The sequence below is a fragment of the Kribbella sp. NPDC043289 genome, assembly GCF_056436705.1.
The window spans coordinates 1-57,516 of record NZ_JBWKCB010000004.1; the positions used below are offsets into that span (position 1 = coordinate 1).

The 57,516-nt window shown below is 69.1% G+C and carries 47 protein-coding genes and 1 other RNA gene (1 of these 48 only partly in view); 22 read left to right on the forward strand and 26 right to left on the reverse strand.

Annotated elements, in window-relative coordinates; all coding sequences use genetic code 11:
* Window positions 1-163: 163 nt before the first annotated feature.
* The 3 genes from AC0662_RS24400 to AC0662_RS24410 all read right to left on the reverse strand — a co-directional run bounded on the left by AC0662_RS24400 (window position 164) and on the right by AC0662_RS24410 (window position 2,351).
* Window positions 164-1,234 (reverse strand): ABC transporter substrate-binding protein, encoded by a 1,071-nt coding sequence (locus tag AC0662_RS24400; protein ID WP_478303446.1) that lies wholly within the window; start codon window positions 1,232-1,234, stop codon window positions 164-166.
* A 33-nt stretch (window positions 1,235-1,267) separates the two neighbouring features.
* Window positions 1,268-2,176 carry a sulfite exporter TauE/SafE family protein gene (locus tag AC0662_RS24405; protein WP_452197921.1) on the reverse strand — a complete coding sequence of 303 codons (909 nt, stop codon included), beginning with the start codon at window positions 2,174-2,176 and terminating at the stop codon, window positions 1,268-1,270.
* A gap of 88 nt (window positions 2,177-2,264) precedes the next feature.
* Entirely contained in the window at window positions 2,265-2,351 is an 87-nt protein-coding gene (locus AC0662_RS24410; protein ID WP_387775242.1) for a putative leader peptide, read from the reverse strand.
* Window positions 2,352-2,504: 153 nt separating this feature from the next.
* Here AC0662_RS24410 and AC0662_RS24415 point away from each other — a divergent pair, with 153 nt between their 5' ends.
* Window positions 2,505-5,093 (forward strand): family 78 glycoside hydrolase catalytic domain, encoded by a 2,589-nt coding sequence (locus tag AC0662_RS24415; protein WP_478303448.1) that lies wholly within the window; start codon window positions 2,505-2,507, stop codon window positions 5,091-5,093.
* Here AC0662_RS24415 and trmB read toward each other — a convergent pair.
* Window positions 5,074-5,784, reverse strand: a complete 711-nt coding sequence (gene trmB, locus AC0662_RS24420; RefSeq protein ID WP_452197925.1) for a tRNA (guanosine(46)-N7)-methyltransferase TrmB — start codon at window positions 5,782-5,784, stop codon at window positions 5,074-5,076. The genes AC0662_RS24415 and trmB overlap by 20 nt on opposite strands.
* Window positions 5,785-5,797: 13 nt before the next feature.
* On the reverse strand, window positions 5,798-8,782 hold the full coding sequence (locus tag AC0662_RS24425) for a bifunctional [glutamine synthetase] adenylyltransferase/[glutamine synthetase]-adenylyl-L-tyrosine phosphorylase (protein ID WP_452197927.1): 2,985 nt from the start codon (window positions 8,780-8,782) through the stop codon (window positions 5,798-5,800).
* A 130-nt stretch (window positions 8,783-8,912) separates the two neighbouring features.
* Between AC0662_RS24425 and AC0662_RS24430 the strand changes: the two genes are divergently transcribed.
* From AC0662_RS24430 to AC0662_RS24440, 3 genes are read left to right on the forward strand one after another with little or no spacing between them, the layout of a single operon-like run.
* Window positions 8,913-9,416 (forward strand): hypothetical protein, encoded by a 504-nt coding sequence (locus AC0662_RS24430; protein WP_478303450.1) that lies wholly within the window; start codon window positions 8,913-8,915, stop codon window positions 9,414-9,416.
* Window positions 9,417-9,461: 45 nt separating this feature from the next.
* The gene (locus tag AC0662_RS24435) at window positions 9,462-9,878 is read left to right on the forward strand and encodes a hypothetical protein (RefSeq protein ID WP_478303452.1); all 417 of its coding nucleotides are present in this window, start codon (window positions 9,462-9,464) and stop codon (window positions 9,876-9,878) included.
* A 52-nt stretch (window positions 9,879-9,930) separates the two neighbouring features.
* On the forward strand, window positions 9,931-10,218 hold the full coding sequence (locus AC0662_RS24440; protein WP_478303454.1) for a YiaA/YiaB family inner membrane protein: 288 nt from the start codon (window positions 9,931-9,933) through the stop codon (window positions 10,216-10,218).
* Between the two features lie 6 nt (window positions 10,219-10,224).
* On the opposite strand, the gene AC0662_RS24445 is transcribed toward AC0662_RS24440, so the two are convergent.
* A complete protein-coding gene (locus AC0662_RS24445) occupies window positions 10,225-10,941 on the reverse strand; it encodes a Type 1 glutamine amidotransferase-like domain-containing protein (protein ID WP_478303456.1) in 717 nt (238 codons plus the stop codon).
* Between the two features lie 230 nt (window positions 10,942-11,171).
* Window positions 11,172-12,512: a type I glutamate--ammonia ligase gene (glnA, locus tag AC0662_RS24450; protein ID WP_452197937.1), complete on the reverse strand. Its 1,341-nt coding sequence runs from the start codon at window positions 12,510-12,512 to the stop codon at window positions 11,172-11,174.
* Between the two features lie 116 nt (window positions 12,513-12,628).
* On the opposite strand from glnA, the gene AC0662_RS24455 reads away from it, so the two are divergent.
* A complete protein-coding gene (locus AC0662_RS24455) occupies window positions 12,629-13,036 on the forward strand; it encodes a hypothetical protein (protein ID WP_452197939.1) in 408 nt (135 codons plus the stop codon).
* Here AC0662_RS24455 and AC0662_RS24460 read toward each other — a convergent pair.
* Both AC0662_RS24460 and AC0662_RS24465 read right to left on the reverse strand, forming a co-directional pair.
* Window positions 12,962-13,897, reverse strand: a complete 936-nt coding sequence (locus tag AC0662_RS24460; RefSeq protein ID WP_478303458.1) for a hypothetical protein — start codon at window positions 13,895-13,897, stop codon at window positions 12,962-12,964. The genes AC0662_RS24455 and AC0662_RS24460 overlap by 75 nt on opposite strands.
* Entirely contained in the window at window positions 13,894-14,373 is a 480-nt protein-coding gene (locus tag AC0662_RS24465; protein ID WP_452197943.1) for a hypothetical protein, read from the reverse strand. The genes AC0662_RS24460 and AC0662_RS24465 overlap by 4 nt, the downstream gene beginning before the upstream one ends.
* An 81-nt stretch (window positions 14,374-14,454) precedes the next feature.
* Between AC0662_RS24465 and AC0662_RS24470 the strand changes: the two genes are divergently transcribed.
* Complete coding sequence (locus tag AC0662_RS24470) at window positions 14,455-15,087, forward strand: peptidoglycan recognition protein family protein (RefSeq protein ID WP_452197945.1); 633 nt, start codon at window positions 14,455-14,457, stop codon at window positions 15,085-15,087.
* Here AC0662_RS24470 and AC0662_RS24475 read toward each other — a convergent pair.
* Window positions 15,033-16,220 (reverse strand): DUF418 domain-containing protein, encoded by a 1,188-nt coding sequence (locus AC0662_RS24475; RefSeq protein WP_478303460.1) that lies wholly within the window; start codon window positions 16,218-16,220, stop codon window positions 15,033-15,035. The genes AC0662_RS24470 and AC0662_RS24475 overlap by 55 nt on opposite strands.
* Window positions 16,221-16,304: 84 nt before the next feature.
* Here AC0662_RS24475 and AC0662_RS24480 point away from each other — a divergent pair, with 84 nt between their 5' ends.
* The 5 genes from AC0662_RS24480 (at window position 16,305) to AC0662_RS24500 (ending at window position 24,294) form a co-directional block, all read left to right on the forward strand.
* The gene (locus AC0662_RS24480) at window positions 16,305-16,949 is read left to right on the forward strand and encodes a GNAT family N-acetyltransferase (protein WP_478303462.1); all 645 of its coding nucleotides are present in this window, start codon (window positions 16,305-16,307) and stop codon (window positions 16,947-16,949) included.
* On the forward strand, window positions 16,946-17,467 hold the full coding sequence (locus tag AC0662_RS24485) for a P-loop nucleotide/nucleoside kinase family protein (RefSeq protein ID WP_478303464.1): 522 nt from the start codon (window positions 16,946-16,948) through the stop codon (window positions 17,465-17,467). The genes AC0662_RS24480 and AC0662_RS24485 overlap by 4 nt, the downstream gene beginning before the upstream one ends.
* A gap of 52 nt (window positions 17,468-17,519) precedes the next feature.
* On the forward strand, window positions 17,520-19,292 hold the full coding sequence (locus tag AC0662_RS24490; protein WP_478303466.1) for an NAD+ synthase: 1,773 nt from the start codon (window positions 17,520-17,522) through the stop codon (window positions 19,290-19,292).
* Between the two features lie 254 nt (window positions 19,293-19,546).
* A complete protein-coding gene (gene panB / locus AC0662_RS24495; protein WP_478303468.1) occupies window positions 19,547-22,573 on the forward strand; it encodes a 3-methyl-2-oxobutanoate hydroxymethyltransferase in 3,027 nt (1,008 codons plus the stop codon).
* A 116-nt stretch (window positions 22,574-22,689) separates the two neighbouring features.
* The gene (locus AC0662_RS24500) at window positions 22,690-24,294 is read left to right on the forward strand and encodes an alpha/beta hydrolase (RefSeq protein ID WP_452197955.1); all 1,605 of its coding nucleotides are present in this window, start codon (window positions 22,690-22,692) and stop codon (window positions 24,292-24,294) included.
* Here the strand turns inward: AC0662_RS24500 and AC0662_RS24505 are convergent.
* Window positions 24,274-25,173 (reverse strand): aldo/keto reductase, encoded by a 900-nt coding sequence (locus AC0662_RS24505; protein ID WP_452197957.1) that lies wholly within the window; start codon window positions 25,171-25,173, stop codon window positions 24,274-24,276. The two genes, AC0662_RS24500 and AC0662_RS24505, sit on opposite strands and share 21 nt — an antisense overlap.
* A 99-nt stretch (window positions 25,174-25,272) precedes the next feature.
* On the opposite strand from AC0662_RS24505, the gene AC0662_RS24510 reads away from it, so the two are divergent.
* A complete protein-coding gene (locus AC0662_RS24510; RefSeq protein WP_452197959.1) occupies window positions 25,273-25,770 on the forward strand; it encodes an NUDIX hydrolase in 498 nt (165 codons plus the stop codon).
* Window position 25,771: 1 nt separating this feature from the next.
* Here the strand turns inward: AC0662_RS24510 and AC0662_RS24515 are convergent, their stop codons facing one another.
* Window positions 25,772-25,948, reverse strand: a complete 177-nt coding sequence (locus tag AC0662_RS24515; protein ID WP_452198255.1) for a hypothetical protein — start codon at window positions 25,946-25,948, stop codon at window positions 25,772-25,774.
* Window positions 25,949-26,011: 63 nt separating this feature from the next.
* Complete coding sequence (locus tag AC0662_RS24520; RefSeq protein ID WP_478303471.1) at window positions 26,012-26,758, reverse strand: helical backbone metal receptor; 747 nt, start codon at window positions 26,756-26,758, stop codon at window positions 26,012-26,014.
* Between the two features lie 295 nt (window positions 26,759-27,053).
* Here AC0662_RS24520 and AC0662_RS24525 point away from each other — a divergent pair, with 295 nt between their 5' ends.
* Window positions 27,054-27,719 carry a histone H1-like repetitive region-containing protein gene (locus tag AC0662_RS24525; RefSeq protein ID WP_452197963.1) on the forward strand — a complete coding sequence of 222 codons (666 nt, stop codon included), beginning with the start codon at window positions 27,054-27,056 and terminating at the stop codon, window positions 27,717-27,719.
* 94 nt (window positions 27,720-27,813) lie between these two features.
* Here the strand turns inward: AC0662_RS24525 and AC0662_RS24530 are convergent, their stop codons facing one another.
* Window positions 27,814-28,002, reverse strand: coding sequence for a hypothetical protein (locus AC0662_RS24530; RefSeq protein WP_452197965.1), 189 nt, complete (start codon window positions 28,000-28,002; stop codon window positions 27,814-27,816).
* A 53-nt stretch (window positions 28,003-28,055) separates the two neighbouring features.
* On the opposite strand from AC0662_RS24530, the gene map reads away from it, so the two are divergent.
* Both map and AC0662_RS24540 read left to right on the forward strand, forming a co-directional pair.
* Complete coding sequence (gene map / locus AC0662_RS24535; protein ID WP_452197967.1) at window positions 28,056-28,904, forward strand: type I methionyl aminopeptidase; 849 nt, start codon at window positions 28,056-28,058, stop codon at window positions 28,902-28,904.
* A complete protein-coding gene (locus AC0662_RS24540) occupies window positions 28,901-29,053 on the forward strand; it encodes a hypothetical protein (protein ID WP_452197969.1) in 153 nt (50 codons plus the stop codon). The genes map and AC0662_RS24540 overlap by 4 nt, the downstream gene beginning before the upstream one ends.
* A gap of 130 nt (window positions 29,054-29,183) precedes the next feature.
* Here the strand turns inward: AC0662_RS24540 and AC0662_RS24545 are convergent, their stop codons facing one another.
* Together AC0662_RS24545 and AC0662_RS24550 are read right to left on the reverse strand one after the other, a co-directional pair.
* Entirely contained in the window at window positions 29,184-30,584 is a 1,401-nt protein-coding gene (locus AC0662_RS24545; protein ID WP_478303474.1) for an HNH endonuclease signature motif containing protein, read from the reverse strand.
* Between the two features lie 328 nt (window positions 30,585-30,912).
* A complete protein-coding gene (locus AC0662_RS24550; protein WP_478303476.1) occupies window positions 30,913-32,424 on the reverse strand; it encodes a S10 family peptidase in 1,512 nt (503 codons plus the stop codon).
* A 43-nt stretch (window positions 32,425-32,467) separates the two neighbouring features.
* Here AC0662_RS24550 and AC0662_RS24555 point away from each other — a divergent pair, with 43 nt between their 5' ends.
* From AC0662_RS24555 to AC0662_RS24565, 3 genes are all read left to right on the forward strand, one after another.
* Window positions 32,468-32,842, forward strand: a complete 375-nt coding sequence (locus AC0662_RS24555) for a DUF952 domain-containing protein (protein WP_452197975.1) — start codon at window positions 32,468-32,470, stop codon at window positions 32,840-32,842.
* A gap of 35 nt (window positions 32,843-32,877) precedes the next feature.
* Window positions 32,878-33,276: RNase P RNA component class A (gene rnpB / locus AC0662_RS24560), an RNA gene on the forward strand.
* A gap of 260 nt (window positions 33,277-33,536) precedes the next feature.
* Window positions 33,537-35,147, forward strand: coding sequence for a TROVE domain-containing protein (locus AC0662_RS24565; protein ID WP_478303478.1), 1,611 nt, complete (start codon window positions 33,537-33,539; stop codon window positions 35,145-35,147).
* Window positions 35,148-35,152: 5 nt separating this feature from the next.
* Here the strand turns inward: AC0662_RS24565 and AC0662_RS24570 are convergent, their stop codons facing one another.
* Complete coding sequence (locus tag AC0662_RS24570) at window positions 35,153-35,896, reverse strand: DUF899 domain-containing protein (protein ID WP_452197979.1); 744 nt, start codon at window positions 35,894-35,896, stop codon at window positions 35,153-35,155.
* A 77-nt stretch (window positions 35,897-35,973) separates the two neighbouring features.
* Window positions 35,974-36,555, reverse strand: coding sequence for a GNAT family N-acetyltransferase (locus AC0662_RS24575; protein WP_452197981.1), 582 nt, complete (start codon window positions 36,553-36,555; stop codon window positions 35,974-35,976).
* A gap of 67 nt (window positions 36,556-36,622) precedes the next feature.
* Between AC0662_RS24575 and AC0662_RS24580 the strand changes: the two genes are divergently transcribed.
* A complete protein-coding gene (locus tag AC0662_RS24580) occupies window positions 36,623-37,768 on the forward strand; it encodes an alpha/beta hydrolase family protein (RefSeq protein ID WP_478303481.1) in 1,146 nt (381 codons plus the stop codon).
* On the opposite strand, the gene AC0662_RS24585 is transcribed toward AC0662_RS24580, so the two are convergent.
* Entirely contained in the window at window positions 37,765-38,250 is a 486-nt protein-coding gene (locus AC0662_RS24585) for a GNAT family N-acetyltransferase (RefSeq protein WP_452197985.1), read from the reverse strand. The two genes, AC0662_RS24580 and AC0662_RS24585, sit on opposite strands and share 4 nt — an antisense overlap.
* 51 nt (window positions 38,251-38,301) lie before the next feature.
* On the opposite strand from AC0662_RS24585, the gene AC0662_RS24590 reads away from it, so the two are divergent.
* Window positions 38,302-38,856: a TetR/AcrR family transcriptional regulator gene (locus tag AC0662_RS24590; protein ID WP_452197987.1), complete on the forward strand. Its 555-nt coding sequence runs from the start codon at window positions 38,302-38,304 to the stop codon at window positions 38,854-38,856.
* Between the two features lie 152 nt (window positions 38,857-39,008).
* On the opposite strand, the gene AC0662_RS24595 is transcribed toward AC0662_RS24590, so the two are convergent.
* The 5 genes from AC0662_RS24595 to AC0662_RS24615 all read right to left on the reverse strand — a co-directional run bounded on the left by AC0662_RS24595 (window position 39,009) and on the right by AC0662_RS24615 (window position 45,353).
* Complete coding sequence (locus AC0662_RS24595) at window positions 39,009-40,442, reverse strand: RNB domain-containing ribonuclease (RefSeq protein WP_478303485.1); 1,434 nt, start codon at window positions 40,440-40,442, stop codon at window positions 39,009-39,011.
* Window positions 40,443-40,446: 4 nt separating this feature from the next.
* Complete coding sequence (locus AC0662_RS24600; protein WP_478303487.1) at window positions 40,447-41,574, reverse strand: bifunctional RNase H/acid phosphatase; 1,128 nt, start codon at window positions 41,572-41,574, stop codon at window positions 40,447-40,449.
* A complete protein-coding gene (locus tag AC0662_RS24605) occupies window positions 41,571-42,362 on the reverse strand; it encodes a zinc ribbon domain-containing protein (protein WP_452197992.1) in 792 nt (263 codons plus the stop codon). Before AC0662_RS24605 ends, AC0662_RS24600 begins: the two co-directional genes overlap by 4 nt.
* On the reverse strand, window positions 42,344-43,471 hold the full coding sequence (locus tag AC0662_RS24610) for a Nif3-like dinuclear metal center hexameric protein (protein WP_478303489.1): 1,128 nt from the start codon (window positions 43,469-43,471) through the stop codon (window positions 42,344-42,346). Before AC0662_RS24610 ends, AC0662_RS24605 begins: the two co-directional genes overlap by 19 nt.
* Before the next feature lie 244 nt (window positions 43,472-43,715).
* Window positions 43,716-45,353: a glycoside hydrolase family 13 protein gene (locus AC0662_RS24615; protein WP_452197996.1), complete on the reverse strand. Its 1,638-nt coding sequence runs from the start codon at window positions 45,351-45,353 to the stop codon at window positions 43,716-43,718.
* Window positions 45,354-45,462: 109 nt separating this feature from the next.
* Between AC0662_RS24615 and AC0662_RS24620 the strand changes: the two genes are divergently transcribed.
* Window positions 45,463-46,671: an ROK family transcriptional regulator gene (locus AC0662_RS24620; protein ID WP_478303492.1), complete on the forward strand. Its 1,209-nt coding sequence runs from the start codon at window positions 45,463-45,465 to the stop codon at window positions 46,669-46,671.
* A 98-nt stretch (window positions 46,672-46,769) separates the two neighbouring features.
* Here AC0662_RS24620 and nagZ read toward each other — a convergent pair whose 3' ends face one another.
* On the reverse strand, window positions 46,770-48,248 hold the full coding sequence (gene nagZ, locus AC0662_RS24625) for a beta-N-acetylhexosaminidase (RefSeq protein WP_478303494.1): 1,479 nt from the start codon (window positions 48,246-48,248) through the stop codon (window positions 46,770-46,772).
* A gap of 233 nt (window positions 48,249-48,481) precedes the next feature.
* Between nagZ and AC0662_RS24630 the strand changes: the two genes are divergently transcribed.
* Window positions 48,482-49,411 carry an ROK family protein gene (locus AC0662_RS24630; RefSeq protein WP_478303496.1) on the forward strand — a complete coding sequence of 310 codons (930 nt, stop codon included), beginning with the start codon at window positions 48,482-48,484 and terminating at the stop codon, window positions 49,409-49,411.
* A 512-nt stretch (window positions 49,412-49,923) separates the two neighbouring features.
* Here AC0662_RS24630 and AC0662_RS24635 read toward each other — a convergent pair.
* Window positions 49,924-57,516: the 3' portion of an amino acid adenylation domain-containing protein gene (locus AC0662_RS24635; protein ID WP_478303498.1), read on the reverse strand. The gene runs 4,338 nt beyond the window's last position; the window shows 7,593 of its 11,931 coding nt (coding positions 4,339-11,931); the start codon falls outside the window, past its right edge; it ends in the stop codon at window positions 49,924-49,926.

Consider the following 57,516-nt stretch of genomic DNA (forward strand, 5'->3'; position numbering starts at 1 on the left):
CGATCCTGGCCCTGGCCAGACGCCGTCTGAACGTGCTCTGGGCCCTCATCCGCGACGGCCGCACCTTCGACATCCACCCACCCAGACCCGCCGCCCTCGCAGCGTGAGCCGACACTCACAAACCCTCAACCCAACTTGACAACATCATTGGGAGTCTCCTTATTTACTTGGCGTCCAGGCCGGCGGCGTCGACCGTCGGCTTGCCGGCCTTGCCGAGTACCTCGTTCAGCGGCCCCAGGTCCGCGAAGCCGGCCACCGCCGGCGCTTCCTTGGCGATACCCGCCGTGACCTGGTCCTTGGCCAGCTGCGGGAACGTGGACGCGATCGGGTCCGCGGTGATCTGGATGTGCTCGAACGCCCGGTCGATGACGGCGGGCTTGAGCGCCTTACCGGTCGCCGCCTTCAGCTGGTCGTTCACCACGGTCTTCGCGTCGGCGGTGTTCGTCGTACTGAAGTCGATCGCCGCGACCAGGCCGGACAGCAGCGCCTTCACGGTCTCCGGGTGCTCCTTCAGGAACTGCGTGCGGACGATCAGCACCGTGGTCGGGAACTTCCCGTCCGGCCACAGCGACGCCTCGTCGAGCAGCACCTTCGCACCGGCGTCCAGGACCAGCCGCGACGACCACGGCTCGGGCAGCCAGGCCGCGTCCACGTCGCCCTTCTTGAACGCATCGAGGGTTTGCGCGTTCTCCAGGTTGGTCACCTTGACCTTGCCGGTCAGGTTCTTCTCGGCGAGCCACTTCTTCAGCGACACGTCCTGGGTGTTGCCGAGCTGCGGCGTGACGACGGTCTTGCCGATCAGGTCCTCGGGCTTGGTGATCGTCGGCTTGACGACCAACTGCGCGCCGCCGGACGTCGCACCGGCGATCAGCCGGACCGCCTCGCCGTTGGACTTCGCGTAGGCGTTGATGGCGGGGCCGGAGCCGATGAACGACGCGTCCAGCGAGCCGCCGAGCAGTGCGCCGACGGCCTCGGGGCCGGCGTTGAACTTGGTCGGCACCAGCTTGGTGCTGCCGAGGTCCTTGGCGAACAGGCCCTTGCCGAGCCCGACCAGCGCGGCGGCGTGGGTGACGTTCGGGAAGTACCCGAGCCGCAGCTCGGTGGCGGGGCCCTTGTCGGACGTGGCGGCGGCGGTGTCCTCGCTGCCGCCGGCGCGCGAGCAGCCCGCGGCGGCGACGGTCAGGGCAAGAGCTGCAGCGAGCAGGCGGAACGGACGGATGGCGGAGATGCTCACAGGAAAAGCCTTTGTCTTGAAGGAAGAAGCAGCTCAGGAAGTGGGTTCGAGCTCGCGGTCGTCGAGAAGGCTTTCGGCCTCGGAGACGGTACGGCGGGCCGCGGCCCGGATCCCGTACGCGACGATCGCGGCCCAGCCGAGGACGAGCGCGGCGTAGACGGCGTACCGCGGGCCGGTGGTGACGTCGAGACCGTTCAGGACCGTGCGGGCGTTGGTCAGGATCAGCACCAGACCGACGCCGACACCGAGCCAGCGGGTGGCGAGTCGGGACACCAGCCAGGCGGCCAGCGGAGCGGCGATCACGCCACCGATCAGCAGCGCGGCGACGAGGTCGAACGGCAGGTGTTCGCGGCCGAGGCCGAACAGGAAGCCGAGGCTGGCGGCGATCGAGACCAGGAACTCCGCAGCGTTCACCGAGCCGACGGCGCGCCGTGGCGCGAGCTTGCCGCTGGACAGCAGCGCGGAGTTCGCGACCGGACCCCAGCCGCCACCGCCGGTGGCGTCGATGAAGCCGGCAACCAGACCCAGCGGGCCGAGGAACTTGCCCGCCGGGCGACCCTCGATCACCGCCCGGACCTTCCCGGTACCGAAGCGGACCAGGATGTAGACGCCGAGCAGGAGCAGCAGACCAGCGACCCACAGCGACGCCGACTCGGTCGACAGACTCGACAGGAACGTCGCACCGGCGAACGCACCGACCGCGCCGGGCGCGCCGATCAGCGCGACGACGCGCCAGTCGACGTTGCCGAAGCGCCAGTGCGACAGGCCGGACGCGAGCGTCGTACCGACCTCGGCCAGGTGCACCGAGGCGGAGGCGACGGCCGGGGTGATCCCGGTGATCAGCAGGGCGGTACTGGCGGTGACGCCGTACGCCATGCCGAGGGTGCCGTCGACGAGTTGGGCGATCGAGCCCAGCAACGCGATCAGGATGAGACGACGCACAGAACTGCTCCTACGGGTCGGAAGGAGTCGGGGCGGTGTCGATCACGGCCGAGAAGGGCCGGTCAGGTCGGGAGACGACGCTGGGGGATCAACAACCCGAGGAGTTCACGCGCAGCAGATCGACGTGCCGACGCCGGGTGAGGGCGTCTCCGGGCGCGTTCGCGACGATCTGCATAAGACTATGAAAGCGGACAAAGTCGAGCAAGATGCTCAGGTTTCAGCATCTGGACCTGTCAATCATCAACCGAGACAAGCGATCAGATGTGATCATCGACCGGTTCTGGTCAGAAGGTTGATCGCGCGCGCGGCGCCTCCCTAGGGTCGTGGGGTGCTGACACCTCGATCTCTCCAGACCGAGTACGCCGTCCGTCCGGTCGGCGTCGACGTCCCGAAGCCCCGTTTCAGCTGGGTCGCCGACTCCCCCGGGTACGGCGCGACCCAGACGGCGTACCGGATCCTCGTCGCCTCGGCGCCGGAGCTGCTGACACCGGAACAGGCCGACGTCTGGGACTCGGGGAAGGTCGAGTCGGCGCGGACCTTCGGGATCGAGTACGACGGCCCGGTCGCGGCGCGGACGCGGTACCACTGGACCGTGCTGCTCTGGGACGGTCTGGACCAGTCGGATCAGTGGGCCGAACCGTCGTCGTTCGAGACCGGCCTGCTCGACGAGGGCTTCCATAGTGCGCAGTGGATCGGCGGCACGACCGACAGCGCTCCCCTGCTGCGCCGCGCGTTCACCGTCGACGGGACCGTCCGGCGCGCGCGGCTGTACGCGAGCGGCCTCGGGTACGCCGATCTGCGGCTCAACGGTCACGCGGTGAGTGATGCCGTACTCGACCCGGGTTTCACTGCGTACGACCGCACTGTTCTCTATACGACGCACGACGTGACCGACCTGCTACGCTCCGGCGGCAACGTGGTCGGCGCCGAACTCGGCCGCGGGTTCTTCGGGATGACTTCGGTGAACGTCTGGCGCTGGCACGACACGCCCTGGACCGCCGACCCGCGACTGATCGCCCGCCTGATCGTCGAGTACGACGACGGTCGCGTGGCCGAGGTGGTCACCGACGAGTCGTGGCGCATCACCGGCGGACCGACCCTGTCCGACTCGCTGTACCTCGGCGAGACGTACGACGCCCGGCGCGCGCTCCCCGGCTGGGACGCGCCCGGCTTCGACGACTCGGCCTGGTCGCCGGCGAGTCTCGTCGAGGCGCCGCGCGGCACGGTGACGGCCCAGGCGCACGAGCCGATCCGGGTGATCGAGACCGTCGACCCGGTCGAGGTCACCGAGGTCCGACCGGGGGTCTGGATCGTGGACTTCGGACGGACGGTCGCCGGGTGGACGCGGCTGGCGGTCACGGCCGAGGCCGGGACGACCGTCACCCTCACGCACGGCGAGACGGTTGCTGACGGCAACGTGGCGGCGTGGAACGTGCACGTCGACGGCGACCGGATCCAGCGCGACGAGTACGTCGCGGCCGGCACCGGCGTGGAGATCTGGGAGCCCAAGTTCTCGTACAAGGGGTTCCGCTACGTGCAGGTCGAGGGCGCGCCGGCCGACGTCCAGATGCGCGTCGTGAACTCCGACGTCCCGTCGGTGACCCGGTTCACCTCGACGCAGGCGCCGTACGAACAGTACGAGCGGGCGATGCGGCGGACGATCCTCGGCAATCTGCACGGGATCCCGACGGACACGCCGTACTTCGAGAAGAACGGGTGGACCGGGGACGCGCAGGTCGGGGCGCCGACGATGCTCGCGACGCTCGGCCTGGCCCGGTTCTTCACCAAGTGGCTCGGCGACATCCGGGACAGTCAGGCGGAGTCCGGACAGTTGCCGGTGATCGTGCCGTCCAGCGGCTGGGGCTTCACCGACCTCTCCCCCGCGACCGAGTGGCCGACCGTCTACCCGTTCCTGCTCCGCGAGATGTACCGCTGGTACGGCGACGAGCGACTGCTCCGCGAGCACTGGGACTCCCTCACCCGCTACCTCGCCTGGGAACTGGACCGGGTCGAGGACGGACTGTCGGTGAGTGTTCTCGGCGACTGGCTGCCACCCGGTTTCGGCAGCGGCCCGGCCCCGGAGGACCGGCGCCTGACGGGTACGGCGTACCTCTATCGCGCGCTCGTCGTCGCCGCCGAGATCGGCGATGTGATTGGACAGCCCAACGAGTATCGCAAGGCGTCGCGGGAGCTCGCGGACGGGCTGAACCGGGCGTTCCTGGATCGCACCGAAGGCCGGTACCGCACCGAGAAGGACCCGGACTACCGGCAGACGTCCAACGCCGTACCGCTGGCTTTCGGGATCGTCCCGGAGGACATGGTCGATCGCGTCGCGGCCAATCTCGCCGCGGACGTCGAGGCGCGCGGGTTCCACCTCAACACCGGCTGCCTGGGCGTCGGCGTCCTGCTGCCGGTGCTGACGAAGCACGGGTACGGCGACGTGGCGACGAAGGTCGCGCTGCAGCGGACCTTCCCGAGCTGGGGGTACTGGTTCGAGCTCGGCGCGGACACCATGTGGGAGAAGTGGGAGGACGACTCGCGGTCGCGGAACCACTACTTCCAGGGCACGGTCGTGCAGTGGATCTTCGAGAACGTCGCCGGCCTGCGGGTGATCGACGCGGGCGCCGAGCGGATCGTGGTGCGGCCGGACGCGCGCGACGAGGTGAACTCGGCGGGCATCCGCACCGAGACGATCCGCGGCCGGGTGTCGGTGTCCTGGAAGCAGAACGGCCGGGTGCTCACCCTGGAGGTGCAGGTCCCGGTCGGCGCGACGGCGGAGGTCCATGTCCCGTCCGAGTCGGCCGAGCACGTCGACGCCGTACCGCGGTCGTTCGCGGGCTCGCCGACGTACAGCGAGGGCTACACCGTCTACACGGTCGGCGCCGGGCAGTGGGCGTTCACGAGTCGGTCGGCGTGACCTTGCGGTAGATCAGGTCGCGGACCTCGCGGCCCTCGGCCTGTGCGCGGGACTCGAACTTGGTGACCGGGCGCCACTCGGGCCGCGGGGCCCAGCCGTCGTACTGGTTGCGCAGCGACGGCTCGGCCTCGCAGACCTCGAGCATCCGGTCCGCGTAGTCCGCCCAGTCCGTTGCCAGGTGCAACGTCCCGCCGGGCTCGAGCCGGGACGCGATCAGCCCGACAAACGGCAGCGTGACCAGGCGGCGCTTGTGGTGCCGTTTCTTCGGCCACGGGTCCGGGAAGTAGATGCGGACGCCGGCCAGCGCACCGGGAGCGACGTGGTCGCGGAGGAAGTCCAGCGCGTCACCCTGTAGCAGCCGGACGTTGTCGAGGTCGTACTTCTCCACCCACAGCATCAGCTGGCCGAGACCGGCCGGGTAGACCTCCGCGGCGACATGGTTCACCTCCGGCGCGGCGACGGCGAGCTGCGCGGTCGCCTCCCCCATCCCGGAGCCGATCTCCAGCACGGTCGGCGCGGTACGCCCGAACCACTCGCCCAGGTCCAGCTCACCAGGCGGCAGGTCCTCCTGCGTCCGACCGAGCTCCGCCCAGCGCGTCGCCCAGACCCGCTTCTGCCCCACCGTCATCCGCACACTGCGCCGGACGGTGCTGAAGACACCCGCCTGCCTGACCTGATCCACAGCTTCCACCAGCAGGAGTGTATTAGTCGTCCCAGAACAGTCGCGCCACCGTGTTGTGGGCGCGGCGGGTGGTGCGCAGATAGTCGTCGGAGAACCGGCCGGACTCGCCCGGCGGGTAGCCGCAGATGTGCGCGACCGCGGCGAGGTCCCGGGGATCCCGCGGCAGCGAGTCGCTCGCCCGGCCGCGGACCAGCATGATCGCGTTCCGGATCCGGCTGGCCATCTCCCAGGCGGCGCTCAACGTGTCCGCCTCGGTCGGGTCGACGAGACCGGCGTTCACGCCGGCGCGCAGCGCCGTCAGCGTCCGCGTGGTCTTGAGGGTCGGGACCCGGTGGGCTTCCCGCAGCTGGAGGAGCTGGACGGTCCACTCGATGTCGGCCAGACCGCCGCGGCCGAGCTTCGTGTGCGTGCTCGGATCGGCGCCACGCGGCAACCGCTCGGCGTCGACCCGCGCCTTGATGCGCCGGATCTCCATCACCTCGCGCTCGCTGATCCCCTGCTCCGGATAGCGCAACGGGTCGATCAGGTCACGGAACGACTGACACAGGTCAGCATCGCCACACAGCGGGTCCGCCCGCAGCAGCGCCTGCGCCTCCCACACCGCCGACCAGCGCGCGTAGTACTGCGCGTACGACGCCAGCGTCCGGACCAGCGGACCCTGCCGACCCTCCGGCCGCAGGTCCGCGTCGATCGCGACCGCCGGATCGGCACCGGGCAGCGCCAGCATCCGCCGCAGCTCGGTCGCCGCCTGGGTCGCGAAGTCCGTCGCCTTCTTCTCGTCGGCGCCGGGGATCGGGTCGTGCACGAACATCACGTCCGCGTCGCTGCCGTACCCGAGCTCGTGCCCGCCGAACCGGCCCATCGCGACGATCGACATCCGGGTCGGCTCCGGCTCACCCTTCGCGACCGCCTTCCGGGCCACCTCGAGCGCCGTCGTCAAGGTGCCGACCGAGACCGTGGTGAGCGCCGCGCCGACGGTCTCCACGTCGAGCAGACCGGACAGGTCCGCTGCCGCGATCCGGAACAACTCGCGGCGCCGTACCGCGCGGATCGCCGCCACCGCGGCCTCCGGCGCGTCCTGACGGCGGCCGGCCGCGGACATCTCGGTCAGCAGGGCTTCCTGGGTCCGCGGCGTCAGCTCGCGTTCGTCGGCGAGCATCGCGGTCGCCTCGGGCGCGCGTTGCAGCAGGTCGACGGCGTACCGGCCGCTGGCGAGCAGGTGCGCGAGTCGCTCGGCCGACGCACCCTCGTCGCGTAGCTGGCGCAGGTACCACGGGGTCGAACCGAGCGCGTCCGAGATCGTCCGGAACGCGAGCAGGCCGGCGTCCGGCGCGGGCGACTCGGCGAACCAGCCGAGCATCGCCGGCAGCAAGGCCTTCTGGATCGACGACCGCCGCGAGACCCCCTCGGACAGTGCCTCGATGTGCCGCAGCGCGGACGCGGGATCGGCGTACCCGAGCGCGGTCAGCCGTTGCTTCGCCGCCTCCGGAGTCAGCCGCACCTCGCCGCCCGGGATCCGCGCGACCGCGGCGAGCAGCGGCCGGTAGAACAGCTTCTCGTGCAGCCGCCGGACCTCGAGCGCATGCTTCTTCCACGCCGCGGTGAGGTCGGTGACCGGGTTCTTGGTGAACCCGAGCGAGCGGCCGAGCCGCCGCATGTCCTCCTCGTCGTCCGGCACCTGGTGAGTACGGCGTAGGCGGTACAGCTGGATGCGGTGCTCCATCGACCGCAGGAAGCGGTACGCATCCGCGAGTACGGCGCCGTCCGTGCGGCCGACGTACCCGTTGTAGGTCAGGGCCTCGAGCGCGACCAGCGTCGTACCGCTGCGGACGGACTCGTCACTGCGACCATGGACGAGCTGCAGGAGTTGTACGGCGAACTCGACATCGCGCAGGCCACCGGGACCGAGCTTCAGCTGCCGGTCCATGTCCGCGGCCGGGATGTGGTCGATGACCCGCCGCCGCATCGCCTGGACGTCGCTGACGAAGCCATCGCGGTCCGCCGCCGACCACGCCAGCAGCCCGACTTTCTGGGCGTACTCATCACCGAGCGCCACGTCGCCCGCGACCGGGCGAGCCTTGAGCAGCGCCTGGAACTCCCAGGTCTTGGCCCAGCGCTGGTAGTAGGCCAGGTGGCTGTCGAGGGTGCGGACCAGCGGACCGGATTTACCTTCCGGACGCAGCGCCGCGTCGACCGGCCAAAGCGTGCCCTCGCCGGTGTGCGCCGAGCAGATCCGCATCGTGGCGGCCGCGAGGTACGTCGCAGTTCGCAGCGCCGGTGCCTCGGGCTCACCGTCGTGCGGCTCGGCGACGAACAGCACGTCGACGTCGCTGACGTAGTTCAGCTCCCGGCCGCCGCATTTGCCCATGGCAATGATCGCGAGCCGGCAGTCGGCGGCACCGGGGTGCGCGGCGAAGTACTCGTTGCGGGCGATGTGCAGCGCGGTCTCCAGCGCCCCACCCGCGAGATCAGCGAGGACGGCGGCGACTTCGTCGACGAGCAGCCCCTCGGCCAGGTCCCGAGCGGCCAGCCGGAGCAGCAGCCGCCGGTACTCGACCCGCAGCGCGTCGACCGGGTTGTCCGCGTTCACCGCGCCGGCGAGCTTGAGCGCCACGTCCTCGACCGACGGCCGGTTCCCGGTCAGCGACGGGTCGGCCAGGTCGTACCAGTGCCGCGGGTGCAGGCAGAGGTGCCGCCCGAACGCCTCGCTCGCGCCGAGCACGAACACCAGCCGGCGCCGGAAGTCGGCATCCATCTCGAGCGTGCGGGCGAACGCGGCCACGTCGTACCCGTGTTTGTGCAGCGCCTCCGCCATCCCGCACAGGCTGTGCAGCGCGAGATCCGGGTCGGCCGACTCCGACAGCGTCGTGATCAGCTGCTCGGTCGCCATCGGACTGTGCGAGTCCAGCGCGTCCAGCTCCTCGAGCCTCCCCGCCGCCCGCTGCGGGTCCTCGAACCCGAGCCGAACCAGGCGTCCCTCCCACGACCCTCTCCGACCCTCAGCCACTTCAGAAGGCTATCCAACCCGGGCCGCGGACCGAGCAGCGGCCGGTGCGTCCGCAAAGTCTCAACTGGATTGCGGGGAATACACGGTGTCGTGTAGCGGATTCGCTCAGTAGTCGGCATGATGGCGTTCCATGGTCATGATGACGGGGTCGCTCGCCGTGCGAGGCACGGTTGTCTGGTTGACACCCCAGCAGGGCGGGCGAGTGTCCGGACCGCCGGAACCGGACTACGACTACGACTACACGGCGACCGCTTACCTCCCACCACGCACCCCGGAGGACGGCCAGGCCGGGCTCGCGCTGAGCCGGTTCGCCCCCGGCGCCTGGCGCACGCCCGCCGAGGGGATTCTCGTTCCTCCCAAGGGTCATCGGGCCCAGCAGGTGATCCCCGGGTGCATCGTGATCGTCACCGAAGGGGTCCGCCCGGTCGGGCTGTTCACCGTCGACGAGGTACACGCGCTGGCGGACGACGGTACGCCGGTGGTCGTGCCGGCTCCATCAGTCGAGTCGGCGGCTCCGGTGGTCGAGGCGCCGGTCGCGCTGGAGGTTCCGCCGTACCGGCACTCGACGGCTGCTGCTCGGTGGGCCTCCAAGCACGGCTCTGACAGCACGCCAGCCGAGCCAGCCAACGTCTGAACACAGCCTGTTGTAATCCGCCTACCCAGTGTTACCTTCAGAAGCATGCGTCACTGGAAACGGGTTGTCGCAGTCCTCGCCGTCGCCGCGGTAGCACTCGTCGTCGAAGGCTGGGTGGCCCGCGCCCAGGCCACGCCGACGCTGTTCAAGAACTGCACCTACACCCGGACCGCGGGCGAGCACGGGCAACCGCCGTACTCGCTGGCGCCGACGCTCGGGCTGGTCAAGGTCACCCTCCGCACGAACCGGGGCGACCTGGTGCTGACCCGCGACCGCGCCAACGCGATTGCCCTCAGCAACACCCCGGGACGCGGCAACTCCAGCGAGTTCTTCATCACGCCTGCGGATGCGCCGCTCTCCCCCACGTCGACGGTGCTGGGTCGAGTCACCACCGGCCAACCGGTGCTGGACCGGCTCACCACCTCCGCGCCCGCCACGCTCCTGGAAGTCTTCGTCGGCTGATTGAGTGGTTTTGCTCATGCGGGCGAGGTGGCGGCGGCCTGAAGATCTCGGCATGACGAAGAAGATCCAGCCGCAACAAACCGCCGCCTTCTACGCGCAAGCCGTCGCATCCTTCGGCATCTCGATCACGGCGATGTCGATCGCCCTGGTCTACCTACCGGCCCAACCTTGGGTACGGGCGTTCCTCGCGCTCGACCTGCTCTACGTCGTCACGTCGACCGTCGTCCTGTGCAAGGTCGTCCGCGACCGCCAGGAAATCACCGAGGTCACCAGCCGCGTGGACCAGGCCCGCCTCGACAAACTCCTCACCGACCACGACCCCTTCAGAGTCGACAGCTGACGCGGGTCACCGGGGAGCGCCGAGGTACCTGGCAGGCAGGCGTTCCTCGGACACGCCGGCGTCGCTACGGCGTACCGAGTAGGCGGCCGTGTCGGGACGGGAGCTGACGACGTTCGCGAGGCGGCCGTTCGTGAAGTGCAAGGCCACGCCGTCCTCGGCGGCATAACCTTCCGGGAAGCCGGACTCGACCAGACCGAGGAAGGTGTCACGCCGCAACGCCTCGCCGTCGTAGTGCGGACACGCGCTACCCGGCAAGAGCCCAAGCCCGTCGTCCAGCGGACCACAGCCGTTGGTGTCGAACGAGTCCGTCACCGAGGCCTCGAACCAGCAGTTCATCCCAGCGCTGATCCCAGCCATGACCACACCTGCGCGGTAGGCCTTCTCCAACGCGACGTCGAGCCCGTGCAGTCGCCAGATCGCCAGCAGGTTCGCGGTGTTCCCACCACCGACGTACACAACATCTTGTTCCAGCACGAAGGCGTCCAGATCACCCACCGACCGCTTGAACAGCGACAACACCGTCGCCTCCGCCCGCTCCGGCCCGAACGCCGCCAGGAACCGCTCGCTGTACCCCTCGGAGTCACCACTCGCAGTCGGAACAAAGCAAACCCGCGGCTTACGCCCCTGCGGCCCCAACGAGAGCACATAGTCGTCAAGCAACAGGTTCTCCGGCTCCATCGAGAACCCACCACCACCCAACGCGACAACCTGAGCATCAACCACCAAGATCCCCATCCACTCGTGCCAAAAGGTCCGCCCCTTGTACCGCGACTCGTGAAGAACGGCGGCGTTTCACCAACCCCAACCCACGACCCGGCGGACAACCACCGCTGCACCGCAGCCCTGCGTCAGCACGCCGGGAGAACGCTGCGCGGGCGCACACCTTGCCCGACGACCGTCCGCCCGCCCCGGGTCCCGACCCGGGCCGCGGTTGGCTTGGGTTTGGGCGCGGGCTACAGGACCGGGAGGAGTTTGTTGAGTTCGAAGGGGGTGACCTGGCGGCGGTAGTCCTGCCATTCGGCGCGTTTGTTGCGGAGGAAGAAGTCGAAGACGTGTTCGCCGAGAGTTTCGGCGACGAGTTCGCTGTCCTCCATCGCGCTGATGGCTTCGGCGAGGCTGCCGGGGAGCGGCTTGATGCCGAGGGCCTTGCGTTCGCGGGCGGTGAGCGACCAGATGTCCTCCTCGACCTCGGCCGGCAGCTCGTAGCCTTCCTCGATCCCCTTGAGACCGGCGGCGAGCATCAGCGCGAAGGCGAGGTACGGGTTGGCGGCCGAGTCCAGCGAGCGGAACTCGACGCGGCTCGACTGCCCCTTGTGCGGCTTGTACATCGGCACCCGCACCAGCGCGGACCGGTTGTTGTGACCCCACGAGATGAACGACGGCGCTTCGTCGCCGACGGCCAGCCGCTTGTAGGAGTTCACCCACTGGTTGGTGACCGCGGTGATCTCCGCCGCGTGCTGCAGCAGCCCGGCGATGAACGCCCGCCCGGTCTTCGACAGCTGGTACTGCGCCCCGCCCTCGAAGAACGCGTTCCGGTCACCCTCGAACAGCGACATGTGGGTGTGCATCCCGGAACCGGGGTGGTCCGACAACGGCTTCGGCATGAACGACGCGTAGATGCCCTGCGACAGCGCTACCTCCTTCACCACGACGCGGAACGTCATGATGTTGTCGGCGGTCGACAGCGCGTCGGCGTACCGCAGGTCGATCTCCTGCTGGCCGGGGCCGCCCTCGTGGTGGCTGAACTCGACCGAGATCCCCATCGACTCGAGCATCGTGATCGCCTCGCGGCGGAAGTCGTTGCCGATGCCCTGCGGCGTGTGGTCGAAGTACCCGGAGGAGTCGACCGGCTCCGGATACGTCCCGGGCGCGCCGGTGAGCGACCTGAACAGGTAGAACTCGATCTCGGGATGGGTGTAGAAGGTGAACCCGAGGTCGGCGGCCTTCGACAGCGTCCGCTTCAGCACGTGCCGCGGGTCGGCGAACGACGAGGACCCGTCGGGCATGTTGATGTCGCAGAACATCCGCGCGGTGCCCATGGTCTCGCCGCGCCACGGCAGGATCTGGAACGTCGACGGGTCCGGCTTGGCGAGCATGTCCGCCTCGGTCACCCGGGCGAATCCCTCGATCGCCGAGCCGTCGAACCCGAGGCCCTCCGCGAACGCGCTCTCCAGCTCCGCCGGCGCCACCGCGACCGACTTCAGGAACCCGAGCACGTCGGTGAACCAGAGCCGCACGAAGCGCACATCGCGCTCCTCCAGCGCGCGCAGCACGAATTCCTGCTGCTTGTCCATCCGGTCCACCTCTCACCCGAGTCTTCGGAACTTCTCACAGTGTGCCCCGCCCTTGTTAAGCAGACGTTACGTGCCAGGGCGGACATCGTGGCGATCAGGGCCTAGCGTGTCCCTTTGTGCAGACGATCTTCCATGCCGCCCTGATCGTGGCGGCGGTCCTCTGCCTCAGCGACCTGATCGTCAGTACGGCGCGATTCGTGCAGTCACTGCGGCACCGGCGACCGGCCGAGCGGGACGTCCTCGGGCGCCGCTGGCTGCCGATCCCGGAGCTTGGGTTCGGCATGTGCGCGTTCTGCTGCCCGGGGCTCGTCACGCTCGGGCTGAGGCATCAGAACGCCCACGATCTGCCGACCGTCCAGATCCTGCTCGCCGCGCTGGTCTTCGGGTACGCCGGTGCCGTGCTGTCCCGGGTCGTCCGGACGCCGGGACCCGGTGGCCGCCGGTTCAAGCTACGCGCCGGCCTGCTGCTCGGTCTGCCGGCCGTGTTCGGCCTGGTCTTCGGCCTCTCGGGCATCGCGGTCTGAGCGGTCCGAGCTCGCCGACTTCGCGGCCCGGCGCGCACGGAACCAGGGCACGATCCGCTCCAGCGGAGCGAACGCCAGCCAGCAGACCACGGTCGGCAGGAAATGGATCAGCAGGATCGCCGTGTTCGCGGCGTGGAACCCGAGGAAGAACAGCGCCCCGAGCAACTGCCAGCGGCCCTTCAGCCAGAGGATCACCGGCGAGCAGAACTCCCCGATGATGCCGACCCACTGCATCACGTGCAGCACCCACGGGTAGTTGAGCAGCCACTCCCCGACCGGGTGCGGCCGCCGTACGATCGCCCACGTCAGTACGGCGCTCCCGGGCCAGGTCAGCGCCCATCCGGCACTGCGCAGTTTCGCGACCGCGGACAGGAAGTACGTCGCGATCACGCAGATCTGGATGCACCGGATCGCCCACCCGGCCGCCTCCGACGCGGTCTGATCGCCGTACGACGACGGTCCGCGACGACCCGCCGCGACGGTCGGCAGCACCCAGAGCGCGATGACGAGGGCGAGATGGTCGTGGTCAACCTTCCCGTCGCTCATCCCGATCAGCACCCACCAGGTGAATGCCGGCGCGACGATCCAGCCGGCGATCCGCGGGAAGTAGTTCGTCGCACCGATCAGGCAGGCGACGATCAGCACGATGTAGAGCGCGGTGGTGTTCGCGACCGTCGGCTTCGGGAGGTCGAGGAGCCGGGCCAGCTGCAACGGCTGGTACAGCCCCGGGTGCTCGCCCTTGTCGCGGGTGTCCCGGACGAACGCATGCATGTCGAGGATGACGAACAAATACAGAATCGTGCGCAACCACGCGATCCGCGCCAAAGCGATCGTGGGGGTGAACCAGTTCGCGACCTTCATCGACGGACCTCCCAGGTCGCCAGCACCTGGGACGTGGGCGGTCCTTCGACGCGCCCCTTCACCAGTTGAGTGGTGTCCCGGATCAGTTGGAGCTTCACGTACTTCGGCTGGTCGGGGTGCTTGCGCGCCCACCCGTCCGCGACCTGCTGGAGCAGCGACGGGTCCTTGGTGATCTCCCCCGCCCGCGCCTCGATCTCGGCCCGCGCCACGCCGGCGCCCTCGATGTTCAGCGGTACGTCGACCGTCGTACCGGCGTCGGTCACGGCACTGATCCGGGTGTAGTCGATCGAGGCGTCGTCCGGCACCGACATCGCGTACTGCGACATCGGCCCGAACGGCCAGGCGTCGTCGGAGGCCCGGACCGATCCGTTGATCAGCAGCGCGATGCCCGCGACCGCGACGAGGACCCGTATCCCCTTGCCGACCCGTCCCAGCCGGACGGCCCCCGGCCGCTCACCTTCAGTCACGCCCGCCATTACATCATTCTGGTTTGACGGTCTTGACGGTAGGGAATTTTCTCAAGTATGACCGCCCCAGAAAATATCCAACGTACCCGGGTGTCCCGGCGTACCCTGCTCGGCGCGAGCGCCGGCGGCGTACTGCTCGGGGGACTCGCACTGCCCACAGCAGCCCATGCGGCCCCCGCGCCGCGCTGCTACACGCGCACCGAGTGGTCGGCGCGCCCGCCCAAGTCCGCCACCCAGGTGATCGGCAAGCCCGACCACATCGTCATCCACCACACCGCGAGCGCGAACGTCACCGACTACTCGCTCGCCGCGGCGTACAAGGTCCAGCACTGGATCCAGGACCTGCACATGGACACCAACGGCTGGATCGACATGGGCAACCAGCTCACGATCAGCCGCGGCGGCTACCTGATGGAGGGCCGCAGCAAATCGTTGTCGGCGATCAACAACGGGCAGAACGTGCTCGGTGCGCAGACCGCCAACCAGAACAGTCACACCATCGGCATCGAGCACGAGGGCATCTACGTCACCGAGAACGTGACGACCGCCCTGTTCGACATGTCCGTGCTGACCTGCGCCTGGCTGTGCACGAAGTACGGGCTCGATCCGCACGCGGCGATCGTCGGGCACCGCGACTACAACACCACGCAGTGCCCGGGTGACGTGTTTTACGCGAGACTGCCGGAGCTGCGTGACCGCGTCGCGGCGGTCCTCTTCGGCTGATACGTGACCTTGCGGATCAGGAGCTCGAACGGCCCGCGGTAGTCGGCCCGGCGCATCTGGTCCGCAAGCACGACAGTCGCCAGCCAGGTCGCGGCGGCCAGCAGCGCCGTCGTGGTCGTGGTGAGGGTGCGCGACAGGTCGAGCAGGTACGGCGTGAACGCGACGGCCCACACCACGGACTGGGACAGGTAGCAGGTCAGCGATCGTTGCCCGACCGCGGCGATCGCCAAGGTGATCGGACCTCGGCGGTCGCCCAGTCGGTGTGCGATCAGCACGATCAGGGCGGCGTACCCGAAACCCCCGAGGACCCCGGTCGCGTCGTGCAGTGGACCGAGGATCGTGAGTGCGTGGTCGCTCGGCCGGTTCAGTACGCCGCCGATGACCAGGGAGACCGGGAGGGCGCCGGCGATCGCGACCGTGAGTCCGAGGAGGGCCGTCGTACGGAGCAGGGTGAGGTGCTGCGCCGGGCGCTCGAGGATGCGGCGGCGGCCGGCCCACAGTCCGACCATGAACGGTGTGACGAAGCCGATCCAGCCGAGGCCGGCGATGAACGGCTGCACGGTGATGCGGTCCGCGAACTGACCGAGGAGGTCCGTCGGGAGCATCGACGGATCGGGGCGGTCGGCGGACACCGCCAACGCGTCATCGGTCGGCAGCGCGGTCATGATCAGGACGAACCCGGCGACGACGAAGAGCCAGCGGTCCTCCCAACGCAGCACGCAGACACCGAGGAACAGCAGGACGCCGTACGCCGCGAGGATGTCGCCGACGTAGAGCAGCATCGCGTGCAGGAACCCGAGTACGACGAGGAACAGCGAGCGGCGCCAGAGGAGTTTGCGGATCTGACCCCAGTCGCGACCGGCCTCGCGTTGCCGGCGGACGATCTGCGCGACGCCGTACCCGAAGAGGTCGCCGAACATCGGGAACGCGCGACCGTCGACGAACGTGGCGATCACCGTGGCGACGACGCGGTCGACGACTGAGCCGTCGGTCGGGAACCCGCCGAGCACGCGGTCGCTGTCGATGAAGTAATGCGAGTTGGCGAAGGCAATGAACAGCAGCATGAAACCGCGGGCGAGATCCGGACCCAGGGCGCGTTCGCTCAGGCCGGTCGGTCCGCTGGGGGTGCTCATGGTGTCATTCAACCGACTGCGGCGCGGACGTTCATCCGACGAAAGTGCCTGACCGGTGAACCTTCGTCGCTGTTCGATAGGCGCATGTACGACGAAGTCCTGACCCAGTGGCAGCGGGGGTGGTCGGCGTCGCGTGGGTGGACCGACTACCAGCACGTCGACGACGTCATCGTCGTACGGATCGGCGAACCGCAACGACGGGTCGAATACATCGCCACCGAGTCGAACGCGCGCGCCGCGGCGCACCTCGCGTTGACCGATTGCAACCCGCCCGGTACGTCGTGGCTCACGATCGCGACCGACGATCCGCAGCGGGTGGCGGGTGATCTGGTGCCGCTGGAGTTCGTCCGCACCGAGTGGCTGATGTCGGTCGCGCTGTCCGAGCACGCGAGCGCGCCGGTGCCCGCGCCGTACAAACTCGAGATCACCACGGCGCCGTCGATCATCGACGTCCACGTGTACGGGTACGGCGAACTCGCGGCCACTGGCAGGATGTCGCTCCTCCACACCGGCGCCGTCGCCGACATGATCCAGACCGACCCGGCCCACCGCCGCCGCGGCCTCGCCCGCGCCGTCATGACAGCCCTCGCCGAAACCGCCGTCACCCACGGCGTCCCCCAAGCCCACCTAGCAGCCTCCCCCGAAGGCCGCCCCCTCTACGAGTCCCTCGGCTGGACCACCATCACCCCCCTACTGGTAGCCCGAACCGCAACAACCCCAACCCCATGAAGCAAGTCATCGCATTCACCGGCCTGCCCGGCACCGGCAAGTCGACGCTGGCCGAAACGTTGGCCGAGGAGTCCGGCGTACCGGCTTTCGCCGGCGACTGGCTGCTCGGTGCCCTCAGACCGCACGGGGTGCTGAGCGGACTCGACCGGCCGACGTTCCTCGCGATGTATTACGACCTCCTCGGAACGTTGATCAGACGTCAGCTGATGATGGGTCAGTCGGCGATCGTTGACTGTTTGGTGAACGAGGAGATCGCGGGACGGTGGGAGGAACTGGCTGCGGAGTACGGCGGGCGGTTGGTGATTGTCGACTGTGTTTGTAGCGATGAACGCGTGCATCGGCAGCGGCTCGAAGCACGGCGGCGTGGGATCCCCGGGTGGCACGAAGTGGGGTGGGATCACGTCGAGCGGATGCGGAGTGAGTATGCGCAGTTGGAGCGCGAACGGTTGATCGTGGATGCGATGGAACCCGTAGTTGCGAACGTCTCGCGGGTGGGCGAGTTCATTCGGCGTACGTAAGACGTTGGTGAGGGGCGTGGGGTCGCGGGGCTGGAACCAGTAATGTGCTCCCGTGCCTCAGCTTCGGGTAGCTCTTGCTCAGCTCAATGTGACCGTGGGTGATATCGACGGGAACACCGACAAGATCGTCGCGTGGACCCGGAACGCGGTCGAGCGAGGCGCGCACGTGGTCGCGTTCCCGGAGCTCGGGCTGACCGGTTACCCGGTGGAGGACCTGGCGCTGCGGGCCTCGTTCGTGGACGCCTCGCAGACCCGGATCCACAGCCTCGCGAAACGACTCGCCGACGAAGGACTCGGCGACATCGTGGTGATCTGCGGGTACCTCGATCGCGCCAGCGGTACGGCGATGGGTATCGACCGGCTCGGCCGCCCGAAGGGCTCCCCCACCAACTCCGCGGCCGTCATCCACCAGGGTCGCGTGGTGACGAGCGCCGTCAAGCACCACCTGCCGAACTACGGCGTGTTCGACGAGTTCCGGCACTTCGTCCCCGGCAACACCCTGCAGGTCGTCCGGATCCACGGCGTTGACGTCGCGCTCGTGATCTGCGAGGACCTCTGGCAGGACGGCGGCCCGGTCGCGGTCACCCGCGCGGCAGGTGCCGGTCTGCTCATGGTCGTCAACAGTTCGCCGTACGAGGCCAACAAGGACGACGTCCGCGGTGATCTCGTACGCCGCCGCGCCCGCGAAGCCGGCTGCGCGCTCGCCTACGTCAACCTCGTCGGCGGCCAGGACGAACTGGTCTTCGATGGCGACTCGCTGATCGCTGACGCCGAAGGCACCGTGTTCGCGCGGGCTCCGCAGTTCGAGCAGGGCAGCATGATCGTCGACCTCGATCTCCCTGCCGCATCAGGTACTCCGTCCGGTACGCACGAAGGCATCGAGATCGTGCACACCGTCCTGCACGAGGAACCACTCCCGGAGTACGACGCGATGCCGCCGAACATCGCGCCGCGACTCAGCGACGAGGCCGAGATGTACGGCGCGATCGTCACCGGCCTGCGCGACTATGTGCAGAAGAACGGCTTCAAGTCCGTCCTGCTCGGACTGTCCGGCGGCATCGACTCCTCGCTGGTCGCCGCGATCGCCTGCGACGCGGTCGGCCGCGAGAACGTCTTCGGGATCTCCAACCCGAGCGTCTACTCCAGCGACCACTCCAAGGACGACGCCGCCGAACTCGCCGCGCGCACCGGCCTGAACTACCGCGTCATACCGATCCAGCCGATGGTGCAGCCGTTCCTCGACACACTCGGGTTGACCGGGCTGGCCGAGGAGAACCTGCAGGCCCGGGTCCGCGCCGTGGTGTGGATGGGATTGTCGAACGCCGACGGTCACCTGGTACTTGCCTGCGGCAACAAGTCGGAGCTGTCGGTCGGGTACTCGACGATCTACGGCGACGCGGTCGGCGGCTACGCACCGTTGAAGGACGTCCCGAAGACCCTGGTCTGGCGGCTCGCGAAGTGGCGCAACGCGGACGCCAAGGAGAAGGGGCAGCAGCCCCCGATCCCGGAGAACTCGATCGCCAAACCCCCGTCGGCCGAGCTTCGCCCGGGGCAGCAGGACACCGACTCGCTGCCGCCGTACGACCTGCTCGACGACATGCTGGACGACTACGTCGAGCAGGACCGCGGCAGCGCCGAACTGGTCGCGGCCGGATTCGACACCGAGCTGGTCACCAAGGTGATCCAGCTCGTCGACCGAGCGGAGTACAAGCGCCGGCAGTACCCACCGGGCCCGAAGATCACGCACAAGGCCTTCGGACGGGACCGCCGGTTGCCGATCACCAATGCATGGCGTGAGGACGCACGGAAGGCAGCCGAGCACTGAGCGACTCCTGGCGGTACCGCCCAACCCAACCCGACAATGGGGTCCAAGAATCCGCGTGGGGTTCCCCCGAGGACCTGCACGACCGTTCCGGCCTGCCCAAAGAAAGTTACGGCGAGAGTCGCGGTGACAGTTACCGGGACAGTCGCGGTGACGGTTACCGGGACAGTTATGGCGACAGTTACCGGGAGGATGTGAGCGATCGCTCACCTACAGGCGGTGGCGCTCACCCTCCGCATCGGTGGGACGATGAAGACATGGTTGACAACTTCACGTCGGCCGGTACCCAGGGTGATGACGAGGAGCTGCCGTCGCCGTACGGGACCGGACCGAAGAACCGGGCAACCGAGGAGCACCGCCGCTCGGACTACGACAACGACCCCTGGCACGAGCGCGGCTCCGGTCTAGGCCTCGACCCGTCGCCGTCGCTGCCGAACGCACCCCGCACGTACGAGCGCGGGCCGGTACCGCAGCAGCCGTATGTCCCGAAGCCACCGTTCCTGCCGAGCGCACCACCACCGCCGGGACAACCGCCGGCGCGGAGTGAGCGGCCGGAGTACTACGGAGAGTCGCGCGAGGAGTCGTACGGGTACCAGGAGCAGAGCCCGTTCCGGCCCCAGCCGCCGGCGCAGCAGCCCGCACCAGGGTCGCAGCCGCCGCCGCAGGGTCGGCCGAGTCCGTTCGGTCCTGGGTCGGGGAGCAATGGTGCGCCGGGTGGGCGGCAGCAGCCGCCCGGTCAACAGAGCAGCCAGCAGGGCGGCCAGCAAGGGAGTCAGCAGGCCGGACAGGTAGGCGGTCAGGCTGAGGGTCGGCAGGGCGGTCAGGTTGACGGTCGGCCGCAGGGTGGTTCGCAAGGTGGTTCTCAGCCTGGGCAGCAGTCGCCCGGTCAGCCGCCGCTTCGGCCGCCGGCGCCGCCGTCGAGCAACGGCGTGACTCAGCGGCCGCAACAGTCGTCGAACGGCAGCACCAACTGGGGCAGCCCGGCACCACAGTCCGGCACGCCTTCCCAGGCAGGCAGCCAGCCGCCGTCACAACCCCCGTCGCCATCGCCGTCCTCGCCGTCGCAGTCGTCGTCGAGCAACGGGCTAAGCCACGAACACAGCAACGGCTTGAGCCATGGGTCGAGCAACGGGCTCGGCAATAGCTCGAGCAACGGGTTGGGCAGCGGTTCGAGCAACGGGCTGGGCAGCGGCTCCAGCAATGGCCTGAGCCACGGGTCGAGCAACGGGCTGGGCAAGAGCTCGAGCAACGGGCTCGGTAGTGGTTCGAACAATGGGCTGGGTGCTGGTTCGAGCAGCGGGTCGAGCAATGGGTTGGCCGGTGGGTCGAGTAACGGCCTGAGCAATGGGATGAGTGGCGGGTCGAGCAACGGGCTGAGTAATGGGTTGGGTCACGGGGTGAGCAACGGCTTGAGCTCGCAGCAGCCGCCGCGGCCGCCACAGCGCCTGCAGCCCCCGAACGCCACCCACGGCCACGATGCGGGACGCGAGCAAGAGCCGGGGCGCGGGCAGGACCCCGTACGCCGGCACGAGCCAGGCCCAGGCCCCGAGCCCGTCTGGGGCCACGAACCGGACCGTGGGCAGGAGACTGCACGGGCGCACGAGAGCGGTCGGGCGCGGGACGAACGGCAGGCCCGCGAGGACGCTCAGCGCCGCGAAGAGCTGCTTCGCCGCGAGGATGCACCGCGCCGCGATGAGGGACAGCGGCTTGAGGACGGACAGTGGCGCGGCAACGTCCAGGGTCGAGACGACCTGCAGCAGCGGGACGATGCCGGGCGGCAGGACGGCGCGCAGCAGCGCGCGGATGGACAGCGGCGCGAAGAGCTGCAGCGGCACGAAGAAGCGCAGCGGGGCGACGGCGTGCAGCGGCGGGACGGTGTGCAGCCGCGCGACGAGGCGCTGGGGCGTGATGGTGTGCGGCAGGAAGAAGGGCAGCGGCAGGGGGATTTGCGGCGGCGGGAAGAGGCTCGGCGGCAGGAGGTTGGGGCTGAGGGGCGGTCGGCCCATGAAGGTGGGGAGGCGCCGGCTGGGCCGGTCGAGTCGCCGACGATTACGGCGTACCTGCCGGACATGATCGACGCGTATCAGCAGGCGCCGGGGCAGGACAGCGGGTATCCGTCCGACCCGAGTGCGGAGTACGAGAGCAACGCGCCGATGACCGAAGGAGCCGGTACGCCGAGGCGCTCGGTGGGTGCTCGTCGGCGCGCGGGCGTGCAGCAGGATGCGCCGAGTCAGGTACCGACCGAGCAGGTCACCTCGCATCGCGCGGCCCGACGGGCCCAAGCGTCCACGAACCCCGCGGCTGAGAGAGCCGCCGAGGTTCCAACCGCAGCCGCCGGCACCCCAGGCGGACCTGCCGCCAGCACTCCGAGCGCACCCGCTGCCGGACCGAGCGCACCCGTCGTTCAGGGCGCGACCGCTGCCGGGACAACCGCACCCGTTGCCGGGCCGAGTGCTGGTCAGGGTGCTGCGGGTGAGGGGCCGAAGCGGCCGCGGCGGTATCGGGTTCATCATTTGCGGGACTTCAAGAACCGTGGCGAGAAGTGGGCGATGCTGACGGCGTACGACCAGTACTCCGCCGAGATCTTCGACCAGGCCGGTATTCCGGTGCTGCTGGTCGGCGACTCCGCCGCCAACAACGTGTACGGGTACGACACGACGCTGCGGGTCACCGTCGACGAGCTCATTCCGTTGGCGCGGGCTGTGGCCGGTGCGGTCGACCGGGCGCTCGTCGTCGCGGATCTGCCGTTCGGTTCGTACCAGGCGTCGCCCGAGCAGGCCTTCCACACCGCGGTGCGGTTCATGAAGGAAGCCGGCGTGCACGCGGTGAAGCTGGAAGGCGGGCGCACCGTCGTACCGATGGTGGAGAAGCTGACGCAGTCCGGTATCCCGGTGATGGCGCACATCGGCTTCACGCCGCAGAGTGAGCACAGTCTCGGCGGATACCGGGTCCAGGGGCGTGGCGATCAGGCCGCGGCTCTGATCGACGATGCCGTCGCGCTCGCCGAGGCCGGTGCGTTCTCCGTCGTGCTCGAGATGGTCCCTGGGGACGTGGCCGCCGAGATCACCAAGCGGGTCCCGATCCCGACGATCGGTATCGGCGCGGGACGCGACACCGACGCCCAGGTGCTGGTCTGGCAGGACATGGCCGGCCTGCGATCCGGCACCATGCCGCGCTTCGTCAAGCAGTACGCCGATCTGCGCGGCATCCTCACCAGCGCGGCCGCGACGTACGCCGCCGAGGTGGCCTCGGGTGCTTTCCCGGGAGACGAGCACACCTTCTGACACGACTCCCCGTACCGCCCCGGTAGCTGTCCGAGAACTGTTCCGGGGCAACGCGCCGACCCCTTGTCCGACCGATGTCGTGGGTTCACGATGTTGGCGGCAAGGGGAGGCCACTGATGATCCGTCGATTCGTTGTTGCCACAGGGGTTTCGTTCGCGCTGGTCGCCGGAGCGTTGACTACGTTCCCGACCGCTACCGCGGCACCGGCTGCTCCACAGCCGGCGAGCTACACCCCACATCCGATCAAGTGGGGTCCGTGTACGGCGCCGAGCCTGGTGAAGCGTAAGGCTCAATGTGGGTTCGTCGAAGTGCCACTCGACTACAGCCGGCCGGGTGGCCAGAAGATCCAGCTGGCGGTGTCGCGGATCGCGCACAAGGCCGGGGTCAAGCCGCAGGGTCCGATGCTGGTGAACCCGGGTGGACCGGGTGGGTCCGGTCTGACGCTCGCGGTCCTCGGTGAGTTCGTGCCCAACCACGCCGGCGACGCGTACGACTGGATCGGTTTCGACCCGCGCGGTGTCGGCTCGAGCAAGCCGTCGCTGAGCTGCATCCCGGACTACGCCGGGTACAACCGTCCGCCGTACGTCCCGGTGACGCGGCAGATCGAGAAGGTCTGGCTGCAGCGCTCCAAGGCGTACGCCAAGGCGTGTGGCAAGGCCCAGCCCGCGTTGCTCAAGCACCTCACCAGTCTCGACACGGTGCGCGACATGGAGAGCATCCGGAAGGCGCTCCGCGCCCCGCAGATCAACTACTACGGGTTCTCCTACGGCACGTACATCGGCCAGGTGTACGGCACGCTGTACCCGAACCGTCTGCGCCGCGCAGTGTTCGACGGCGTCGTGGACGCGAAGCGCATCTGGTACCAGGCCAACATCGACCAGGACTTCGCCTTCAACAAGAGCGTCAAGGTCTTCTTCGCGTACGTCGCGGCGCACAACTCCACGTGGCACCTCGGCACCACCGAGGCCGCGGTCGAGCGGCTCTACTACGCGCAGCTGCACAAGCTCAACGGCCATCCGGCCGGCGGCAAGATCGGACCGGCCGAGTGGACCGACATCTTCACGGGTGCGGGGTACTACGTCTACGGCTGGGTCGACATCGCGGATGCGTTCGCGGCGTGGGTCCACAAGAAGGACGCGGCCGGGCTGATCGCGCTGTACGGTACGCCGCCGTTCGACGACAACGGGTACGCCATCTACCTCGGCGTACAGTGCACCGACACCCAGTGGCCGACCAACTGGCCGGCAGTGCGCCGCCAGAACTGGCAGGTCTACTTCAAGGCGCCGTTCCTGACCTGGGCGAACGCCTGGTTCAACGCACCGTGCCAGTACTGGCCCGCGAAGGCGAGTCACCCGGTGAAGGTCAACGGCAGCCGGGTCAAGAGCCTCTTGCTGATCAACGAGACGCTGGACGCGGCGACGCCGTACTCCGGTGCTCTGCAGACCCGTAAGACGTTCCCGAACTCGGTGCTGATCGAAGGTGTCGACGGAACCACGCACGCGGGATCGCTGTCCGGCGTGGCGTGCACCGACAACCGCATCGCGGCGTACCTGCAGACCGGTGCACTGCCACCGCGGCGGCCGGGGAACCGCTCCGACGTACAGTGCCCGCCGGTTCCTGCTCCGCAGCCGCCGAGTGCAGCCGCGGCGGCGACTTCTTCCGGCAGTACCAAGGCAGCGGCGCGGAAGGCGCTCGGCCTGTCAAATCCACGGCAGGGCTGAGCGCTCGGTCCAGTACTCCTCGGGTTGCTGGGCGAACTCGCTGAGCGGGCCGTCCACCCGATACGCGAGGTTGCTGGACAGTTGAGCGGCGGTGGTGGCTCCGCTGAGGACGATGTCGGTCCAGGGCTGAGCCACCGCGGCGCCGATGGCCAAGGCGTCGGGAGCGACGCCGTGCTGGTGAGCAAACTCGTTGAACGGGGTCTCACCAGCACGGGCCGTCAGGCGACCGTTGGCGACCGCTTCCTTGACGACGACGAACCACCCGGCGTCGTGCGCTTCCGCGAGCGCCGGGCCGGCCGACGGGTCGAGGACGTTCCACGTGGCCTGTACGGCGGAGAACGGCGTACTGCCGGACAGCGCCTTGCGGAGCGTCTCGGCCTGGCGCGGTCCGCTGGTGGACAGGCCGACGCGGACACCCGAATCAGCGAGCTCACGCAGTCGGTCGAGCAAGCGCTTGTCCGCGAGGGCGGGGCTGTCGGCGGTGAGGCTGTGCACCAGGTAGAAGTCCGGCGGTCCCCCGAGCGCCTCCAAGGTCTCGGGCCACTGCCGTTCGAAGGTTTCGAGGCTGTGGTCCTTCACCTCGTGCGTGTCGACGTCGTGCCGCCAGTCGGCGACGTACGTGTAGCCCCACTTGGAGCCGATGGTCAGTTCGGTACGTCGCTCCGGGGTCACCCACTCGCCGAGGAACTTCTCGGCCAGCCCGTACGAACGTGCGGCGTCGAAGTACCGAACACCGGCCTGCCAGGCCTGCTCCAGCAGCTCATGGGTCCGCACCCGCAGATCCTCGACCGCGCGCCCGGCCGGTAGGTCCTCGTCGTGCCCGAGGTTGATGTAACCGGGCCGCCCGACCGCGGCCAATCCGAGACCAATACGTGCCATGCCATCGATCGTAGATGTCCTCAGCAACCATGTCCGACAGAGTGAGACTCGCCGCACGACTCGACACAGCGACGGCTCTGTCCCTTAGCGTTTTGTGGTGTGAGCGAATCCCAGTTGCCACCACCAGGAACGGTCCGGCACCGTACGACGGCCCGCGTGCTGCCGGTGCGTCCGGACGGCAGGGTGCTGCTGCTGCACGGCTGGGACCCGCTGAAACCGCAGACGCCGTACTGGTTCACGATCGGCGGTGGCGTCGAAGCCGGCGAGACGGTTCTCGAAGCCGCGACCCGTGAGCTGCGTGAAGAGGTCGGCATCGTGTTGCCGACGGAAGCTCTCGGTACACCGGTCGCGACGAACACGATCGAGTTCGAGTGGGGCGGATGCCAGATCATCCAGCGCCAGACGTTCTTCGCGGTCGCGGTGGACCGCGTCGACGTGACGTTCGCGAACCAGGAGGAGCTCGAGCAGCAGACGATCAGCGCGCACGGCTGGTGGTACGGCGACGATCTCGAGGCGACCGGTCAGGCCGCGCACGTGACGATCCCCGGTCTGCTCCGTCAGGCCGCCGACGCGATCACGCTGCGCCGGGCCTCCTGAGTCAGCGCGCCCGCGCTTCTTTGAGCACCTTCTTCGGCACCTTCTTGTCGACCTCGTAGTGCACGCGATCGATCCGCTCGGCGCACCCGGCCTTGGACAGGCGCAGCAGGACCACCGGGCACTTCTTGCACCTCGGCTTGTCCTTGCAGCACTTCTTCTTCGCGGTCATCGACGGCACCCGGCAAGAGTAGGTGAGGCATACCTAACCGTCTAGATGACACGGCAGCGATCGTGGCGGACGTCACTCCAGCTGTCCGGTCAGCAGTTCCCGCGCTTCGACCAGTGACGGGCCGTACCAGGTGAGGTGCCGGCCCGATACACAGCGCGCGGGTTTACCGAACGCCTCCGGGCCGTCATCGGGAGAAAACGCATAAGGCTCGTCCGGCAACACCACCACGTCGTACTCCGGTAACGCGTCGGGATCGAATCGCGGATAACGTTCGCCGGATTCTTGGAACACGTTGTCGATGCCGATCCGGGACAGCAGATCGCCGGCGAACGTGTCCCGTCCCAACGCCATCCACGGCCGTCGCCAGATCGGTATCACGGCCCGCCGCCGCATTCCGGCGTACGGCGTGCTCCACACCTCGCGCGCATCGGTCAGCCAGGACGGTTCGGTGCCGATGATCGCGGACAGCATGCGACCGAGTGAGTCGAGTGATTCGGGCACCGTCGTCGGCGCCGTCACCCAGACCGCGATTCCACTACGCCGCAACGTGTCGAGATCGACCGCGCGATTCTCTTCGGCGTTCGCGACGACGACGTCCGGCAGCAGTTCACGGATGCGCTCGATGTCCGGGTTCTTGGTACCGCGAACACGCGTCACATCGAGGTCCGCGGGATGCGTACACCAGTCGGTCGCACCAACGATTTTCGCCGGATGCGTGGCAGCGATCGAGTCCGTCAACGACGGCACGATGCTCACCACGCGATGCACTTCGTCGGGTAGTTCGACGACGCTGTGGAGGTCGTCGTACGCGCTCTTCATCGGCTCTTCGCACCTCCTGTTCGCAGGACGTTGCCGAGGACAACACTGGCCGATCGGGGCAGTTCGACGCCGGATTGAGCGCGTGTCGCCAAGAAATTCTGAAGAGTATCCGGCATGCTCGGGCCTCGGCGGAATCCCTTCTGCACAAGGATTCTCGGCATTTGCCCGCCGCTTTGCCGCCAGTTCGCCTTAACCTGCGAACGTTTCGGGTGCTTTACGTGGGCCACAACTGTTGTCATCATCATGACGACGAGGAATCCACCGTGGTTTTCCTCAGCCGCACCAAGGAGGCAGAGTGCCAGCCAAGAAGGCAGCCGCAGGGAAGGCGACAGCCAAAAAGGCTTCTCCCGCCAAGAAGACTGTCGCGAAGAAGACCAGCGCCGCGAAGACGACGACCGCGCGCAAGGTCAGCGCAGCAAAGAAGACAGCGACGAAGAAGGTGAGTGCGGCCAAGAAGACCGCCGCCACGAAGACGGTGGCGAAGAAGGCGCCGGCCAAGAAGGCGACCGCGAAGAAGACCGTCGCGAAGAAGGCCCCCGCCAAGAGGGTCGCGGCGAAGAAGACCGTTGCCAAGAAGGCTCCGGCGAAGCGCACGACCGCGGCCAAGAAGACCACGGCCACGAAGACCGCCGCGAAGAAGACGACGACCGCGAAGCGGACCACCGCCGCCAAGAAGACGACGGCCGCGAAGAAGACCGTCGCCAAGAAGGCACCGGCGAAGCGCGCCACCGCAGCCAAGAAGGTCGCGGCGAAGAAGGCTCCGGCGAAGAAGACCGTTGCCAAGAAGGCGCCGGCGAAGAAGGTCGCCGCCAAGAAGTCACCGGCGCGGACCGCCGCGAAGAAGGCGCCCGCGAAGCGCGTCGCTGCGAAGAAGACCGCGGTCCGCAAGACGGCGGCGAAGAAGGCACCGGCGCGTAAGGCCCCGGCCCGCAAGACCGCGGCAAAGCGCGTCGCTCGTTGATCCGGGCGTCTGCCCGCGCGACGTCACGGCGTACCAAACCTGAGGGGCACCACCGGCTTCGGTGGTGCCCCTCGGTTCGTCACTGCAGCCGGACTCAGTCGTCGTCCCATTTCGGGTCGTTGTCCCAGTTCTCGTTGCGTTCCTGGACCTTGTCCATCGCGCGCGCGGCTTCTTCCGGCGAGCTGTACGGCCCGAGCCGGTCGCCGGACTTCGCACCTTGGTACGGCTCGACCTTGCCTGTCTTCGTGTTGTAGTACCACTCGTTGCTGTGATCGTCACTCATCTGGATGACCACCTCCTGGGAGTCTTGTCGCAGCTCACTAGAATGATGCCACCATGTCTGTCCTTACTGCTGGCGTCATTTCGCCGCGCCGCGACGTACCTGCATCCATCCCGCGACCGGAGTACGTCGACAAGCCGGCGCCGACGCCGTTCGACGGGTCGTACGTGACGCCGCCGGAGTTGATCGACAAGATGCGGGTCGCGAGCAAGCTCGCCGCGCAGGCGTTGCAGGCCGTCGGTGCGGCCGCGAAGCCGGGCGTGACGACCGACGAGCTGGACGCGGTCGGGCATCAGTACCTGATCGAGCGGGACGCGTACCCGTCGACGCTCGGCTACCGCGGATACCCGAAGTCGCTGTGCACGTCGGTGAACGAGGTGATCTGCCACGGCATCCCCGACGACCGTCCGCTCGAGGACGGCGACATCGTGAACGTCGACATCACGGCGTACCTGGACGGTGTGCACGGTGACACCAACGGGACGTTCCTGGTCGGCGACGTCGACGAGGAGAGCCGGCTGCTGGTCGAGCGCACCCACGAGGCGCTGAGCCGCGGCATCAAGGCGGTCAAGCCCGGTCGCCGGGTGAGCATCATCGGCCGGGTAATCGAGTCCTACGCGAAGCGCTTCGGGTACGGCGTGGTGCGCGACTTCACCGGTCACGGCATCTCCACGTCGTTCCACTCCGGGCTGATCATCCCGCACTACGACGACGAGCGCTTCGACGACCTGATCGAGCCCGGGATGACGTTCACCATCGAGCCGATGCTGACACTGGGCACCTACGAGTACGACCTGTGGGACGACGGCTGGACCGCCACCACGAAGGACAAGTCCCGCACCGCCCAGTTCGAACACACCCTGGTAGTCACCGACACCGGCGCCGAGATCCTCACCCTCCCGTGACCGTCACGCAGTACGACCGCGCCCGCCTGGCCGGCGTGATCGCACTGTCCGACGCTGAGGGTTGGCCAAGCCTCGTCACCGACACCGCGGAAGACTTCTACGCATCCTTCGAGCACCGAACCCTCTCGGGCTTCCGTATCTATCCGTAGCCGTTCCCGCGCCGCCAAGCTACGGCCAGGGCGAGATCGTGGGGGGGCTAGATGTTGCGCGCCGACCTCGCCATCGGCAGCGCATAGCGCCGTACCCCTCACCGGAGCCCAACGGGGAGGTCCTCGGATATCAGAGAATCCTGGGTGGGTGGTGGATCAGTCGAGGGATCGCCCCGGACTGCGAAGCGGGCGGCTTCCTGCATCGTGGCTTCGTCTGCGGACCACCGACCCGAACGCCGATTGCGCACCGCAGGTCCCGTGGCGGCATTGGCAGCTGGCCGCGGGGCAGCGGTTGCCGCGAGGAGAGCTGACACTGTTGGTCTCGGTTGGGGTGGTGGGTCGGCCCAGCTCGGGCGGGACACCTGGACGTGTCCATCGATGATGGTGATGATCCAGTGGCCGTCGTGGAGGGACCTATGGTGTCCGCGGCAGAGGAGAACAGGTTGTGGATCGCAGTCTCGCCGCCGTCGATCCACGACCTGAGATGGTGCGCGTCGCAGTGGATCGGCGGCGCACCGCAGACCACGCAGCCCTTGTCGCGGACGTTCAAGGCGCGGCGCATCGCCCGTGTCACCAGGCGTTCGGCCCGCCCGACGTCGAGAGGTTCGGAGTTCGAGCCGAGCACCAGCGGGATGATCTTCGCGTCACAGGCCATTCGACGGATCGCCGCGGCTGAAAGACCATCGCCGTACACCAGGTCGCCGGTCGCGCCGGCGGTGGCAGACTTCAGGTCCTCGAAATCGATGGTGACGGTGATGTTCGCCTTTGCACCTAATCCGGGCACCCACCTTTCCCGGTCGGATGCGGCCCGGTCATCGGCTACACCATCGAAGGGAAGGACCTCGGCACCCGTGGGACGCGTATCGGCGGTCGGTGGCTGGAGGTCCATGCCGGCACGGGCTTTGAAGTCAGTGTCGGTGGCTGCCGCGGCGATCGTCAGAGTGGACGTGAGCGCGTCCGCTTGGCGCTTCTCGCGGGATCGCGGGTCGAGCTCACCGTCGACGGTTTTGTGCGGTCGAGCCACCGCGTGGACGCGGGATCGGAGTAGCTCGGCGTGCTCGTTGGCCAGGTAGCCGCGAAACTTCACGCCGTTCTCGGCCTCGATCAGGGTCAGTGACTCGCGCTCGTACGCCGCGTTCTCGTCGGGCTCGGGGCCGTCGGAGTCCAGCAGGTCACAGATCTCTTTGGCGGCCTTGGCAAGCTCGCCTGGGCACAGGTGTCCGGCGAGGTTGACCAACTGTTCCTCTGCGACGTCGAGGTCTGCTACCGGGACTCTGGACCGAACCCGCTCCAGCGCGGTGACGATCGCGTTCGCCTGGGCCGGACGCAGCGGCCGGGTCTCGTCGGTCAGGGCTTTCGACACGGCGCCGTACTTCGGCAGTCTCCGGGCGAGCTTCAGGTCGCGGTGGGCCTCGCGGCGGTCGATGCGGTGGCGCATGGCAAACAACTCGGCAGTGTCGCGAGCGCCAAGTTCTTCGGCAAGACCGGTCTCGTCGATGCGGGCAACCAACTGCAGGCGGTAGGTGAGCAACCAGGCGACGGCAGCGTCGACCTGGTCGAGAGTCGGCAGCAGCTCGCTGTCGCCCATCGACCACACCGGCCGCTCGCCCAGAGGTTCCATGCCCACAACGATAGACATAGCCACCGACAGTTCTCGAACCAGAATCCTCTTGTTTTGAAGGAGATTCGGTTGTCAACAGATGGAAAGATCATCCGTCGCGGAAGCCCAGATCACGGTACAGTGAGAGTGCGGGCACGTTGTCGTCATCGACTCGCAAAGCAACGGTTGTCGCAGCACAGCAGGCGAGCAAGAACTGGTACGGCGATCGGCTCCGTCGCGCCGGGGTGGCGGATGAGGATCATCGGTTGGAAGACGCGGTGATGAAGGTGCCGAGGTCGGCGGACTGCTGGATGCGGGACTGTTCGTGGATGTACATCATGTGGCCGGCCGGGTAGTACTTCGTCTCGATGTTGGTTGTGAGTTCGGACGGGATCTGCAGGCGAGCCAGCGTGTGTTCGGTGGCGAAGTACGGCGTGGCGCCGTCGTAGTGGCCGGAGGCGACGTGGACCTTGAGGTGTGGGTTGACGCGCATCGCCTCGGCGAGCTTGTCCGCGACGGTGATCTGCTGGCCCTCGAACTCCTTGAAGGACCAGCCCCGCGCGGCGTTCATGTTGAGGATCTCGTACGGCAGGTCGTTCTCGTACCCGAGTTCGACGCGCACGTAGTGGTTGAGCGCCGCGGAGTACGGACCGGTGATCGCGTTCATCGACGGGTCCCGCTCCGGCTTCTCCGAGCCGTAGTCCGCGTTCCATCCGGTGAACCGCCCGTCGAGCCGCCCGACGGTCTGCCGGCGCGAGCGCAGCAGTTCGCCGTAGAACCGCTCGTGCTCGATCCGCAGGTTGACCCGGTCGATGTAGTCCTCGCTCAGCCCGGTCAGCGCCGCCAGCCGGGTGACCACCTCGGCGCGGTAGTCCGCCGGGATCCGGTTGCCCTGGGCAAGCGCATTCGGGTACCGCCCGGCCGCGAACCGTTCGGCGTCCGCGAGCACGTCCTCGAGCGACCGGTCCGGGATCAGGCCGTGGTAGTGCGCGATCGCGGCGTACGTCGGCAGGAACAGCGTGTACGGCAGGTCGTTGCCGGGCGAGAAGTCGAGGGTGCCGAATTCCAGCACCATCGAGATCAGCATGATGCCGTTCAGGTACATCCCGTAGCGCTCCTGCAGGTGCGCGGCGAGCCCCGCGGCCCGCGTCGTACCATACGACTCGCCGGCCAGGAACTTCGGCGACATCCACCGCCCGTTGCGCGACGTCCACAGCCGGATCACCTCGCCGACCGACTCCAGGTCGCGGGTGAACCCGTGGTAATCGCCCGGCTTCTCCCCCTCGGCGGCCCGCGAGAACCCGGTCGACACCGGGTCGATGAACACCACGTCGCTGTACTTCAGCAACGTCTCGGCGTTGTCGACGATCGCGTACGGCGGGGGCGCGAGCTCACCGACGTCACCGGACACGACGCGGCGCGGGCCGAGCAGACCGAGGTGCAACCAGATGCTCGACGAGCCCGGACCACCGTTGAACGCGAACGTCACCGGACGGTCCTTGGCATCCGCATCGTCCAGCGTGTACGCGGTCAGGAACACCTCCGCCTTCGGCTTCAGCCCGTCGAACGTACCGTCGGTGACAACCTCCTGGCGGAGCACGATCCGTCCCGTGGTCGCCGTGTACCGCAGCTCCTGCCCGTCGACGGTCACCGTGTGCTGAGTCGTCACCAGATCGTCGACCGGCGCAGCCGGCTTCGTCTCGGTAGTCGCGCCCGCCTCGGTCTTCGCTTCGGACCCCGGCTTCGATTCGGTGTGCTCGTCGTTCGCCATGTCGAGCACCTTAATCCACCCCGGCAGCGGCTAGCTTTGGGTTATGGCGACGATTCTGCACATCGCGTTCGTGGACCAGTGGGAGGCGGCGGTCGAGGCCGGCTGCTACCGGTGGTCGACCCGCGGCAAGAGCCTCGACGACGGCGCCACGTTCATCCACGCCTCCCGCCCCGAGCAGGTCGCGATGGTGGCGAACTTCGCGTACGACGACGTGGACGTGCCGCTGTGCCTGCTGGTGATCGACCCCGCGCGACTGGTGTCCGCGCTGTGCGACGAGGACCTGGAGGGCACCGGGATCAGCTTCCCGCACATCTACGGTCCGCTGAACCTGGACGCGGTGGTCGAGGTACGCCCGTACCGGCGCGGTGCCGACGGGCTCTGGCCGGAGGTACCGGCCGATCACTCGCTCCGTTCGTGATGCGACCGCCGAGGCCGTATCCTGAGGTGACGGAACGGGTCGGTCGGGCGATCGCGTCGTCCGCGTCAGCGGGCGCCGAGGAAAGTCCGGACTCCACAGGGCAGCGTGGTGGGTAACGCCCACCCGGGGCAACCCGCGGGACAGTGCCACAGAGAACAGACCGCCAGCGGCTCCGACGAACCCCGTGGTTCTGAGGAGTGCGGGTGAGGGTGAAACGGTGGTGTAAGAGACCACCAGCTCCGCAGGTGACTGCGGAGGCTCGGTAAACCCCACGTGGAGCAAGGCCAAGAAGGGCGGCGGGAGACCACCGCCCGCGCGAGCGTTCGAGGGCTGCCCGCCCGAGCTCGCGGGTAGGCTGCTGGAGGTGGCCGGCAACGGTCACCGTAGATGGATGATCGCCACAACAGAATCCGGCTTACGGACCGGCCCGTTCCCCCCAACCCGCCCGCCGTCGCGCGGGCGTAATTCGTTGGTGGCCGGCGACTGCGACGCCTTACAGTCGAGAGCAAGACAGACCTGAGTGGGCCGGAGTCGATCGGTTACCACTTCTCATGGGCGGGTCGCCGGTTCGAGTCCGGCCGCCGGGTGAGAGCCCGACGTAGCTCAGATGGCAGAGCAGCTAAACGCCGGTCGACGCACCACGTCCGCTCAGGCCTGTCTTTTCCATGCCCGAAAACGTCAGGAGAGAAAGGACATGTCCACAGACCCGCTGGCTCTGATCAGCACTCGGGAGACACGACAGGACGAGCACGCCGACCCGCGGCAGCAGAAGAACCGCGCCGGTGGGTACACCTTCGTCCAGGACGACCTCGCCCGGCTGCACCGGTTCCTCACGCTCGGGACGACCGGAGGAACCTACTACGCCTCCGAACGCGAACTGACGAGGGAGAACGCCGGACTGGTCCTGGAGCTCGCGACGAAGCGCTCGGCCGAGGTCGTGGCCGCCGTACTGGACATCTCCCTCGCCGGTCGCGCACCGAAGCAGGACCCGGCGCTGTTCGCACTCGCGGCCGCGGCGAAGCTCGGTGACGACGACGGACGTCGCGCCGCGCTGGCCGCCGTACCGCTGGTGGCGCGGACCGGCACGCACCTGTTCCGCCTCGCCGGTTACCTGGAGCAGTTCGGTGGCTGGGGCCGTGGCACGCGACGAGCGATCGGCAACTGGTACGTCGACCCGGATCGCACCGTGGACTCGGTCGCGTTCCAGGTGCTCAAGTACCGTCAGCGCAACGGCTGGTCGCACGCGGACCTGCTCCGCCTGTCGCACCCGAAGACGACAGAGCCGGTACGTCGGGAGCTGTTCGACTGGATCCACGGTCGGCCGGCGGATCTGTCGGGACTGCCACTGCTGACCGCCTTCGAGCGGCTCCAGGCCGCGACCGACGTCACCGAGGTGGCCGACGTCATCGCCCTCAACCGTGGACTGTCGTGGGAGATGATCCCGGACCGGTTCCTGAACGAGCCGCGGGTCTGGGAGGCCCTGCTCGCGAACGGACTCCCGCAGACCGCACTGCTCCGGCAGCTCCCCCGCCTCACCCGGCTGGGACTGCTCGAGCCGCTCGGTTCGTGGGCGCGGGTCGTCGCGGACCAGCTCGCGGACGCGACCCGGCTGCGGAAGGCACGGGTGCACCCGGTCAACGTACTCGTTGCCCAGCGCACCTATTCGTCCGGGCGCGGTGTCCGCGGCGGTGGGCAGTGGACGCCGTCACAGCCGATCGTCGACGCGCTCGACGCCGCGTTCTACCTCGCGTACGACGCGGTCGAGCCGACCGGCAAGCGGATGCTGCTCTCCCTCGACGTGTCGGGGTCGATGGCGGCGCAGGTGTCGGGGCTGCCGATCAGTTGCCGCGAGGCGTCGGCCGCGCTGGCTCTCGTCACGGCCGCGACCGAGTCGTCGTACGAGATCGTCGGCTTCACCAGCAAGGGCGACTACCGGAAGACCGCGCTGACGTCGCTGCCGATCTCACCGCGGCTGCGGCTCGAGACGGCGATCCGGGCGGTGTCGCGCCTGCCGTTCGGCGGGACGGACTGCTCGCTGCCGATGCAGTACGCGCTGCAGCGGAAGCTCGCGATCGACACGTTCGTGATCTACACCGACAACGAGACCTGGCACGGGCAGATCCACCCGCACCAGGCCCTGCAGCAGTACCGGCAGCGGATGGGGATCGACGCTCGCCTGGTCGTGGTCGCGATGACCGCGAACGGCAGCACGATCGCCGACCCGTCCGATCCGGGCATGCTCGACGTCTCCGGGTTCGACAGCGCGGTCCCGGGTCTGATCGGCGACTTCGCCCGCGGTACCTGATGTAGCTAGTGACAGTGCTCCTCGGCCGGCGGCCCTGGGATGCGGCCCGCGGGCTTCTCCCAGGGCTCCTGCCGGCCGAGGGCGGTGCGGTCGAGGGCCGTGACGGTGAAGGTCATCGAGTCCGGCCCGCGACCGTACGTCGAGTACGTATGGAAGACGTCCGTCCCGACGCGCAGGAAGCAGCTCAGACCGTGCAGGTCGAACGGCTGCTGCCCCTGGGTGTGGCCGTTGTTCGGCAGCACGTCCCACTCGGCCTTCGAGCGGTAGTTGTACTCGAACGGCTGCACCGACTCGTCGAGTGTCACGTGGTAGTCGTAGTTGAAGTCGTTCCCGTGCGACGAGTACCACGGGTAGCTCCACCCCCGCTCCGTCCGGTACGCCGCGAGCTTGTCGTACGGCGCCCGCGAGACCATCGCGAACGTGGTGTTCACCCCGTGCATCGCGTCCACCGACCCGATCTCGTCGACGAACCCGGTGCAGTTCGGGCAGCCCGCCTCCCACTCGGGCTGGAACATGAAGTGGTACACGACCAACTGGTCACGCCCCTCGAAAAGCTCCAGCAGACTGGCCGATCCGTCCGCGCGGTCAGGGCCGGCGAACACGTACGGTTTGTCCACCAGCACCATCGGCAGTTCCCGACGGCGCGTGTTGAGCGCGTCGTACTGCTTCGTGAACGCCTTCTCCTCCGCCAGCAACGCCCGGCGGGCCTCCAGCCACTCGTCCCGGGACACGACGTCCGGCAAGTTCATCGCTACTCCTCTGTCAACGGCGATCGACACCGATCAGCAGGGACGTCGGAGCCGGTACCCACAATTCGACATCAGGCTCAGATATCCGAGTGCAGGCGGCCGTGAAGGTGCCAGTCGTGCCAGCCGTCGGCGTGCTTGATCGCCCCCCGCAGCGTTCCTTCGAGCCGGTATCCGGTCCGCTCGGCGACCCGGCAGGACGCGGTGTTGGCCGTGGAGTGGTGGATGCTCAGCCGGTTGAACCCGATCAGTCCGAAGGCCCAGGCCGACAATGCATCCACGGACCGCGCGGCAACTGCTTTGCCGCGAGCCTCAGGCACCACCCAGTAGGACAACCCAGCTGATCCCTCGGCGAGCGACACGTCACGCAGTCCGACCTGACCGAGCGGCTGGTCGTACTCGTCGACAACAGCCCAACTCGCAGCGGTCTCGGCGTCCCAGCGATCGACCCACTGCCGGACCCACTCACCCGCCTCGTCGAGTGTGTCGAGCCGCCGGACGTGCCAGCGCTGGATGTCAGCGCCGGCGAACGCCCCTTGCACCATCACGGCATCGCTCCCCCGCCAAGGACGCAGTACCAATCCGTCGGCGGTCGCCAGACGCGGCTGCGAGGCGTCCCGCAGTGTTCCCTCGGGTAAGGCCGGATCCACGAGCAGAGGCATGCGCAGATGCTAGGCGCCTGTGGGTCGGAACGGGATTCGACCCAGTGAAGGTGCGAAACTTGAAGGTATGCGGAGACGGGTGCGTACCGGGATCGTGATCCTGCTCCTGGTCGTCCTGCTCGGCGGCGCCGGGTACGTCGGCTGGGTGCTGGTGCAACGATCCGAACCGGTCTCGCTGCCGGAGCCGACCGGAAACTTCCAGGTCGGCCGCCGCACGTTCGAGTGGACGGACACCCCGCGCCGCGACCCGTACTCCAACGGCCCGCGCCGACTGGCGGTCTGGCTCTGGTACCCGGTCGCGAAGGACACCACCGGCCGGCACGTCGAGTACGCGCCGGGCCTGTGGAGCGGCCTGCACCTCAAGTCCCCGGTCTCGGTGTTCCAGGGCCCGTTCGACACCCTGCAGGACCGCGCCCTCGACCGCGTCGCCGTTGCCCCCGGCCGCTTCCCGGTCGTCGTACTGATGCCCGGCATGGGCCTGTCCGCCCCGATGTACGCCGCCCTCGCGGAGGATCTCGCCAGTCACGGCTACCTGGTCGCCGGCGTCACGCCGACGTACAGCGCGAACCTCACGGTGCTCGGCGGCCAGGTCGTGGACAGCAAGCCGGAGGCCAACCCGCCGAACCTCGGCGACAGCACCGAGAGCTCGCAGCAGGTCGGCGATCACCTCGTCTCGGTCTGGGCCGCGGACGCGCGGTTCGCCGCCGGCATGGTCGCGAAGCAACTCCCGAACTCGGTCGAGGGCGGCGTTGGACCGTCGTACGTCGGCCACTCGTTCGGCGGCGCGGCCTCGCTCGAGGCCTGCCGGCTCGACCAGCGGTGCGCGGCGGCGGTCGACCTGGACGGCAGCCAGTTCGGCGACGTGGTGACGAAGGGCGTGAAGGCGCCGATCATGCTGCTCGGGGCCGACGACTCCTGCATCACCAGCGTTTGCGGCCCGGACGCCAAGAACGACACGGACCGGAACCGCGCGCTCTCGTTGCTCAAGGCGAGCAGCGGCGCCTCGTGGTGCGCGACGATCCCGGGCAGCCGGCACTTCAACTTCACCGACTACGGCGTCTACTACCTCGCGTATCCGCTGCGCAGGTTCCTGCCGCTCGGCAGCGTCGGCCCCCGGCACGCATTGACCGTCCAGAACGGCTACGTCACCACGTTCCTCTCGCACGCGATCTACACGACAGCGACGCCGGGCGCGCCCGCCTGCAAGTCCTAGAGATCCAGTTCGTAGGTCTGCCCCACGAGTTCATCGCCCCACATGTCGTGGGTCTCGGTCGCCGTGAGCCGGAAGCCGCGTGACAGGTAGATGTGCCTGGCCGCGACCAGCGGATCGTTCGTCCACAACACCATCCGCTTGTAACCGGCGCTCCGCGCGAACTCCAGGCAGGTGTCCACCAGCTCCGCGCCGAGCTTCAGGCCGCGCGCCGCGGGTGTCACCAGCAACAACCGCAACTGCGCGGTCGTCTCGTCCGGCCCGCGCACGCAGAAGATGCTGCCGGCCCGTTCACCGTCCACCTCCGCGATCCACGCGGCCTCGCGCGCGTCGTCATGGTCGGACGCGAACTCCGCCACGATCCGCGCGATCAACGTCTCGTACGCCGCCGCCCACCCGTACTCCGCGGCGTAGATCTCCGCGTGCGACTGGATCACCCAGCCGAGGTCTCCGGGCCGGCCCAGCTTCCTGATCAGTTTCGTCATCCATCCACCCGATCTACTGACACGACTGTTTCAGTAAGAGATACTAGCCCGGTGCCGACCACGAAGGAAGCTCCGTCCGCCCGCGAACAGGAACTGCTCGAGCGCGCGTACGCCTACTCGCTCACCCACGGGCTGGCCGACCTGTCGCTGCGCCCGCTGGCGACCGCGATCGGTTCCAGCCCTCGGGTGCTGCTGTTCCTGTTCGGCAGCAAGGACGGCCTGATCCGAGCCCTGCTCGCCCGCGCCCGCGCCGACGAGCTCGAACTGCTGCGCCGCACCGAGCAGCGGTACGACGAACCGCCCGGCCTGACCGTGATCGCGCGCGAACTGTGGACCTGGCTCGCCGCCCCGGAACGCCGGCCGCTGATGACGTTCTGGGTCGAGGCGTACGGGCGCTCGCTCGTCGCACCCGACGGGCCGTGGGCGGATTTCGCGCGGTCGACGGTCGACGACTGGCTCGAGCTGCTCAAGGCGAGTGAGCCGGAACAGCCCGAGACCCGGCGTACCGCGGTGCTGGCGATGCTCCGCGGCGCCCTGATCGACCTCCTCGCGACCGGCGACCTCGCCCGGACGACGGCCGCGGTCGAGGGGTACCTAGTGTCCTGAGTCGGAGGTTCGGCGAGAGATTTCGGTGGTCAGGTGCGTGCATCGCGGTGCGTGGTCAGTGGCCTCGATGCGGAGCATCGTGGGCGCTGGGCACGTGCCGTGAGGTGCGTGCCTGGGCGCCGAAAGCGCCGCCGAACCTCCGACTCAGGACACTAACCGACTAGCTCGAAGGCCACCGTGCGCTTGGCGATGTCGGCGTCGACGAGTTTCACGCGGACCTGCTGGCCTAGCGGAAGCGACGTACCGGTGACGCGGCCTTCGATCGCGACCGTGGTCAGCGCGACGATGCCGCGACCGTTGTCCTTCTCGTCGACGTCGGTGATCACGCCGTCGAACTCGGCGCCGATCTGATCGGCGACCAGCCCGGCCTCCACCATGCTGACGATCGACCGCTCGTAGGCGTGCGCGCGCCGGTCCGCGTCGTCCATGATCTTCGGGATCTCGTCCATCGACTCGCGCACCCAGGCCGGCACGTCGGCACCCGCCGACAGCGCGACGCAGATCTCACCGGTCCACCGGTCGACGAGCCGCCGCAGCGGCGCCGTGACATGGGCGTACTCCGCCTTCATCGCGGCATGCAGCGGCTGCTCCGGCACGCTCCCGTCGAAGGCCGTGTACCCGGCCCCGCGGAACAGCACCGTGCAGGCCGCGAGCATCGCCGCGTGCGCCGGCACCTTCGGGTCCAGCCCGTGGATGAACTCGGCGTACGTCGTCTCCGCGGGCCAATCGAGCCCGAGCGCCTTGGCGGTGTTGCCGAGCTTGCGGCGCAGGTCGTCGTGGGACTCCGGCAGCGTCCGCAGGATGCCGATCTTGCCCTTCGTCATCAGCTGCGCGGCCGCCATCCCGGTGAGCAGCGAGATCTGCGCGTTCCAGCCCTCGACCGGCAGCGGCGCGCGGAACTCCAGACCCCAGCCGTGATTGGAGGTGACGACCTCCTGGTCCGGGATCGGCAGGTTCACGCCGCCGCGGGCCAGTTCGCGCTGCTCGCGGAGCTTGCCGACCTCACGCAACAGTTGCAGCGACTCCGACGCCGTACCCGCGTCCAGGTCCTTCTGCACGCCGGCGTAGTTGAGCTTGGCCCGCGACTTCACCAGCGCGCGCTCGCAGGTGACGCCCGTTCCGTCGCCAGTGGCATCGACGGTGATTGTCCACAGCAACGCGGGACTGACCTGGTCGGGCAGCAGCGACGCCGCGCCCTCGGACAGCTCCGGCGGGTGCAGCGGGGTCCGCTTGTCCGGCGCGTAGAGCGTCTCGCCGCGGCGCCGGGCCTCAGCGTCGATCGGGTCGCCGGGCTGCACAAACGCGGCGACGTCGGCGATCGCGTAGTACACCGTGAAGCCGTCGCTGCTGCGTTCGATGTGCAATGCCTGGTCGAGGTCCATCGAGTCCGGCGGGTCGATCGTGACGAACTCGATGTCGGTCCGGTCCAGCTCCGGCAGCCGAGCATTCGCCGCCGCGGCCACCGCTGCGGCAGTCACCGCGGGCGGGAACTCCGCCGGCACCTCCTGCTCCCGGCGAATGTCCTGCAACGACGCCCGGAACACCTCCGGCACAGCTTCAGCGAAGTAGACCCTCTGCAGCGGCATGGGCTCAGAGTAGCGGGGGCTCCACATTGAATGAGCGCAAGGACGCCAGGCCGTCGGCGTACCAGTGGGCTTCGGTGATCGTCGCCGGGCGGAGTTCCATTCGGAAGATGGAGGCCATCGGGGCCTGTAGCACCGATCGGACCATCAGCTTGATCGGTGTCACGTGGGTGACCACGACGACCGTTTTGCCCGGGTACCGGGTCAGCAGACCGTCGCGTGCCGAGCGGGCCCGCCGCGCGCAGGTGTCGAACGACTCGCCACCGGGCGGCGCGACCGTCGTCGACTCCAGCCACGCGTTCAGCGCGTCCGGCCACTTCTCCTGGACCTCGGCGAACGTGTGCCCGTCCCAGTCGCCGAACGAGCACTCGACCCACCCGTCGTCGACCGCGACGTTCAGCCCGAGCTCCTCGCCGACCACGTCCGCGGTCTCGCGCGCCCGCCGCATCGGCGACGTCACCACCGCGTCGATCCCACCGAGCCGAGCCAGGTACGCCGCCGCGGCCGCCGCCTGCGCGCGACCGTTCTCGCTCAGCGCCGGATCGTCACCACCGGAACCGGAGAACCGCTTCTCCGCCGTGTGCGGGGTCTCGCCGTGCCGCAAGAAGATGAGGTGCGTCGGCGGCTCCGCCTCCGCGCCCCAACCACGCATCGCCTTCTGCTGATCGGTCGGTTGCGCGGCCGGCTTGGCCGCTGCCACCGGAGCCTCGGCCGGCTGCAACGGGATCGGTACGCCGTCGAGCGCGTTGTTCGCGAGCGCATCCGCCGCAGCGTTCTTCGCCCGCGGCACCCACGTCCACTCGGTCCCGAACGGCGCCAGGCTCTGCGCCTTGATCGCCAGCGGTTTCAGGTCCGGGTGCTTGATCTTCCACCGGCCGGCCATCTGCTCGATGACCAGCTTCGAGTCCATCCGGACCTCGATCGACGCATTCGGCGTGTACTCCGCGGCGAGCTCGAGACCCGCGATCAGGCCGGAGTACTCCGCGACGTTGTTGGTCGCGATCCCGATCGTCTTGCCCTGCTGAACAATCACCTTGCCGGACACGGGGTCGCGAACGAGTGCGCCGTACGACGCCGGTCCCGGGTTCCCGCGCGATCCACCGTCAGCCTCGACGATGACGTGCGAATAACTCATGCCACGCTCTCCGACGTCCGCACGAGAATGCGGCCGCACTCCTCACAGCGCAGTACGGCGTCCGGCGGGGCGGCCTTGATCGCGTTGATGTCCGACGGCGCAAGCTCCATCCGGCAACCCATGCAGCGCTTGCCGACCAGCGCCGCGGCGCCGATCCCGCCGTTGTGCTCACGGAGCCGCTGGTACTGCGCGATCAGCGCCGTCGGCAGCTCGGCGGCCACCGCGGTGCGCTTCTCGCCGACCTCGGCGCGCTGGTCGTCGAGCTCCTTGAGTGCGGCATCCCGCGTGGTCTCGAGCTCGGACTGCCGGCCGGTGAACGTCACGGATCGGCCGCGCAGATCGGTCTGCACCACCTCGGCGGCCTCGAGCTTCTCCATCACCTCGAGCTCGGCGTCCTCCAGGTCGGAGATCCGCCGGTCCAGGGAACCGATCTCGTGCTGCAGGTTCTCCAGGTCGCGCGGCGAGGTGACCTGACCCGAGTCGAGCCGCTGCTGGTTGCGGGCCCGGCGCTGCCGGACCTGCTCGACGTCACTGTCGGCCTTCTTCTGCTCACGCTGCAGATCGCTGACCTCGGTGTCGGCGGTGACCAGCTCACGGTCGACCACGGACTTCTCGGCGGCCAGGTCCTTGAGCGCCTGGTGCTCGGGCAGCGACGCGCGCTTGTGCGCGACCACATCCAGCTGCAGGTCAAGATCCTGCAGGTCCAGCAACCGGCGTTGGACGGCGGGCTCGGCGTTCAGAGTCGGCTCCTTAGATCGTGTCGGCGCGCTCAGATCCGCAGGGTCCATGCGTCCGTGCAGAGCGTTGAGATGTGAGTGTCCACGGTACTGCCTCGCTCCGCCAGTCCGTTGCGCAGGAGGCGGTCCGCGTCCGCGAGCCAGGGCCACTCACTGGCCCAGTGCGCGACGTCGACCAGCGCGGGATCGCCGTACGCGCGGGCCTCGGTCGCGGGGTGGTGCCGCAGGTCCGCGGTCAGGTAGGCGTCGACGCCGGCCGCGCGGACCCGGTCGAACTCGGAATCGCCCGCTCCCCCGACCACCGCGACGGTCTCGATCATCCGGCCCAGGTCGCCGGAGACGCGAACCCCGTGCTCGGTCCGCGGCAGACTCTCCGCGACCAACCTCGCGAAGTCGGCCAACGGCAACGGCTCCGCGAGTACGCCGGCCCGCCCGCCACCACGTTCGCTCGGGAGTTGCGCCAGCTCGTAGACGTCGTACGCGGGCTCCTCGTAGGAGTGCGTGGCGATCAGCGCCTCGAGGACCGCGCGGCGTTTGCGGCGCGGCAGGATCATCTCGATCCGGTTCTCCGGGACGACCTCGATGTCGCCTACGCTGCCGATCGTCGGGTTCGCGCCGTCGAGCGGACGGAAGGTGCCCTCGCCGGCCCCGCTCCATGCGGCCCGTTCGTAGTCGCCGATCCGGCCGGCACCGGCCTTCGCCAGTGCGTCGAGCATCGCCTGCGTCTCCGCGACCGGGACGAACACGACGACCTTGTCCATCGGCTCGTCCGGCATCGCCTTCAACGGGCGCGTGTCCCGCAGTCCGATGGCGGCGGCGAGCGCGTCACTCACGCCAGGGTTCGCGTTGTCGGCGTTCGTGTGGCAGACGTGCAGCGCGACGTTGTGGCGGATCAGGTCGTGAATGACCCGGCCCTTCGGTGTCGTCGCGGCGACACTGTTCACCCCGCGCAGCAACAGCGGGTGGTGCGTGACGAGCAGATCGAACTCACCGTCGATCGCTTCGTCGATCACTTCGCGCATCGGGTCCACCGCGAACAGGACCCGCCGTACCTCCTGGTCCGGGTCGCCGGTCACCAGACCGACCGCGTCCCAGGACTCCGCCCATGCGGGGTTGTAGAGCCGGTCGAGTACTGCGAGCACATCCGCGAGCGTCGTCACGGGCCTATCCTGACAGTTCCCTGCAGGTGTCATGGATCGTGACGGGTCTCATGGATTGTGACGGGGGCAACCGCCCGGTGCCCCCGCCACAACCATGTCCGCCGGATCGGATGCCGACGTGGTGGTGCGACCGCCCCGCCGCATCCACCACAGCACCCGCTCCGGCGGGATCGCCCCGGCCACAGGGGGAGGGCCGTCTCGGGACGGCTTGACCGGAGCGAGTCTGGAACGGCCTGGCTCGTGTCTAGATCAGCCAGGCCGTCGTGTCGCTCGGGAGCTTGTCGCCCTCGAGCGGGCCGCTGGACAGCACGACCGCGGCATCGGGCAGCTCAATCGGAGCCGCACCGAAGTTCGTCACGCACTGCCAGCCGCCGGAGCGGACGAAGTGCAGGACATCCTCGGTGGTGTCGACCCAGGTGAGCGAGCTACCGGTGCGCAGCCCCCGCCGTACGGCGAGCGCCTTGCGGTACAGGCTCAGCGTCGACTCCACGTCGTCCTGCTGCGCCTCGACCGAGTACGCGCCGAACCACTTCGGCTGCAGCAGGTGCGAACCGCCCGTACCGAAGCCGAACGACAGTCCGCCGACGGTCCACGGCAGCGGCACCCGGCAGCCGTCGCGGCCCTTCTCGGCACCCTTCGACCGGAAGTACGCCGGGTCCTGCAGATTCGCGGCCGGCAGTTCGCCGACCTCCTGCAGACCGAGCTCCTCACCCTGGTACAGGTACGCCGACCCGGGCAGCGCGAGCATCAGCAGCGTCGCGGCGCGGGCCCGGCGCAGGCCGAGCGCGACGTCGACGGTCGGCTCGGTGCCGTTGCTGAGCAGCCAGTCCTTACCGTCCTGCCAGCCGCCCTTCGGGTTCTTCGGCAGGCCGTACCGCGTGGCATGCCGGACCACGTCGTGGTTCGAGAACACCCAGGTCGACGAGGAGCCGTTCTCCGCGGCCAGCGCGAGGTTCTCCTCGATCACCTTGCGGAACTTCTCGTACTCGAAGTCGGCCTGCAGCAGGTCGAAGTTGAACGCCTGCCCGAGCCCGTCGGCACTCGCGTACCGCGCCCGGCGCGCGGCCGGCACGAACGCCTCGGCGACCGCGGACCGCGGCGGGTCGTAGGTGTTCAGCAGCGTGCGCCAGTCCTTGTAGATCTCGTGGACGCCGTCCTGGTCCCAGAGCGGGTGCTTCCCGTTGGACTCCGACTGCCGCGGCAGCGTGGTCTTCGACGGGAACGGCTCGGACAGGTCCTTCACGAGCGCGTGCGCCACGTCGACGCGGAAGCCGTCGACGCCGCGGTCGGACCAGAACTTCAGCGTCTCCAGGAAGTCCTCGCGGACCTCCGGGTGCTGCCAGTTCAGGTCGGGCTGCTCGGCCGCGAACAGGTGCAGGTACCACTGGCCGTCGTCGGTCTGCGCCCACGCGGACCCACCGAACACCGAGTCCCAGTCGGACGGCGGCTGGTCGGGCGCACCGTCGGGACCGTCGCGGAAGATGTAGCGGTCCCGAGCCGGGTGCCCCTTGGCGGCCTCCAGCGCCTCGACGAACCATTCGTGCCGGTTCGAGGTGTGGTTCGGGACGATGTCGACGATCAGCTTGATGCCCTCGGTGTGCAGCGACGCGACCAGCTGGTCGAAGTCCTCGAGGGTGCCGAGCCGGGGATCGACGTTCCGGTAGTCGTCGACGTCGTACCCGCCGTCGGCCAGCGCGGAGGGGTAGAACGGGCTCAGCCAGACCGCGTCGATGCCCAGCGCCACCAGGTACGGGACTCGATCGATGATGCCGGCCAGGTCGCCGACGCCGTCGCCGTTGGCATCGGCGAAGCTGCGCGGATAGATCTGGTAGACGACGGCCTGCCGCCACCAGTCGGGATCGGTCGTCTGCGGGGTCGTCACGATCGCCTCACTGTGAGTCTGGTTGGTACCCGGAGTTTATATATAGGCTCTAAATTTAGAATCTGCATGTATTCTGCGGTGGGTACGACGACGAGGTCAAGGGGCTTTCATGGCGAAACCACCGACTACCCCGCCCACGGCCACGCCGACGATGCTGCGCCGGGTGAACGCGGGCAAGGTACTCGGCGTGCTCAACCGCGCACGGGTGATGACAGGAACCGGCCTGATCGAGGCCACCGGCCTCACCCGGGCGACCGTGCACGCGGTCTGCAACGACCTGATCTCGATGGGCTGGGTGGTCGAGCTCGACCCCGGCCGGACGTCGGTCGGCCGCCCGTCGCGACGGTTCGAGTTCAACGGCCACGCGGGGTACGTGCTCGGCATCGACATCGGGGCGGCCAAGACGACGGTGCTGGTCTCCGACCTGCGCGGCGAGACGGTCGCCAAGGCCGGCCGGTCGGCGGCCGAGGTGAAGACCCCCGGCGACCGGACCGCGATCGTGCACGAGACGGTGGTCGAGGCCCTGGCGTCCGCGGGGGTGTCGGACGCGCAGATCCTCGCTGCCGGTGCCGGAGTCGCCGCTCCGGTCGACCGGGAGGGCAACATCCTGGTCGATGACGAGTTCTGGCGGCGCTTCGACGCGGGCCTCTCCCAGCGGCTGACCGACCTGCACGGCTGGCCGGTACTGCTGGAGAACGACGCCAACCTGGCCGCCCTCGGCGAGCACTGGCGGGGTGAGGCGCGCAACGTCGACGACCTCGTCGTACTGCTGGCCGGTGAGCGCTTCGGATCGGGCCTGATGGACTCCGGCCGGTTGCTGCACGGCAGCCGCGGCGGCGCCGGCGAGATGGTGTTCCTGAAACTCGTCGAGGGCGTTGGCGACACCCACGGCATCGCCCGCATCGCTCGTGAGAACGGCACGGCGGCCGTCGCCGACCCGGCCGTGGAGACGTCCTTGCGGAAGGTCGCGACGGACGGAGCGGTGACCGCCGAGCAGGTGTTCAACGCGGCCGGCGAGGGTGACGAAGTCGCCCGGGACATCCTTCAGGACATCACCTGCCGGACCGCCCGCGTGGTCGCGACGCTCGGCATCCTGTTCAACCCGGAGCTGGTGGTGCTCGGCGGCGCGGTCGCCGAGGGCGCCGCCGCGCTCCTCCCCGACCTCGAGCAACAGCTGGCCGGCTACACCACAACCCCGCCACGCGTCGCCGTGTCGTCACTAGGCGACGCGATCGTGTCGGTCGGCGCGGTCCGGCACGCCCTCAACTACGTCGAGCAACACGCCCTCGACCTGGAGCTCGGCTGCCGCCCGAGCTGACACGCGGACGCCCAGGCCATCACAATCGCCTCAGGCCGCAGGGTGTCGCGCTGGAACGCGACCCTCGCGGCCGATTGTGATGGCCTGGCGGTCCGCCGCTAGCGGGTCAGCTCTTTCGCAATCGTCTCGAGCACGACGACGTTGCGGCCCGAGGTCGTGGCGGACGGGATGCCTTCGGGGACGAGGGCCTGGTCCTCGGGGACCCCGGTACAGAGCACGAAGACGTCGTCGGGGTGGACCTTGACGAGGTGCGTGAGGGCTTCGCGCATCCACGGCGTACGGATGGCGTCCTGGATCGCGACTACCAACGGTCGGCCCTGCGCTGCCTGAGCGGCCTGGGCGATCGCGTCGTTCTGCGGTTCGCCCGACTGGGTGAGGTGGTGTTCGCCGCGCAGTACGACGCCGTCCGCGCCCGGGGCGACGCGGGTGAAGATCTCCGGGAGGCCGGAGAAGTACGGGTTCCACGCCGGGTGCAGGCCCTGCGTCAGGTCGATGACGTACGGCGTGGCGCCGAGCGCGGGGAACGACTGCCGCGCCACCACGCGGGCGGCGACCTCACGGATCGGCGCGCCGTCGAGACCCGGCTGACGGCTGCGCCGGCCGAGACTCGCCGCGAGCGCACGGACCCGGGCAGCGGCGTCGGCGACGCGCTCGGCGGGGAGCGTCCCGGTGCGGACCGCGTCGACCACCCGGGCGGTCAGCGCCTGCGGGTCCGCCGTACCGACCGCAATCATCGCGAGGTCGGCACCCGCTCCGATCGACGCGACCGCGGCGTCCTCGATCGAGCGGTGCCTGGTGATCGCCTGCATCTCGAGCGCGTCGGTGGTGATCACGCCGCCGAAGCCGAGCTCCTCGCGGAGCAGTCCGGTCAGTACCCGGTGCGACAGCGTGGCCGGCTGGTCGTCGTACGCCGAGAACACGATGTGCGCGCTCATCACGACGTCCGCGCCCGCCGCGATCGTCGCCCGGAACGGGGCCAGCTCGACATCCCTGACCTCCTCGATCGAACGGTCGACCCGCGGCAGGTCGGTGTGCGAGTCGACGGCGACGTCGCCGTGGCCAGGGAAGTGCTTCGGGCAGGCCGCGATCCCGGCGTCGTGTACGCCCTTGATGAACGCGACGCCGTGGCGCGAGACGACGTCCGCCGTCCGGCCGAAGGAGCGGGTCGAGATGATCGGGTTGCCGGGGTTGCTGTTCACGTCGACCGACGGGGCGAGCATCAGGTCGATGCCGAGCGCACCGAGCGTGGCGGCCGCGTCGCGCGCCGCCGCCCGGGTCAGCTCCACGTCGTCCAGGTCGCCGAGCAGCCGCGGTGAGGCGAGCGGCCACGGGTTGGCCGGCGCCAGGTGGCTGAACTCGCCGCCCTCGTGGTCGATCGCGACGATCAGGTCCGGCCGCTCGGCCCGCAGGGTCGCGGTCAGGGCCTCGACCTGGTCAGCGTCCGCCACGTTCCGGGTGAACAGGATGACGGCGCCGAGACCGCCGGCGACGGCCCGCCGCAGGTCGTCCGGTGCGGTGGTCCCGGTGAAGCCGACCACCAGGGAGCCGGCCGCGTCACGATCCAGTTGATCACTCATCCCCCAAGCCTCTCGCGACCCCGGGTTCGTGCGCCACCCGTGACGGCCCTCACGGACAGCTAATAATTAGCCGCCTCATACGGCCTTGAGGGGTATCGTTGTCAAGGGCTGTCATGGCAGTTAACTGCCGTCTTCCTGCGGGTTTGCCCGGATTACTTTGGATGACCCCTGTCTGTTCTGGCCGACTACGGATAACGTTGTCTCCCGACCTTGACCGCCCTGACGGGGGGATGATGAGCGACGACGCAACGACCGCGCGGGAAACCGTGCTGGGAATCGACATCGGCGGCACGAAGATGGCCGCCGCTCTGGTGTCTGCCGACGGCACGATTCTCACCGGTGACCGGATCCGCACCCCACCCGGCGGCGCCGACCAGGTGTTCGCCGCGCTCGGTGAGCTGATCACCCGCGTCCGCGGCGACGCCACTCCCCTCGCCGTCGGGATCGGCTCCGCCGGTCCGCTCGACCAGCAGCACGGCCTGGTGTCACCGGTGAACATCGTCGGCTGGCGCAACTTCCCGCTGGTCGACCGGGTCCGCGAACTGACCGGCGACGTACCGGTGGCGCTCGGGCTCGACGGGCACTGTTTCGCGCTCGGTGAGTACTGGAGCGGCGCCGGGCGGGACGCGAAGACCCTCCTCGGGATCGTGGTGTCGACCGGCGTCGGCGGCGGTCTGGTGGTCGACGGCAGGCCGTTGATCGGGCAGTCCGGCAACGCCGCGCACATCGGTCACGTCGTGGTCGACCAGGACGGCGAGGCGTGCGCCTGCGGGTCGTACGGCTGTGTCGAGGCGTACGCGAGCGGCCCGCGGATGGTCGCCCGCGCGCAGCGCAACGGCTGGCGGGCGGACGAGGACGTGGACGCCGAAGTGCTGGCGGCGGACGCGGCGGCCGGGGACGAGCTCGCCCTGGCGGCGTTCGACGACGGCGCGCAGGCGCTGGCCGCCGGGATCGTCGCTACCGCGGTGACCGTCGACCTGACGACGGTCGTGATCGGCGGCGGTGTTGCGAAGGCCGGGCCGGTGCTCTTCGACCCGGTGCAGGCGTGGGTCAAGCGGCTGGCGCAGCTGCCGTTCGTGACCGAGCTGACCGTGGAACCCGCGCAGCTGGACAACGCCGGCCTGCTCGGCGCCGCCCACCAGGCCTGGGCCGCCCTCGCCTGAGCTCGACTCTTCAGACCCTCGGGCAGGCCTGTTCAGATCCTTGGACAGGCCTGCCTGATCTTTTGCCTGGTCTTGTGGCAGGGAAAGCGCACTCTCGCGCATCTTTGCTCAATTTTTACGAATCTCAGGAATCTGTGTAACGACTGCCGCATTCCACGCGATGCAACGGATGGATGGGGTGGGGGCACCGTCATCCCCGACCGGTCGAGGGGGGCTCGGAACGGTCGGCAATGGTTGATCGGAGGGGGCTTCGGATCAACCGGCACACGTGAGCGGCGGGCGAGGGCACTCTCCCGCCGCAATCGTGTGAACCCGCAGGTCCGCACCAGGCAGGAACCAGAACACATCCGGCGCCGTCCGATCGACTCGGCAGCGTTCGATCTCTCGGAGGGATGGGATCGAGCGAGCTCTGCATCGTGGACGGCGGAGGTGGTCGCAGGGGGGCTGCTACCGGCGTGATCCCCGCCCACGGTGCAGATCGGATGATCTGGGCCCGGACCCTGCCCAGCCGGTCAAGGCCTGAGCCACTCCGGCTCGGGCAGCCGGGCACGATCGAGCCGGCCGTTGTCGTCGAGCGGGAGTTCCTCGATCGGGATCAGGTCCGCCGGCACCAGGTAGATCGGCAGTTCCTTGCCCAGGTCGAGCATCAGCCGCGCCAGTACGGCGGGATCGCTGTCCTCCAGAACGACGTACCCGATCAGGCAGGTGTCACCGGCCGGGTCAGAGCAGGCCACCACGACCGCGTCGACCACACCGGCCTGGTCCGCGAGCACGTGCTCGGTCTCGCCGGGCTCCACCCGGTGACCGCGAATCTTCACCTGGTCGTCCGCGCGGCCGAGGTACTCCAAGGTGCCATCGGCGCGCCAGCGACCGAGGTCCCGGCTGCGGTACAGCCGCGCGCCCGGGTGTCCCGGGTCCGCGACGAACGCGTGCTCGGTCTCGTCCGGCCGCCCGATGTAACCCTGCGCAACGGCGGCACCACCGAGGTGGATCTCGCCGACTGCACCGATCGGAACCGGCCGCAGCGCGGCGTCCAGCAGCCGTACGACGACCCCGTCGATCGGCCGCCCGATCGACGGCCGGTCCTCGGCCGGGTCGACCTCGTGGATCGTGGTCACGATCGATGCCTCGGCCGGCCCGTACTCGTTGAACAGCCGGCACTCCGGGTGCGCGTCGAGGAAGTCGCGCACCTTGTGCGTCAGCACCATCGCCTCACCACCCGCGACGATCTCCCGCAGCGCGGGCAGCTCGGGCAGCCGCCGCATCGTGGCCAGCAGCGCGGTCAGCGGGCTGAACGCCATGAACAGCCGCTCGACCCCGTGGTCACGGAGCGCCGCGACGACGGCATCCGGGTCGTACCGGTCGTCCTCGCCGATCAGCACCAGCGCGGCACCGGACGCCAGCGTCGTGAACATCTCCTGGACATGCACGTCGAACCCGAACGAGGTCCACTGCAGTGTCCGCAGCGACGACCGGGTCCGCAGGTAGTGCCGGACCAGGTTCACCGGGCCACGGTGCGGGACCACGACGCCCTTCGGGTTCCCCGTCGAGCCGGAGGTGTAGATGCAGTACGCGATGTCGTCCGCCGCGGCCCGCACCGGCGGCGCCTGCCGCGCCCGCGCGTCACCGTCGAGCGCCGCCACCGGAACCAGCCGCAGACCGAGCCGGTCCGCGAGCGCGGCGTCGTCACCGACGAGCGCCACCGTCGCCGCGTCCTGCACCATGAACGCCCACCGAGACTCCGGTACGCCGGGATCCAGCGGAAGGTACGCCGCACCGGACTTCAGGACTGCGAGCACGGCGACGACCATCTCGGTGCCCCGCGCGACACGGACGGCGACCAGCTGACCCGGCTTCACGCCCAGATCGACCAGCTGCCAGGCGACTGCGTTCGCGCGGCGGTCCAGCTCGGCGTACGTCAGCTCGCGCTCACCCTGAATCAGGGCGATCGCGTCCGGCGTCCGGGCTACCTGCTGCTCGAACAGGGTGTGCAGTCCGCTGAGTTCACCGGCGACGACCGCGTCCCGGCGTACCCGGCCGACCGGACCGGCGGGGGTGGCATCCGCCTCCAGCTCGCGGAGTGCTTCCAAGTCGGACTCGATCGGCAGGGTGAGTTCGGGCAGCCGGAGGTTCGGGCGGGTAGTTGCCCTGCGCAACACTTCGGCCAGGTAGTCGAGCAGGCGCTCGATCGTGCGCTGCTCGAACAGTGCGGACCGGTAGTCCGCCGTACAGGTGATGCCGGCGCCGTGATGCGTGAGCCGGAACCGCAGGTCGACCGTCGCGGGCAGTTCGTCGTCGCCGTCCTCGAAGTCGACCAGGATCTGGAACAGCGGGTCCCGCTCGAGGATGGCCAGATCGGTACCGGCGTGCTCGAACGCGGCCGTGGTGAGGTCGCGGATCCGCTGCGTGAGCTCGCCGAGGTCAGGCTCGCCGGACAGGTCGATCCGCAACGGCAACGGGCGGCGCGGGTCGGTCGACGTGTCACCCTTCGGCCGGATCAGCGCCGAGCCGATCGTCACGTCGTCCTGCGCCGCGAACCGGCCGAGCACGGTCGCGACCGCGGCGAGCATCGTCATCACCGGACTGAGCTTGCGCTCCCGGCTGTACGCGAAAACCGCGTCCCCGAGCTCCTCGTCGAGCTCCTGCTTCACCGAGGCGACATCGTCGTCACCGGCAGCACGAACCCGATCCGCGGGGAGCACCAACGGTTCGGCACCAGCCAGGACCTGCTGCCAGTACGCAAACTCCCGCCGCCGCGCCCCATCATCCGGGCCCGCCTCCGCCGCACCGCGAGACCCGCGCCCCTCGTCACCAACCCAGGTCTCCGCCGAGTCCCCGTCACCCGAGTCCACGCCAGCCGAGTCCACGTCGGTTGAGTCCGCGTCGGCCGAGTCAACGGCCGCTGAATCTGCGTCGGCCGAATCAACGGCCGCTGAATCTGCGTCGGCCGAATCAACGGCCGCTGAAACTGCGTCGGCCGAGTCCACGCCCGCTGAATCCACACCTGCCCGGTCCCCGTCAACCGAGTCCACGCCGACCGCATCCACGTCCACCGAGTCCGCGCCCGCCGACTCAACGTCGGCTGTGTCCACGTCAGCCGGGTCGACGTCGGCGGAGTCAGCGTCGTCACCGGCCAGGTCCGCGTCGTCACCGGCGTCAGCACCGGAGCCATCAGCCAGGTTCGCGCCCTCACCGGAGCGGCCTGTTTCGTCACCGGCCAGGTCGGCATCGTCGGCGGCGTCCGCGCCACCGGCCGGGTCCGTGCCGTCACCAGCTACGTCCGCTTCGTCACCGGCGGCGTCAGCGTCGTCGCCAGCCAGGTCCGCGCGTTCACCAGATCGGCCCGCTTCACCACCGGCCGGGTCCGCGTCGCCACCGGCGTCCGCGCCATCGGCCTGGTCTGCGCCGTCGCTCCGCGGGTCGTCGGCTGGTTGTTCGGTCGGCTCGACGAGTAGGGCGAGCTGTTCGCGCATCAGCTTGGTGACGCCATCGACCAGTTGGCCGGCGACTCGGAGCTGCTGGGACATGAGCGCCGCCATCCCGCTGCCCGGCAGCTCGGCCTCGCTGGTCGCCGCGGCGGCCTCATCGACCTTCGCCGCCAGCTCGGCAAGCCCGGTACCAAGAACAGCCAGCGCAGCACGCGCATCCGGCTCCTCGGAACCGCGCTCGTCGGACACCTGCCCCTCGGACATCTCCTGCTCGGACGTCCGCCCCTCGGAAACCTGCTCCTTCGAGCCTTGCTCCTTGGATGCCTGCGCCTTGGATGCCTGCGCCTCGGACTCTTGCTCGTCGGACGCCTGCACCTGGGACCGTCGCTCGTCAGACGACTCCTCGTCCTTGGCGACCTCGTGCTCGGCGACCTCGTCCTTGGCAACGTCGCCCTCGGCGACCCCGTCCGCTGCGGCCTCATCCCCCGCGGCCCCCGTCGGCTGCTCGGGCTCGGGCTCCGGCTCGGCGGTTAGGACGGCGACGGCGGTCGCGAGTTTGTGTGGCGTGGTGTAGCTGAGGAACAGGTCGTCCGGCGCCAGCTCCACCTCGAAGCGGCTGTTCAGCTCGTCGATCACCGGCGCCATCGACGCCGGCGTCGCCCCCAGCTCGGCAAACGTGTGATCCACAGTCAGGTCGTACGGGTCGAGGTTGTGAACCTCGCAAGTGATGTCCAGTACGACGTCCAGCGACTCGCGGTACCGCTCCGCCGACATCGCGTCACCCGACAGCGACCCCGCCTGCGCCAGGTAATCCGCATCGATCTGATGCGTCTCGGCGGGCAACGCGAACGGCGACCGCTCCCCGTCGTCCACGCCATCGTCAATCGTCCCGACCAGATCGCCCGCGACCGGCTCCGGCGGGTCGAGCGGGATCCGCTTCACCGCCGCGTTCGACGGCGGCTCGAACACCACGGCCTGCGCCCGCGCGGCGCGCTCGAACGGGTTCGGCTGCGTGCGCTGCGTGGTCTCCACGAGCATCGCCGTACCCGGGCCGCTGTGCACCGTCACCGACGGGTCGACCGGGTGGTGCACCCGCCGGAACGGGTACGTCGGCAACGGGACCCGGCCACCGTCCGCGTAGACCTTCGCCCACGCGATCTCGGCGCCCTGCTCGTACAGCTCGGCGAGACCGTTCATGGTCGCGAGCACCGGGTCCTGGCCGAGACGCTGCGCCGGGATCCACGTGCTGTTCGGCGCGATCCGGCGACCGGCGGGACTCAGTACGGCGTCCGGCCCGAGCTCGAGGAACCGCCGGCACCCGGCGGCGGTGACTGCCTCGACCGCGTCACCGAACAGCACCGGCTGCCGCAGCTGACCGACCAGGTAGTCGCTGTCCAGCACTGTCCCGGATTCGAGCAGGTCACCCGACCAGCTCGACACCATCGGCGTCCGCAGCGGCTTCAGCGTGATCTCGCGAACGATCTCCGCGAAGTCCGACAGTATCGGGTCGACCAACGAACTGTGGAACGCCCGGTCGACGTCCAACCGCTGCCACGCGACCTCCAGCTGGTCCAACTGCGCCGCGAGCTGGCCAACGATCACCTCGGACCCGGTCAGCACGAACGACTGCGGACCGTTGCCAGCGGCAACCTCCACGCCGGCGGTCCGGGCGATCTCCCGAACGCGGTCGGCGTCGGCGCGGACGGCAACCATCGCGCCCGGTACCGTGCCGCGCTGCATCAGCTCGCCGCGCTTCGCAGTCAGGCGTACGCCGTCCGCGAGCGAGAGCGCACCAGCAACGCACAGAGCGGCGTACTCACCGACGCTGTGGCCGACGACCAGCGCAGGCTGCACGCCGAACGACTGCCAAAGGCGCGCCAGGGCGAGCTCGAACGCGAACAGCGCGGGCTGCGCCGTCTCGGTCGGCCACACGCCCTCCGCCGTACCGGCCGGGGTGAGCAGGAGCTCGAGCAGGCTGCCGCCGGTCTCCTCGTGATAGACGCGGTCGCACTCGTCAAGCACCGAGCGGAACACTGGGAAACGAGCCGCGAGCCCAGCGGCCATGCCACGCCGTGCGGCGCCCTGCCCGGTGAACGCGTACCCGAGCGGGCCGGGCCCACCACGCGGGATCTCGGTCGCCTGCGCGGAGCCGAGCGCATCGACGAGCTCGGACTCCGTCGCACCGGCGACCGCGATCCGGTGCCGATGCGCGGGCCGCCCGAGGGCCGCCGTACCGGCGAGATCGATGAGGCGGTGGCCGGTGCCGTGGCCGAGGTCGGTGCGGTACAGCTCGACCAGATCCGCGAGCGCGTCCGGGTCGGGTGCGGACAGCGGCAGTACGACGGGGCCGTCGTCACCGCGGCGGATCTGGCGCGGCGCTTCCTCGAGGATCACGTGCGCGTTGGTCCCGCCCGCGTCCAGGGCGCTGACGCCGGCGCGGAGGGTCGTACCCGCTTCCCAGTCGCGCACCTCGGTGTTGACGACGAACGGGCTGCCGTCGAGGGCGAGCGCCGGGTTCGGCTCGGTGTAGTTGATCGTCGGCACCAGCGTTCGGTGCTGCAGCATCAGGATCGTCTTGATCAGGCCTGCCATCCCGGCGGCACTGTCCAGGTGGCCGATGTTCGACTTCACCGATCCGAGCGCGCAGAACCCGACCTTGTCGGTCTGCCGACGAAGCGCGGCCGTCAGCGCCTTCACCTCGGCGGCGTCGGCGGTCGGGCTGCCGATCCCGTTCGCCTCGATGTAGCTGAGCGAGTCCGCGTCGAACCCGGCCCGCTCGAGCGCGCGCCCGATCAGGTCGGCCTGGTGAGCAGGCGGTGCGTCGGCGTTGCTGACCGCCGTACCGCGGATCACGGCGTACACGGTGTCACCGTCGGCCAGCGCCTGGTCGAGCCGCTTCAGCAGCACCGCGGCGACGCCGTTCCCGCCCACGGTGCCGTCGGCGTCCGCGGCGAACGCCCGGACGTGCCCGGTCGGCGACAGGATCGACCCCGGCGCCGGGTGATAACTAGTTGCCTGCGGCACCTGTACGGCGGCGGCGCCGGCGAGCGCGAGATCCGCGTCCCCCGATCGCAACGCCTGGCACGCCAGATGCACCGCGACCAGCGACGACGACCACGCCGACTGCACACCGATCGCCGGCCCGGTCAGCCCCAACCGGTACGCAACCCGGGTCGCGAGCGAGTCCCGCGACTGGTGCTGCCGGTTGTACAGATTCATCCCCGAGCCCGCGAACACACCGACCCGGCTCGTCGTACCGGCGTACCCGCCGTGCTCCAGCGCCTGGTGACACACCTCGAGGAACAACCGCTGCGCCGGCTCCATCAGCTCGGCCTCGCGGTCGCTCAACCCGAAGAACTTCGCATCGAACGACTCGACGTGATCCAGCACCCCACTGACGGAGACAACCCCGTCCCCCGCCTCCGGCACCCCACGCCGAACGCTCTCCACTCCCCCGACCAGGTTGTCCCAAAACGCCTCCAGCGTCTCCGCCCCTGGGAACCGCCCGGCCACCCCCACCACAGCCACGGGCTCCACCACAACCCCAGCCCGCCGAGAGGCACCCGGCGCCCCCTTCTCCCCCCGCCCAGGCCCAACAACCCGCCCACCACTAGCAACCCGAGCAGGATTAGCAACCTGCCCAGCTTTCATCCCCTGCCCAGCAGGCTCCCCACCCTTCGCAACCCCAGCGCCCGCAACGTCCCCAGCCCCCTCGGACTGCTCGACGTTCTCGACCTGCTCGACGTCCTCAGCCCGCTCAACGTCTTCGCCCTGCTCAACGTCCTCAGCCTGCTTGGCGTCCTCAGCCTGCTCAGCGTCCGCAGCCGGCTCAACATCCGCGACCGGCTCAACATCCGCGACCGGCTCGACGTCCGCGGTCTGCTCGGACTCTGCGACCTGCTCGGCCTCTGCGACCCGTGCAAGGTTCTTCACCTGCACGTCAGCCGAGACCGCCGCCGTCGATTCCTCCGCCGCCACCTCAACCCCAGCAGCCGGCGCATCCTCGCCCGCACCATCCGCAGCCGCCAACCGACCAGCAGCCGTCTCCCCGACAGACTCCGCGCCAGCTACCGACTCATCAGCACTGCCCTCGACCAGCGCCGGCACACCGCCGTCTCCACCCGCCGCAAACACATCAACAACCGAGGCAGCCAGCACAACCTCAGCCGCAGCCCGCCGCTCCACGACCGAGCCAGCCGCAGCCCCACCCGCCACAACATCCGACTCGACCGCATCTGCGGCCTCAACAGCCTCAGGTACGTCGTCCCCACCACCCGCGGAGCCAGCGCCATCCTCGACGACCCGCGACGACCCAACTCCAGCAGTCTCCGCCTCAACGGCATCCGATACCGCCGGTCCGCCGTCCACGCCCGCGGACTCAGCGCCATCCCCCACAACCCGCGCGGACTCAACTCCAGCAGCCTCTACCGACTCCGCGTCATCGGCATCCGACGGCAGCGGTACGTCGTCCACGCCACCCGCGGACGCCGCGCCGCCAACCTCGCCAGACGCCGCGCCATCCTCCACGACCTGCGTCTGCTCGGCTCCAACAGGCGCCGTGCCCGCCGACTCAACCTCGTCGCCCGACGAGTCGTCCGCTGCAGACGCCGCCGTGCTCACCGGTACCGAGATAGCCGGAAGCTCAGTCGTCTCAAAGTCATCCTCGGCACCGTCCGA

What these genes read in the sequence shown, in the direction of transcription:
- AC0662_RS24410 (WP_387775242.1), bottom strand. Translation starts at nt 2,351, where the DNA reads ATGCAGATCGTCGCGAACGCGCCCGGAGACGCCCTCACCCGGCGTCGG.
- AC0662_RS24430 (WP_478303450.1), top strand. Translation starts at nt 8,913, where the DNA reads ATGGTCATGATGACGGGGTCGCTCGCCGTGCGAGGCACGGTTGTCTGG.
- AC0662_RS24435 (WP_478303452.1), top strand. Translation starts at nt 9,462, where the DNA reads ATGCGTCACTGGAAACGGGTTGTCGCAGTCCTCGCCGTCGCCGCGGTA.
- AC0662_RS24440 (WP_478303454.1), top strand. Translation starts at nt 9,931, where the DNA reads ATGACGAAGAAGATCCAGCCGCAACAAACCGCCGCCTTCTACGCGCAA.
- glnA (WP_452197937.1), bottom strand. Translation starts at nt 12,512, where the DNA reads ATGGACAAGCAGCAGGAATTCGTGCTGCGCGCGCTGGAGGAGCGCGAT.
- AC0662_RS24460 (WP_478303458.1), bottom strand. Translation starts at nt 13,897, where the DNA reads ATGAAGGTCGCGAACTGGTTCACCCCCACGATCGCTTTGGCGCGGATC.
- AC0662_RS24465 (WP_452197943.1), bottom strand. Translation starts at nt 14,373, where the DNA reads ATGGCGGGCGTGACTGAAGGTGAGCGGCCGGGGGCCGTCCGGCTGGGA.
- AC0662_RS24475 (WP_478303460.1), bottom strand. Translation starts at nt 16,220, where the DNA reads ATGAGCACCCCCAGCGGACCGACCGGCCTGAGCGAACGCGCCCTGGGT.
- AC0662_RS24480 (WP_478303462.1), top strand. Translation starts at nt 16,305, where the DNA reads ATGTACGACGAAGTCCTGACCCAGTGGCAGCGGGGGTGGTCGGCGTCG.
- AC0662_RS24485 (WP_478303464.1), top strand. Translation starts at nt 16,946, where the DNA reads ATGAAGCAAGTCATCGCATTCACCGGCCTGCCCGGCACCGGCAAGTCG.
- panB (WP_478303468.1), top strand. Translation starts at nt 19,547, where the DNA reads ATGGTTGACAACTTCACGTCGGCCGGTACCCAGGGTGATGACGAGGAG.
- AC0662_RS24500 (WP_452197955.1), top strand. Translation starts at nt 22,690, where the DNA reads ATGATCCGTCGATTCGTTGTTGCCACAGGGGTTTCGTTCGCGCTGGTC.
- AC0662_RS24505 (WP_452197957.1), bottom strand. Translation starts at nt 25,173, where the DNA reads ATGGCACGTATTGGTCTCGGATTGGCCGCGGTCGGGCGGCCCGGTTAC.
- AC0662_RS24520 (WP_478303471.1), bottom strand. Translation starts at nt 26,758, where the DNA reads ATGAAGAGCGCGTACGACGACCTCCACAGCGTCGTCGAACTACCCGAC.
- AC0662_RS24530 (WP_452197965.1), bottom strand. Translation starts at nt 28,002, where the DNA reads ATGAGTGACGATCACAGCAACGAGTGGTACTACAACACGAAGACAGGC.
- map (WP_452197967.1), top strand. Translation starts at nt 28,056, where the DNA reads ATGTCTGTCCTTACTGCTGGCGTCATTTCGCCGCGCCGCGACGTACCT.
- AC0662_RS24550 (WP_478303476.1), bottom strand. Translation starts at nt 32,424, where the DNA reads ATGGCGAACGACGAGCACACCGAATCGAAGCCGGGGTCCGAAGCGAAG.
- AC0662_RS24555 (WP_452197975.1), top strand. Translation starts at nt 32,468, where the DNA reads ATGGCGACGATTCTGCACATCGCGTTCGTGGACCAGTGGGAGGCGGCG.
- AC0662_RS24565 (WP_478303478.1), top strand. Translation starts at nt 33,537, where the DNA reads ATGTCCACAGACCCGCTGGCTCTGATCAGCACTCGGGAGACACGACAG.
- AC0662_RS24570 (WP_452197979.1), bottom strand. Translation starts at nt 35,896, where the DNA reads ATGAACTTGCCGGACGTCGTGTCCCGGGACGAGTGGCTGGAGGCCCGC.
- AC0662_RS24575 (WP_452197981.1), bottom strand. Translation starts at nt 36,555, where the DNA reads ATGCCTCTGCTCGTGGATCCGGCCTTACCCGAGGGAACACTGCGGGAC.
- AC0662_RS24580 (WP_478303481.1), top strand. Translation starts at nt 36,623, where the DNA reads ATGCGGAGACGGGTGCGTACCGGGATCGTGATCCTGCTCCTGGTCGTC.
- AC0662_RS24585 (WP_452197985.1), bottom strand. Translation starts at nt 38,250, where the DNA reads ATGACGAAACTGATCAGGAAGCTGGGCCGGCCCGGAGACCTCGGCTGG.
- AC0662_RS24595 (WP_478303485.1), bottom strand. Translation starts at nt 40,442, where the DNA reads ATGCCGCTGCAGAGGGTCTACTTCGCTGAAGCTGTGCCGGAGGTGTTC.
- AC0662_RS24600 (WP_478303487.1), bottom strand. Translation starts at nt 41,574, where the DNA reads ATGAGTTATTCGCACGTCATCGTCGAGGCTGACGGTGGATCGCGCGGG.
- AC0662_RS24605 (WP_452197992.1), bottom strand. Translation starts at nt 42,362, where the DNA reads ATGGACCCTGCGGATCTGAGCGCGCCGACACGATCTAAGGAGCCGACT.
- AC0662_RS24620 (WP_478303492.1), top strand. Translation starts at nt 45,463, where the DNA reads ATGGCGAAACCACCGACTACCCCGCCCACGGCCACGCCGACGATGCTG.
- nagZ (WP_478303494.1), bottom strand. Translation starts at nt 48,248, where the DNA reads ATGAGTGATCAACTGGATCGTGACGCGGCCGGCTCCCTGGTGGTCGGC.
- AC0662_RS24630 (WP_478303496.1), top strand. Translation starts at nt 48,482, where the DNA reads ATGAGCGACGACGCAACGACCGCGCGGGAAACCGTGCTGGGAATCGAC.